General features: G+C 41.4%; 53 protein-coding genes (1 of these 53 running past the window's edge). 25 read left to right on the forward strand and 28 right to left on the reverse strand.

What is annotated here, in order from left to right:
* Positions 1–96 precede the first annotated feature (96 nt).
* From ACWIUJ_RS06400 to ACWIUJ_RS06425, 6 genes are all read left to right on the forward strand, one after another.
* Positions 97–1,341, forward strand: a complete 1,245-nt coding sequence (locus ACWIUJ_RS06400) for an Eco57I restriction-modification methylase domain-containing protein (protein WP_454169747.1) — start codon at positions 97–99, stop codon at positions 1,339–1,341.
* Positions 1,328–1,846: a GIY-YIG nuclease family protein gene (locus ACWIUJ_RS06405; protein ID WP_454169748.1), complete on the forward strand. Its 519-nt coding sequence runs from the start codon at positions 1,328–1,330 to the stop codon at positions 1,844–1,846. The genes ACWIUJ_RS06400 and ACWIUJ_RS06405 overlap by 14 nt, the downstream gene beginning before the upstream one ends.
* Positions 1,831–3,834, forward strand: a complete 2,004-nt coding sequence (locus ACWIUJ_RS06410; RefSeq protein ID WP_454169750.1) for an ABC transporter ATP-binding protein — start codon at positions 1,831–1,833, stop codon at positions 3,832–3,834. Before ACWIUJ_RS06405 ends, ACWIUJ_RS06410 begins: the two co-directional genes overlap by 16 nt.
* Positions 3,835–4,010: 176 nt before the next feature.
* On the forward strand, positions 4,011–4,655 hold the full coding sequence (locus ACWIUJ_RS06415; protein WP_454169751.1) for a hypothetical protein: 645 nt from the start codon (positions 4,011–4,013) through the stop codon (positions 4,653–4,655).
* A 201-nt stretch (positions 4,656–4,856) separates the two neighbouring features.
* A complete protein-coding gene (locus ACWIUJ_RS06420) occupies positions 4,857–6,425 on the forward strand; it encodes a DUF2779 domain-containing protein (RefSeq protein ID WP_454169752.1) in 1,569 nt (522 codons plus the stop codon).
* Positions 6,426–6,617: 192 nt separating this feature from the next.
* Positions 6,618–7,499, forward strand: a complete 882-nt coding sequence (locus ACWIUJ_RS06425; protein ID WP_454150297.1) for a helix-turn-helix transcriptional regulator — start codon at positions 6,618–6,620, stop codon at positions 7,497–7,499.
* A 3-nt stretch (positions 7,500–7,502) separates the two neighbouring features.
* Here the strand turns inward: ACWIUJ_RS06425 and ACWIUJ_RS06430 are convergent, their stop codons facing one another.
* On the reverse strand, positions 7,503–9,641 hold the full coding sequence (locus ACWIUJ_RS06430) for an AAA family ATPase (RefSeq protein WP_454169754.1): 2,139 nt from the start codon (positions 9,639–9,641) through the stop codon (positions 7,503–7,505).
* Between the two features lie 171 nt (positions 9,642–9,812).
* Between ACWIUJ_RS06430 and ACWIUJ_RS06435 the strand changes: the two genes are divergently transcribed.
* A complete protein-coding gene (locus ACWIUJ_RS06435; protein WP_454169756.1) occupies positions 9,813–10,349 on the forward strand; it encodes a DinB family protein in 537 nt (178 codons plus the stop codon).
* Between the two features lie 91 nt (positions 10,350–10,440).
* Positions 10,441–11,202 (forward strand): metallophosphoesterase family protein, encoded by a 762-nt coding sequence (locus ACWIUJ_RS06440; RefSeq protein WP_454169758.1) that lies wholly within the window; start codon positions 10,441–10,443, stop codon positions 11,200–11,202.
* A 69-nt stretch (positions 11,203–11,271) separates the two neighbouring features.
* Here ACWIUJ_RS06440 and ACWIUJ_RS06445 read toward each other — a convergent pair whose 3' ends face one another.
* Positions 11,272–11,865, reverse strand: coding sequence for a toxin-antitoxin system YwqK family antitoxin (locus tag ACWIUJ_RS06445; RefSeq protein ID WP_454169760.1), 594 nt, complete (start codon positions 11,863–11,865; stop codon positions 11,272–11,274).
* 110 nt (positions 11,866–11,975) lie between these two features.
* On the opposite strand from ACWIUJ_RS06445, the gene dnaE reads away from it, so the two are divergent.
* Positions 11,976–15,656, forward strand: coding sequence for a DNA polymerase III subunit alpha (gene dnaE / locus ACWIUJ_RS06450; RefSeq protein ID WP_454169762.1), 3,681 nt, complete (start codon positions 11,976–11,978; stop codon positions 15,654–15,656).
* 37 nt (positions 15,657–15,693) lie between these two features.
* Here the strand turns inward: dnaE and ACWIUJ_RS06455 are convergent, their stop codons facing one another.
* A complete protein-coding gene (locus tag ACWIUJ_RS06455; RefSeq protein WP_454150306.1) occupies positions 15,694–16,248 on the reverse strand; it encodes an FKBP-type peptidyl-prolyl cis-trans isomerase in 555 nt (184 codons plus the stop codon).
* A 266-nt stretch (positions 16,249–16,514) separates the two neighbouring features.
* Here ACWIUJ_RS06455 and ACWIUJ_RS06460 point away from each other — a divergent pair, with 266 nt between their 5' ends.
* Together ACWIUJ_RS06460 and ACWIUJ_RS06465 are read left to right on the forward strand one after the other, a co-directional pair.
* The gene (locus ACWIUJ_RS06460) at positions 16,515–18,530 is read left to right on the forward strand and encodes an HsdM family class I SAM-dependent methyltransferase (protein ID WP_454170030.1); all 2,016 of its coding nucleotides are present in this window, start codon (positions 16,515–16,517) and stop codon (positions 18,528–18,530) included.
* A 16-nt stretch (positions 18,531–18,546) separates the two neighbouring features.
* Positions 18,547–19,902: a restriction endonuclease subunit S gene (locus ACWIUJ_RS06465; protein ID WP_454169764.1), complete on the forward strand. Its 1,356-nt coding sequence runs from the start codon at positions 18,547–18,549 to the stop codon at positions 19,900–19,902.
* 85 nt (positions 19,903–19,987) lie between these two features.
* Here the strand turns inward: ACWIUJ_RS06465 and ACWIUJ_RS06470 are convergent, their stop codons facing one another.
* The 3 genes from ACWIUJ_RS06470 to tolB all read right to left on the reverse strand — a co-directional run bounded on the left by ACWIUJ_RS06470 (position 19,988) and on the right by tolB (position 22,312).
* Positions 19,988–20,428, reverse strand: coding sequence for a hypothetical protein (locus tag ACWIUJ_RS06470; RefSeq protein ID WP_454169766.1), 441 nt, complete (start codon positions 20,426–20,428; stop codon positions 19,988–19,990).
* A gap of 36 nt (positions 20,429–20,464) precedes the next feature.
* Positions 20,465–20,941 (reverse strand): OmpA family protein, encoded by a 477-nt coding sequence (locus ACWIUJ_RS06475; protein ID WP_454169768.1) that lies wholly within the window; start codon positions 20,939–20,941, stop codon positions 20,465–20,467.
* A 111-nt stretch (positions 20,942–21,052) separates the two neighbouring features.
* A complete protein-coding gene (gene tolB, locus ACWIUJ_RS06480) occupies positions 21,053–22,312 on the reverse strand; it encodes a Tol-Pal system protein TolB (RefSeq protein WP_454169770.1) in 1,260 nt (419 codons plus the stop codon).
* A gap of 105 nt (positions 22,313–22,417) precedes the next feature.
* On the opposite strand from tolB, the gene ACWIUJ_RS06485 reads away from it, so the two are divergent.
* Complete coding sequence (locus ACWIUJ_RS06485) at positions 22,418–23,362, forward strand: phospholipase A (RefSeq protein ID WP_454169772.1); 945 nt, start codon at positions 22,418–22,420, stop codon at positions 23,360–23,362.
* A 29-nt stretch (positions 23,363–23,391) separates the two neighbouring features.
* Here the strand turns inward: ACWIUJ_RS06485 and ACWIUJ_RS06490 are convergent, their stop codons facing one another.
* From ACWIUJ_RS06490 to metE, 4 genes are all read right to left on the reverse strand, one after another.
* Complete coding sequence (locus tag ACWIUJ_RS06490) at positions 23,392–24,459, reverse strand: methylenetetrahydrofolate reductase (RefSeq protein WP_454169774.1); 1,068 nt, start codon at positions 24,457–24,459, stop codon at positions 23,392–23,394.
* Positions 24,456–25,265 (reverse strand): pyridoxamine 5'-phosphate oxidase family protein, encoded by an 810-nt coding sequence (locus ACWIUJ_RS06495; protein WP_454169776.1) that lies wholly within the window; start codon positions 25,263–25,265, stop codon positions 24,456–24,458. The genes ACWIUJ_RS06490 and ACWIUJ_RS06495 overlap by 4 nt, the downstream gene beginning before the upstream one ends.
* A 61-nt stretch (positions 25,266–25,326) precedes the next feature.
* The gene (locus tag ACWIUJ_RS06500; protein ID WP_454169778.1) at positions 25,327–25,497 is read right to left on the reverse strand and encodes a hypothetical protein; all 171 of its coding nucleotides are present in this window, start codon (positions 25,495–25,497) and stop codon (positions 25,327–25,329) included.
* A 37-nt stretch (positions 25,498–25,534) separates the two neighbouring features.
* The gene (gene metE / locus ACWIUJ_RS06505) at positions 25,535–27,904 is read right to left on the reverse strand and encodes a 5-methyltetrahydropteroyltriglutamate--homocysteine S-methyltransferase (RefSeq protein WP_454169779.1); all 2,370 of its coding nucleotides are present in this window, start codon (positions 27,902–27,904) and stop codon (positions 25,535–25,537) included.
* 202 nt (positions 27,905–28,106) lie between these two features.
* Between metE and ACWIUJ_RS06510 the strand changes: the two genes are divergently transcribed.
* The 5 genes from ACWIUJ_RS06510 (at position 28,107) to ACWIUJ_RS06530 (ending at position 34,434) form a co-directional block, all read left to right on the forward strand.
* Positions 28,107–29,378: a DNA recombination protein RmuC gene (locus tag ACWIUJ_RS06510; protein WP_454150323.1), complete on the forward strand. Its 1,272-nt coding sequence runs from the start codon at positions 28,107–28,109 to the stop codon at positions 29,376–29,378.
* A 31-nt stretch (positions 29,379–29,409) separates the two neighbouring features.
* Positions 29,410–30,486, forward strand: coding sequence for an A/G-specific adenine glycosylase (locus ACWIUJ_RS06515; RefSeq protein ID WP_454169781.1), 1,077 nt, complete (start codon positions 29,410–29,412; stop codon positions 30,484–30,486).
* 56 nt (positions 30,487–30,542) lie between these two features.
* Positions 30,543–32,642, forward strand: coding sequence for a heavy metal translocating P-type ATPase (locus ACWIUJ_RS06520; RefSeq protein WP_454169783.1), 2,100 nt, complete (start codon positions 30,543–30,545; stop codon positions 32,640–32,642).
* A 148-nt stretch (positions 32,643–32,790) separates the two neighbouring features.
* The gene (locus ACWIUJ_RS06525; protein ID WP_454169785.1) at positions 32,791–32,919 is read left to right on the forward strand and encodes a hypothetical protein; all 129 of its coding nucleotides are present in this window, start codon (positions 32,791–32,793) and stop codon (positions 32,917–32,919) included.
* Between the two features lie 33 nt (positions 32,920–32,952).
* On the forward strand, positions 32,953–34,434 hold the full coding sequence (locus ACWIUJ_RS06530; RefSeq protein ID WP_454169787.1) for a hypothetical protein: 1,482 nt from the start codon (positions 32,953–32,955) through the stop codon (positions 34,432–34,434).
* A 22-nt stretch (positions 34,435–34,456) separates the two neighbouring features.
* Here the strand turns inward: ACWIUJ_RS06530 and ACWIUJ_RS06535 are convergent, their stop codons facing one another.
* The 8 genes from ACWIUJ_RS06535 to folK all read right to left on the reverse strand — a co-directional run bounded on the left by ACWIUJ_RS06535 (position 34,457) and on the right by folK (position 40,875).
* Entirely contained in the window at positions 34,457–34,855 is a 399-nt protein-coding gene (locus tag ACWIUJ_RS06535) for a hypothetical protein (protein ID WP_454169789.1), read from the reverse strand.
* Positions 34,856–34,933: 78 nt separating this feature from the next.
* On the reverse strand, positions 34,934–35,752 hold the full coding sequence (fliY, locus tag ACWIUJ_RS06540; RefSeq protein ID WP_454152006.1) for a flagellar motor switch protein FliY: 819 nt from the start codon (positions 35,750–35,752) through the stop codon (positions 34,934–34,936).
* 17 nt (positions 35,753–35,769) lie between these two features.
* Positions 35,770–36,834 (reverse strand): flagellar motor switch protein FliM, encoded by a 1,065-nt coding sequence (fliM, locus tag ACWIUJ_RS06545; RefSeq protein WP_454150331.1) that lies wholly within the window; start codon positions 36,832–36,834, stop codon positions 35,770–35,772.
* On the reverse strand, positions 36,827–37,519 hold the full coding sequence (locus ACWIUJ_RS06550; RefSeq protein ID WP_454150333.1) for an RNA polymerase sigma factor FliA: 693 nt from the start codon (positions 37,517–37,519) through the stop codon (positions 36,827–36,829). The genes fliM and ACWIUJ_RS06550 overlap by 8 nt, the downstream gene beginning before the upstream one ends.
* Before the next feature lie 59 nt (positions 37,520–37,578).
* Positions 37,579–37,905 (reverse strand): hypothetical protein, encoded by a 327-nt coding sequence (locus tag ACWIUJ_RS06555; RefSeq protein ID WP_454150334.1) that lies wholly within the window; start codon positions 37,903–37,905, stop codon positions 37,579–37,581.
* A 19-nt stretch (positions 37,906–37,924) separates the two neighbouring features.
* A complete protein-coding gene (locus tag ACWIUJ_RS06560; RefSeq protein WP_454169791.1) occupies positions 37,925–38,839 on the reverse strand; it encodes a P-loop NTPase in 915 nt (304 codons plus the stop codon).
* Between the two features lie 9 nt (positions 38,840–38,848).
* Positions 38,849–40,345, reverse strand: coding sequence for a flagellar biosynthesis protein FlhF (flhF, locus tag ACWIUJ_RS06565; RefSeq protein WP_454150338.1), 1,497 nt, complete (start codon positions 40,343–40,345; stop codon positions 38,849–38,851).
* An 11-nt stretch (positions 40,346–40,356) separates the two neighbouring features.
* Positions 40,357–40,875: a 2-amino-4-hydroxy-6-hydroxymethyldihydropteridine diphosphokinase gene (gene folK / locus ACWIUJ_RS06570; RefSeq protein WP_454150340.1), complete on the reverse strand. Its 519-nt coding sequence runs from the start codon at positions 40,873–40,875 to the stop codon at positions 40,357–40,359.
* Between the two features lie 97 nt (positions 40,876–40,972).
* On the opposite strand from folK, the gene ACWIUJ_RS06575 reads away from it, so the two are divergent.
* From ACWIUJ_RS06575 to ACWIUJ_RS06590, 4 genes are read left to right on the forward strand one after another with little or no spacing between them, the layout of a single operon-like run.
* A complete protein-coding gene (locus ACWIUJ_RS06575) occupies positions 40,973–41,731 on the forward strand; it encodes a protein-disulfide isomerase (protein ID WP_454169793.1) in 759 nt (252 codons plus the stop codon).
* Between the two features lie 55 nt (positions 41,732–41,786).
* Entirely contained in the window at positions 41,787–42,338 is a 552-nt protein-coding gene (locus ACWIUJ_RS06580) for a DUF507 family protein (protein ID WP_454150343.1), read from the forward strand.
* On the forward strand, positions 42,338–43,480 hold the full coding sequence (carA, locus tag ACWIUJ_RS06585; RefSeq protein ID WP_454150345.1) for a glutamine-hydrolyzing carbamoyl-phosphate synthase small subunit: 1,143 nt from the start codon (positions 42,338–42,340) through the stop codon (positions 43,478–43,480). Before ACWIUJ_RS06580 ends, carA begins: the two co-directional genes overlap by 1 nt.
* A gap of 24 nt (positions 43,481–43,504) precedes the next feature.
* A complete protein-coding gene (locus ACWIUJ_RS06590; protein ID WP_454150347.1) occupies positions 43,505–44,200 on the forward strand; it encodes a triose-phosphate isomerase in 696 nt (231 codons plus the stop codon).
* Here ACWIUJ_RS06590 and ACWIUJ_RS06595 read toward each other — a convergent pair.
* From ACWIUJ_RS06595 to ACWIUJ_RS06605, 3 genes are read right to left on the reverse strand one after another with little or no spacing between them, the layout of a single operon-like run.
* On the reverse strand, positions 44,195–44,941 hold the full coding sequence (locus tag ACWIUJ_RS06595; protein WP_454169795.1) for a methyltransferase domain-containing protein: 747 nt from the start codon (positions 44,939–44,941) through the stop codon (positions 44,195–44,197). The genes ACWIUJ_RS06590 and ACWIUJ_RS06595 overlap by 6 nt on opposite strands.
* Positions 44,919–45,602 carry a pimeloyl-ACP methyl esterase BioG family protein gene (locus tag ACWIUJ_RS06600; RefSeq protein WP_454150351.1) on the reverse strand — a complete coding sequence of 228 codons (684 nt, stop codon included), beginning with the start codon at positions 45,600–45,602 and terminating at the stop codon, positions 44,919–44,921. Before ACWIUJ_RS06600 ends, ACWIUJ_RS06595 begins: the two co-directional genes overlap by 23 nt.
* Complete coding sequence (locus tag ACWIUJ_RS06605; protein ID WP_454169797.1) at positions 45,599–46,825, reverse strand: aminotransferase class I/II-fold pyridoxal phosphate-dependent enzyme; 1,227 nt, start codon at positions 46,823–46,825, stop codon at positions 45,599–45,601. The genes ACWIUJ_RS06600 and ACWIUJ_RS06605 overlap by 4 nt, the downstream gene beginning before the upstream one ends.
* Before the next feature lie 60 nt (positions 46,826–46,885).
* Here ACWIUJ_RS06605 and ACWIUJ_RS06610 point away from each other — a divergent pair, with 60 nt between their 5' ends.
* The 3 genes from ACWIUJ_RS06610 (at position 46,886) to motB (ending at position 49,252) form a co-directional block, all read left to right on the forward strand.
* Positions 46,886–47,572, forward strand: coding sequence for an MBL fold metallo-hydrolase (locus ACWIUJ_RS06610; RefSeq protein ID WP_454150354.1), 687 nt, complete (start codon positions 46,886–46,888; stop codon positions 47,570–47,572).
* Positions 47,573–47,714: 142 nt separating this feature from the next.
* Entirely contained in the window at positions 47,715–48,485 is a 771-nt protein-coding gene (gene motA, locus ACWIUJ_RS06615; protein WP_454169799.1) for a flagellar motor stator protein MotA, read from the forward strand.
* A 14-nt stretch (positions 48,486–48,499) separates the two neighbouring features.
* Positions 48,500–49,252 carry a flagellar motor protein MotB gene (gene motB / locus ACWIUJ_RS06620; protein WP_454150358.1) on the forward strand — a complete coding sequence of 251 codons (753 nt, stop codon included), beginning with the start codon at positions 48,500–48,502 and terminating at the stop codon, positions 49,250–49,252.
* Between the two features lie 2 nt (positions 49,253–49,254).
* Here the strand turns inward: motB and ACWIUJ_RS06625 are convergent, their stop codons facing one another.
* The 7 genes from ACWIUJ_RS06625 to aroQ all read right to left on the reverse strand — a co-directional run bounded on the left by ACWIUJ_RS06625 (position 49,255) and on the right by aroQ (position 57,047).
* A complete protein-coding gene (locus ACWIUJ_RS06625; protein ID WP_454169801.1) occupies positions 49,255–50,526 on the reverse strand; it encodes a (Fe-S)-binding protein in 1,272 nt (423 codons plus the stop codon).
* Between the two features lie 11 nt (positions 50,527–50,537).
* Positions 50,538–51,911 (reverse strand): oxygen-independent coproporphyrinogen III oxidase, encoded by a 1,374-nt coding sequence (hemN, locus tag ACWIUJ_RS06630; RefSeq protein ID WP_454169803.1) that lies wholly within the window; start codon positions 51,909–51,911, stop codon positions 50,538–50,540.
* A 28-nt stretch (positions 51,912–51,939) separates the two neighbouring features.
* A complete protein-coding gene (locus ACWIUJ_RS06635) occupies positions 51,940–52,428 on the reverse strand; it encodes a DUF2603 domain-containing protein (RefSeq protein ID WP_454150363.1) in 489 nt (162 codons plus the stop codon).
* Positions 52,425–53,411, reverse strand: coding sequence for an ornithine carbamoyltransferase (gene argF, locus ACWIUJ_RS06640; protein WP_454150365.1), 987 nt, complete (start codon positions 53,409–53,411; stop codon positions 52,425–52,427). The genes ACWIUJ_RS06635 and argF overlap by 4 nt, the downstream gene beginning before the upstream one ends.
* Positions 53,412–53,516: 105 nt before the next feature.
* Entirely contained in the window at positions 53,517–55,484 is a 1,968-nt protein-coding gene (locus ACWIUJ_RS06645; protein WP_454169805.1) for a motility associated factor glycosyltransferase family protein, read from the reverse strand.
* 13 nt (positions 55,485–55,497) lie between these two features.
* Positions 55,498–56,556, reverse strand: a complete 1,059-nt coding sequence (locus tag ACWIUJ_RS06650; RefSeq protein WP_454169807.1) for a M24 family metallopeptidase — start codon at positions 56,554–56,556, stop codon at positions 55,498–55,500.
* Positions 56,557–56,558: 2 nt separating this feature from the next.
* A complete protein-coding gene (gene aroQ, locus ACWIUJ_RS06655) occupies positions 56,559–57,047 on the reverse strand; it encodes a type II 3-dehydroquinate dehydratase (protein WP_454150371.1) in 489 nt (162 codons plus the stop codon).
* A 198-nt stretch (positions 57,048–57,245) separates the two neighbouring features.
* Between aroQ and ACWIUJ_RS06660 the strand changes: the two genes are divergently transcribed.
* On the forward strand, positions 57,246–57,671 hold the beginning of the coding sequence (locus ACWIUJ_RS06660; RefSeq protein WP_454169808.1) for a CNNM domain-containing protein. Its footprint extends 561 nt past the window's final position; only the first 426 of its 987 coding nucleotides appear in the window; its start codon is at positions 57,246–57,248; its stop codon lies beyond the right edge, outside the window.

Here is a 57,671-nt window from a genome sequence, read left to right on the forward strand (position 1 = left end):
TATAATCGCTTTTTGTGAAAATCCACACGAGAAATCACAGCAGGGTGGCAAAAATGTTTAAGCTATCATTGCCCGCGTTAAGTTTATTTGCCTATAATGCCAAAAAAATCTAAGGAGAATCCCTTGCTAGCCGAGTTTGAAGCGATAAAAAATCACTTTGATACGCTCAATTTCAACACGGAGCATTTTGTAAATTCTAATGATATTTGCACGCCTATGGATTGTGTCAAAGAAATGCTTGATTCGCTTCCAAATGAATTTTGGCAACGACAAAATATTAAAGTGCTTGATTCTTGCTGTGGCAATGGCAATTTTCACGCGTATGCCGCGCTAAAAACGCCGCTTAAAAATCTTTACTTTAATGAAATCAACGAAAAACGAATCGCAAATCTAAAATCTTATTTTGGCGAACATATCAACCTAACTATTATGGATTTTTTGAATTTTTTTGAAGCCCCAGAATATGATTTAATCGTTTCAAACCCACCTTATGCGAAGTTTAACGGCGATAAGCGCGTCTCAAAAAATCACAACCTCTCTCGCGCCTTTATCCAAAAATCGCTAAAAATCCTAAAAGACGGCGGATATTTGCTTTTTATCGTGCCAAATAATTGGATGAGTTTTGCGGATAGAAATGACTTGCCAAGCGAGCTTAGCAGGTATCAATTTAGGATTTTAGACATTGGCGGGGCGAAAAAATATTTTCCACAAGTTGGCTCATCTTTTACTTGGTTTTTGCTCCAAAAAGTGCCAAATACGCAAGCCTTTGAAGTGCGCAATCACTATGTGCTAAAAGATACGCAGTTGGTAAAAATCACTCCAAATCAACGCTTTATCCCGCTCTATCACTCCCAAATCGTGCAAAATATCATCGATAAAACACTCAACAATCAGAATCTAGAGAAGTATCCCATTGAGACAAGCTCAAACCTGCACCGCTACACAAAGCGCGAATGTATCAGTAACAAGCGCGACAAAACCCATATTTACAAACTTATCCACACGCCAAGTCAAGTTGTCTATGCGAGTAAGCCTCACATTTACCAAGAGGGCTACAAAGTCTTTATTTCGCTTACCAATCAATACGGCACTTTTATCGATAATTGCGGAATGACACAATCGATTGCGTTTATTCGTTGCGAGAGTCTAGCAGAGGCAAAGCAAATAAAATCCGAGCTAGATAAGCCCATTTATAAATTCCTTAATAACATTACACGATATGGCAATTTTAACAACATAAGAGTGCTACAAAATTTCCCAAAATTTGGTAGTTTTGAGCTTACAAGCAAAGAAAACAAAGCCATAGAAAATTTTAACAAGGCGTATTATGGCAAAGAATAAAAATAAAAACATAATCCCGCTAAAAAATATTGATGAACTAGCGCAAGAATGCGCGTATGAGGATTTTGCCTACAAAGAGCATTTTGATTTAATCGCTAAATTACACCCAAATAACGACAAAGAAAAGCTAGAATTAGAAGTCATTGATGAGGTAAAATGCCAAGATAAAGGCTTTGTGTATGTGTTTGTGATTGAGGGCAAAATCTTTAAAATCGGGCAGTCCATTAGCAACATAAAAGAGCGCATTCAAAGCTATAATTGTGGCAAGACCGAATATCGCATAAATGGCACAAATTCTACGACAAATTATTTTGTCCTCCAAAGTTTGCTAAAAATCAACAAAGAAATCCTTGTCTATGCGTTTTTCCCGCAAAAACCACGATATGAAATCTTTGGGCAAGTCTTTGAGGACAGCTACCCGCCGAGCAAAAAGGCGGAAAATATCATTATCACAGATTTTATCAAAAAGCACGGCAAAAAGCCTATCGGATGCACACAGACTTGAACACAACATCTAACCAATATAGCACACTTGAGCTGCGCAATCTCACCATTGCCAATGGGAAGCGCATTTTGCTTAAAAATGTGGGCTTTGAAATCATCGCAGGGCGCACTACCGCGCTTATGGGGAAAAGTGGCAGTGGCAAAAGTTTATCCGCGCTTGCCCTCCAAGACGCGCTCCCTAGCAATCTCACGCGCTTAAGTGGCGAGGTGGTGCTAAATGGCAAAATCTTAAGCAAAAGCGAAATTCGCGCAAATCGAGGCAAACTCATCGCCACTATCTTGCAAAATCCGCGCACTTGCTTTAACCCGCTACTATCGATGAAAAGCCATATTGCCGAGTCGCTATGCGCACTTCATAAGCCATTTTTGCAAGACAAAGTAGAGGCGACACTGCGCGAAGTGGGGCTAAACTCTAGCGTGTTAGACAACTACGGCTTTGAGCTAAGCGGGGGAATGCTCCAGCGCGTGATGATAGCCATAGCACTGCTTAGCGGGGCAAGATTCTTCATCGCTGATGAGGCGACTACGGATTTGGATATGGTGGTGGAGGATAAGATTTTGCGCTTGCTTAAGGAGTTGCAGGCGAGGAGGGGGCTTGGGATTTTGCTGATTAGCCACGATAGGCGGGTGGTGGAGATGATGGCAGATAAAGTCTATGAAATAGGCAATGTAGGCAATGCGTCTGCGGGTAGTCATTGCGCAGATTCAACATTTTGCCACAAGGCACGGACGCAAAGTCCGCTAACTTTGTGTCAAAATGTTGAAAACTCCACAAGCACCACCTCACCGACTTCGATTGTGGATTCTTGTTCGCAGGATTTCAGCGAAAATGGCAACGATTCTAGTAAATCCGTCATTGCGAGCGAGCAATGCGAGCGTGGCAATCTCTCACAAACAGGCAATCCAAATCCCCCCTCCCTTGCGGAGGGGGCTAGGGGGTGGGTAGATTCTCGCAACAAAACAATAGATTGCCACGATTTTGCTACGCAAAATCTCGCAATGATAACAGAATCCAAAATCTCACAAAATGCCCTCATCGCGCATAATGTAAGCAAGACTTACGCCCGCTATACGCTCTTTGGTAAGCGACAAAAGTGCGTGCTTAGCAATGTGTCGTTGCGCGTGGGAGCGGGCGAGTGTGTGGCATTGCTTGGAGCTAGTGGCTCTGGCAAATCCACGCTAGCGCGGGTGCTAAGTGTGTTAGAGAGTGTGGATAATGTAGATTCTAGAATGTGCAAAGATAGCGAGGGGCAATATGGCGCGAAATCTCGCACAAAAAATGAAACACAAAGCACTGCAAAAAAAATAAATCAAAAATATACCCACCCCCTAGCCCCCTCCGCAAGGGAGGGGGGAAATATGGATTCACACACACACGCAACTACGCATTTGCACGCGGGAATCTACCTCAATGGCGAGCGCGTAGAATCTAAAGCCCTAGCAAATCCTAGCGCGCAAAAGGCGTTTTATAAGCAAGTCCAAATTTTGTTTCAAGACCCTATAAGCTCGCTAAATCCGCGACTAACACTGCGGGAGAGCTTAAGCGAGCCATTGCAAAACTTGCTAGGTGTGTATGAAGCGCGCGAGCAAGAAGCGCGGATTTTGCCCCTGCTAGCGCGATTGCATCTAGAATCTCGCCTGCTAGATTATTACCCCGCTATGCTCTCTGGCGGGCAGGCAGCGCGATTTTGCCTTGCTAGAGCGTTGCTTGTGCGCCCAAAATATGTGCTTTTAGATGAGGTAACTTCTGGGCTAGATTTTGCGCTTGAGTGCGAGATTTTGGGGATTTTGCAAGAATTGCAGGAGGAAATGGGGCTTGGGATTTTGCTTATCACGCACAGCGTGGAGCTAGCGCGGAGGTGGTGTGAGCGAATCTACATAATGCAAAATGGCGAGATAGTGGAGGAAGTGCGCGGAGATGAGCCATTTAGCAGTGATTTTGGAGCGGAGCTAGATAGGATTGTGGATTTTAGTGCTACGCACGGTTAAGGTTTAGCAAATGCGAATCCATACGCAAAAAATGGCAATAAACGCGAACTATGCAGGGCGATTTTGTGGCGTGCTTTGTGCATTTTAAAATCGGGTTGGTTTTATAGCAATTAAATGCGATTGGAAGTATAATCGCATTGAATTTTTGATTTTGGTAGAAAGCTAAGGAGTTTAAAATGGACAATATGGGAAAAATATTTTGCATATTTTTTTGTGGTGTGGTGATGTTTCTCTTTGGTGGTTGTGCTAGTGCTTGGTATTCTACAGAGGCAGACCCACAGATTCCATTTGACAAAGAAAAATGGCTCACTATTTATCTAGGAGAAGAGCCGACTATCAAAGACAAAAAATTAGGACTTTTGTTAGGAAATCTATTGGTAGAAGAAGGGTTTGTGGTATCGGGCTTTAATATGATAGAAGTTAAAACACCTTGTGGAGTTACTTTTAGCCAAGATATTTCATCTACTCCATACACAGGGAGCTATACTACCTATCATACAACCACAAATACGACATATATTCCCGGGAGTTTTGGCAATGGATACAATCCCGGGCGCACGATTACTACACGCACCACCACTCCACAAACCCACACATATTCAGGTTTAATCGTAAAACAAAACATAGGTATGAGCATTTTTTGCGAAAATAATGGAAAAAGAGAGCGAATTTGGTTTGGATTTATGAGTGCAAATGTGAGTGAATACGAACAATATCAAGAAAAAGCTATAAAAAATCTTATAAAACTTATTGGGAAAGATTTCAAAGGCGACATTGAAATTTGGGGCGACAGCAAGAGGGCTTGGGATACAAATAAGTAATATATTTGTTACTATGTTTTTCATTGCATAAAAACCAAGACACCAAAATGTCCGTTTTTCATTGTGTCAAAAAATTGACACAAAACAAAATAAGACATTTTTTTGTCCGCTTTTGTTATTATAATTTTCACAATGCCTAAAATGCCACGCCACAAACAAGGCGTAAAAAACAAAGGCAAATCACAACAAAAAGGACAACAAATGAGCATAAATCTATCCAAATCCCAATACCTGCGCGGACTGCAGTGCAAAAAATCGCTATGGCTCTACAAATACGCCCGCGAGATACAAGACACCCCTAGCGAGTCGCAACTCGCGCGATTTGAGAGTGGTGATAGGGTGGGCGAGCTCGCCCTAAAATTGTTTGATTGCACGGAGAAAATAGACTTTGATGAGGGGGATTTCGCTGAAAAAATAGCGCGCACGCAAGCCCTCATAGCAAGCGGTGTGAGTGCAATCGCGGAGGCGACATTTGAGTATAAAGGCGTAATCGTAATGGTGGATATACTCCAAATCACGCCACAAGGGCTAATCATCAACGAAGTCAAAAGCGCGACAAGCCTAAAGGGCGTGTATATCGATGATTTGGCGATACAATACTTTGTGATAACGCAAGGCACGCAAACACAAGCCCCAAGCTACATTTATGATAAACACGCACAACCCCAAACACAATCACAAGACACGCAAAACGCGCACAAAGTCATCGGCGCAAATCTAATCCACATAAATAACAGCTATGAGCGCAATGGCGAGTTGGAGCTAGAAAAGCTCTTTACAAAGGTGGATTGTCTAGAATCTGTGAGAGCAAAGCAGGGCGAAGTCGCGCAAAATCTCGCCGAGTTTGAAAACGCCCTAAGCAATACAGAAATATCCCCACAAATCCCCATAGGAGCGCAATGCAGCACGCCTTATAATTGCGATTTTCGTGGGTATTGCTGGCATACCGTGCCAAAGCAAGATTCTATCTTTCACATCGCGGGGCGCAAGAGTTTTGACCCTTTTGCGCTCTATCATAGCGGGATACGAAGTTTTAGCGAGATAGAGGATTTTGGTATTTTAAGCGAGAGCCAAAAACTCCAAGTCCAAAGCGCACTAAAAAAAGAGGTGCATATCGACAAAGGCGCGATAAAGGCGTTTTTAGACACTTTAGCATATCCCGTGTATCACTTAGATTTTGAGACTTTCGCTGAAGCTGTGCCTAGCTTTGATAAGCAGAGGGCGTATATGCAGATTCCCTTTCAGTATTCGTTGCATATTGAGGGTTTGGGCGAGGCAAAAGAGGTGGCGCATAGGGAGTTTTTAGCCGATTGGCATAGCGACCCACGAGAAGCATTTATACAATCATTGATAAAAGACATTCCACAAGACGCGTGCATTTTGGCGTATAATGCGAGCTTTGAAAAAGGCGTGATGAAAAACCTTGCAGAATCGTTCCCCAAATATGCAGAGGCATTAGAAAATTTTATCGCAAACACGCACGATTTGATGATTCCCTTTAAGGACAAATCCTACTACCACCACGCGATGAATGGAAGCTACTCCATAAAGGCTGTCTTGCCAGCTCTCGCGCCAGAGATGGAGCGGGCGTATCAGAATTTAGAGCTTATCCACAATGGAGATGAGGCGATGAGTGCATTTCCGCGACTAAAACAAATGAGTGAAAATGAGAGAGAATCCTATCGGGCAGCCTTGCTAGAGTATTGCAAACTCGATACCCTCGCAATGCTAAAAGTGCTAGAAAAACTAAGAGAGGTGGCGCGGGATTGAAGTGGCGGCATAACCACAAAGATAAAGTTGTGTGGCAAAGCAGATTTTATGATTTTATTTTTGAGCCAAAATTCGCGCCTAAAGAATGATAAGTGCGAATCTGTGCCAATCAAATCCAGCTCAAAAGGCATTAAAAACACAAAAGTGGGGTAAAATACGCAGAGATTCTATGATTGTAAGGAAATAAATAGTATGGATTCCCCTAAAAATACGCGATTAAACCTCCTTTTTGAGCGATTGAAAAATGCCAATGGCTTGCGACTTTGTGATTTAGCACGGGAATTTGAAGTCAGCACCAAGACATTGCAACGCGATTTTAAAGAGCTCCAAAAACTCGGTGCGTATAAAAATGGACAGCTGGTGTTTATAGACACCAAGCGTGCTAAAGATGAGCTTAAAAGCGATGAGCGCATCGTGCTTGGAATCTTAAGCAATTTTGCCCAAAGTAACGGCACGGATTTTTATTACAAAGCAAAGCCATTACTCGCCAAACTCACCCAACAACTCGAACAACCCATACATATAGCTACACAAAGTGAGAGCTTAGATAGCGATGATTTGGTGCATTTTGACTTTGTTGAGAATCTTATCACCCAAAGGCGGGAATTAGGTTTTTTGTATAATGACAAGGAATTTGAAGTCAAACCCTTTAAACTTGCGCATTTTGATGGATTTTGGTATGTGCTGTGCCTTGATAGCAGGGATAATGATACTTTAAAAAAGTTCTATTTCAAGGATATGAAAGAGTTGCGCGATTTGCAAAGAGGATTTTGCTTAAGCGAGGAAGTGGAACAAAAGCTAAAAAAGGCGCACAGCGTGTGGTTTGAGTTAGATGATGCGTTTTTGGTGCAGTTGCTTATTGATAAAAAGGTAGCAAAGTATTTTAAACGCAGAGGCGTGAAAGGATTGAGCGAAGAGAGTGATGGGAGCGTGATGTTAGAGGTTGAAATCTCCAAATCAATGGAGATTAAGCCTCTGATTTATAAATTTATCCCCTATATCAAGGTGATTGAGCCGGGCTGGTTAAGAAAAGAAATCCACGATGAAATTGCAGATTACCTTGAGAATTTGTAAGTGTTATGCTAAAAATCCAGCTTTTGTGCCCATAGATTCCATATCTTTGACTTTGACTTCATCGCAAAGTCGCGCATAGAAATCTCGCGCATTTTTTATCGGGTTAAATTTATGCCCTCGCCTTACCGCAGCAAAGTCGCCCGGTGTAAGGCAATCCAGCCTTGCTATCAAATCCCGCGCATTTGATTCGCACTTCAATCCCAAAATCGCACATTCTTTTTTAAACAGATTCACGCGTTGCGCACAATCCAACGCCATAAATTCGACTTTTAAGTCAAATCTACGCAACGCGGCTTTGTCGATATTATCCATTAGATTCGTGGTAGCGATGAAAATGCCGTCAAATTTTTCCATTTGCAACAGCATTTCATTGACTTTTGTAGTCTCCCAGCTACGCACTGCGAGTTTTCTCTCGCGCAAAAAGCTATCTACCTCATCAAAGACAAGCACGGCTTTTTTTGCCCTTGCCTCTTTGAATGCTTTGGCGATATTTTTTTCAGTTTCGCCCACCCACATTGATTCCAAATCGCTCACTGCTTTGATAATGCAAGGGCGTTTGAGCGTTTTTGCGATAAATTGCGCATAAGCACTTTTGCCCGTCCCACTCAAACCATAAAGACAGATTCGCGCATTTGGATTCGCACTCAAACCTTCTGCTATGTGCGAAATATCACAATCCGCATTGATAAAATCCGTAGAGTAGCTTTTTGGAAGCGCGATTGTGGAATCCTTGCTTTTTTTGGATTTTTTGATAGGCGCGTGTCCTTGCGCTTTAAGCGTGTTATTTACCAACATTAAGAAATTTTTTGAAAAATCCCCTTGCAACACAGAGCTCACTTCATTTGCGCGATTTATGAGCGCGGGTGCGAGGTTGAGTGATTTTTGAGCAAGCTTTCGTGTCTTTTTATCTAGCTTTGTTCCGCAGATTTTATCGAGCATCACTCTACGCACACGCCTTTTGGGAATCCCAATATTCACTACAAAATCAAACCGCCGAATGAGTGCGTCATCAACCACTCTAATGTTATTGGTAATCCAAATAGTGGGTAGTGGGTTGTTCTCAAAGACTTCGTTAAAAAATGCCTTGTAATGAAATCGCCTACCAAAGTCATTAAAAATGTCCTCTGCTTCATCATAGAGTAATAAATTTTTATCTGAATCTAAAAAGCGTTGCGCTAACATATACGAGCCAAGTCGCTTCGCACCATCTATTTCATCACCATATTTATCTTTTGTGCGGACTTTATAGAGTTTGACATTGATGTTTTTGGCGAGGAGTTTTGCTAGCTCTGTCTTGCCTGTGCCCGGCACACCATAGAGCAAAATATTCACACCCTTTTTTGCATTGGCTTTGGTAAAAGCAAGGTATTCTTGAATCAAACTAAACTCTTTAATGTGAGAGTAATCCTCTGGGCTTAGAAGTGTATCCTCATCACATGGCACAGCAAATCGCCCCACAATTTGGGTTCTATCATTTTCCACACCAAAAAGTATTTCGCTAATTTCCTCATCATAAAAGCCCTCAAGCATTCTGCCCAAATCATCTCTATCATAGCACAAAATCTGCGTTTGCACCAAAATACCATTGCGTCTCATTGCTGTGGAAACTTCCCTTGTGCTAAACCCAAGCATTTTGCTCAATGCGATTGTAGCTTGCTTAGGAGTTCTAGCAAAGTCTCTAAAGTTTCTCAAAAAACCCTTAAACATAGGCGTTTCACCAGCGAGGGCGACAAGTTCGATTATAGCGATTTCTACATCATTTAACCCCAAGCTCTTTTGGAGCATATTTAAGTTCTTCTCAAAAAGCTTGTAATGTCCAAAATCTCCCCGTTTTTGAAGTGTTTGGAGGGTGTCAAATTCCTTATCCAAAAAGCGCAGAATCTTCTCCTTATACATTGTTGGATTCTCATCAAATACATTACAATCACTACAAATATGACTAAAGCCAAAATAATGCGCCACTTTTCGTGAATCACGAACATTCTCTTCACCAAAAAACCTCACAACACTTTCTCTAAAGCTCAACATATAGAGCCTTGCTTTGTTGTTTAAATAGCGTTGTTCCGCACTTGTGTCTATTTGCTCATAGTGATTGATGGGTTCTGAGATAACTCTTCTTTGTCGGTGTTTGCGTAGTTTCATTGTCGCTCCTTAGTGTAAAATAGTAACGATACTATTATCGCGCTAAAAGCGGACATAAATTTGTCCCTTGTTTCAAAATTGCAATATTTGTGAATCAATTTGTCATTTTTAGAATCTCCTTCTATCTTTGTGGCACAATATAGGCTTAATCAAACTTAAAAAGGATACACAATGCCAACTTCGCAACCAACTTCACAAAAAGCTATATTAGAGCTAATGGCGACATACAACCAACGCGCAAATAAAGCGATGATAGAGGTGCTAGAGGATTTAGATGAGGGCGAGCTCCACAAAGATAGGGGGCTGTATTTTAAGTCGATTTTGGGGACTATGGCGCATTACACCGCCGCAGACGCCACATTTTTTAAGGATTATTTCGCGCTCTTTTGTGTCTCTGCGCCAAGTAGCAACAAAATCGAAGCAATGCTCGAATCTCCATTTACACTCAAACCTGAAATACACAATGACGCGACAAACCTCTTTGCCGCACGCGAGGAAATCGATAGCTATATCTTGCAAGTAATCGCGGGCATAGAGGATTTTAGCGTGCTTAAAGAGCTAGATTTCCCGTGGGGAGCGATGAAAAAGCCCGTGTATCAATTCATCTTTGGCATACTCAATCACGGCACGCACCATAGAGGAATGATAGCAAGTGTGCTTGATACTATGGGGGTAGAAAACGACTTTAACGGCGCGCTTGGAATCTAGCTAGACGAAGAAACAAAAAATTTAGCTTGGATAAAACCAGCACAAACAACAAAACAAAAGAGCAAGGCACGGAAAACTGAAAGGAGAAACAATGATTTACACATTTGGCGATACACACGGAAACCACGATATAGACAAACTCTTTAAAGGCGGCATTGAATTTAAAGAAAATGATTATATTATTATTTGTGGGGATTTTGGAGTGCTTTGGAATGATGAAAAAGATACACAAGAAGTCGCATTAGAATCTAGTCTCAATAGTCTGCCTTGTAATGTGCTATTTGTAGATGGAAATCACGAGAATTTCAACCAAATTTATGCTTTGCCACAGGTGCAAAAGTTTGATTCGATTGTAGGACAATACTCTAAAAATGTCTTTCACTTAAAGCGCGGACATATCTACAATATCGATAATATGAACTTTTTGACAATGGGTGGCGCATTAAGCATTGATAAACAATGGAGAGTAGAGGGAATATCGTGGTGGCGACAAGAGGCAATCACTGATGCAGAGTTGGATTTGGCATTGAAAAACATTGAAAACTTTGAATCTAACATTGACTTTGTTTTAACGCACACTCTGCCACAAAGAGCCGTAAAAGAACTTGGCAAATATACGCGAATCTTTCATAAGTTACACGATGAGAATCCTTTAAAGTTAGAAAAGATTTTTTTAGCTTTGCAGAATAAAAAATATGATGTCAAAGCGTGGATATGCGGACATTGGCATAGTGATGTAGCCTTTGATATGAAATATCTGCCTAGAAAAAAGATGAGTTTCTATGTCAATTACAATGGCACAAGCGTAGGCATAGATAAGGATAGAAAGGTAAGTGAGATTGAGTTGAAGTGATGATAAAATAAAATTCACACAAACTTAAAGCGCAAAAAACAAAGGCACAAAAGCAAAATCGACAAATTACTACTTAGTATGCGGGGTTCTACGCACTTCCTTGCCATTTTCATAATAGATTGTGTATTGGAGTTTGCCCTTTGGGGAGTAGAGCTTGGATTCTCCTATTGGGCGGTCATTTTCATACATTCCCTCTGAGCGCAAGATTCCACTTTTGTAATATGACTTTGCTTCACCATTGGCGTTTCCACGCACGAATTGCATTTGTGCGCGTAGTTTGCCATTATCATAATACCACTTTGTTGCGCCCTCTTGGCGTCCTTTTAAAAAGCTAATCTCCCACGCAAGTTTTCCATTGGCGTGGTAAAGAGTGATAGTGCCTGTGTAATCACTCACTTGTGCTTTATCGGGGGCGATGTCTTGGTAGTTAAATTTAAGAGGATTGGCAATGGCATTTTCTTTAGCATTCTCTTGTTGAGGTTTTGGAGCGGGTTTTGGCTTGCTAGATTCTGTATTTTTGGGCGTTTTATCCTCTTGTGTGTTTTCTTGTTCAAGCGTTTGTTCATTTTGGATTGGCGCACTTGGCTCATCTTTGGCACAGCCCACAATCCCCCAGCACACAAGCACACATAGCGCACAATAATTCCCAACGAATCTCAACACGCAAATCCTTTGCTTTTTAAAACTTTTAGCCAAAATTATAGCCACTTTTATACGATTTTAATCATCACTTTATTACAATTTCATCGAATATAATTTTGGAGATTCTACCAATGAGTAAATTTACGCATTTACATTTACACAGCGAGTTTTCACTCCTTGATGGGCTAAACAAAATCCCAGCCCTTGCCAAACGCATAAAAGCACTTGGTATGGATTCTGTCGCACTCACCGACCACGGCAATATGTTTGGGGCATTAGAATTTTATATAGCAATGAAGCAAGAGGGCATAAATCCAATCATTGGAATGGAAGCCTATATCCACAATGGCGATGAACTCAACGACAAAAGCACCAAAGCACGATTTCACCTTTGTTTGTATGCCAAAAACCTAACGGGCTATAAGAATCTTATGTATTTGAGCTCTCAAGCATATTTGCAGGGTTTTTATTATTATCCGCGCATTAACAAAAAACTTCTAAGAGCTCATAGCGATGGGCTTGTGTGTAGCGCAGCGTGTTTGCAAGGAGAGATAAACTTCCACCTTAATACGCATAATGAGCGCAATGTGCGATTTGGGGCAAAGGGCTATGAAGTGGCAAAGGAAGTCGCGCTGGAGTATAAAGATATTTTTGGCGAGGATTTTTATTTAGAGATTATGCGACACGGCATTGCTGACCAGTTTTTTATTGATGAGCAGATTTTGCGTTTAAGCAAGGAGATTGGGATTAAAGTTATCGCCACGAATGACACGCATTATGGTTTGCAAGCAGATGCAGATTCCCAAAATATCGCTTTTAGAATCGCTATGGGCAAGGATAAAGGCTTGCGCCACATTGTGAAAGAATTTTATGTCAAATCCCCAGAGCAAATGGCGGAGCTGTTTTTAGACATTCCAGAAGCGTTGCAAAATACACAAGAAATCGCACAAAAATGTCGCCTTGACATTCCGCTTAAAAATACGCAAATTATCAACAAACACACCAACGAGATTCTTTTAGAGAATTCGCCCGCCACGCCACCCACCTTTAAAAACACCAATCAATACGCCCAAAATGACGGCGTGGATAAGATTCTTGGCATAGACTTAGAAGAGATTGATGATAGTGTGTATCTCGCTTATAAATGCCGCGAGGGGCTAGAGGAGCGACTAAAAAATGTGGAATCTAGCAAGCATCATATTTATAAAGAACGCCTAGAGCACGAGATACAAGTCATCACACAGATGAAATTTCCGGGCTATATGCTTATTGTGTGGGATTTTGTAAATTTCGCCAAAAAGCAAGGAATCCCTGTGGGGACTGGTAGGGGCTCTGCAGCAGGAAGTTTGGTGGTGTATAGCTTAAAGATTACAGATATTGACCCTATAAAATATGATTTGCTTTTTGAGCGATTCTTAAATTCTGAGCGGGTGAGTATGCCTGATATTGATATGGACTTTTGTCAGCGTAGGCGAGGAGAAGTCATTGAATATGTGATAAGCACCTATGGTGAGCACAATGTCGCCCAAGTGATTACCTTTGGTTCGCTAAAGGCGCGTGGCGTGATACGCGATGTCGCACGCGCACTTGATATGCCCTACAATGAAGCGGATAATTTCGCAAAACTTATCCCAAAAGAGCTCAACATAACGCTTACTAAATATGTCGATAAAAGTGGCGAGCAAAAAGAAGGCGCGTGGGAAAAAGAGCCAAAAATCCGCGAGCTTGTGGAGCAAAATGCGAAGGCAAAAGAAGTGTGGGAATGCGCACTTGCCTTAGAGGGATTGAAGCGTAATCCGGGCACGCACGCTGCTGCGATTGTGATAGATTCTAATGATGAACTGTGGCATAAAATCCCGCTTTATACTAACGAAAAAACACAAGGCGCGGTTACGCAGTATTCGATGGATTATTTAGAAAAGGTAGATTTGATTAAGTTTGATTTTTTGGGGTTAAAGACGCTTACAGTTGTCGATGACACGCTTAAACTTATCAAAAAGCGATATGGCAAAGACATTGATTTAAGCACGCTTGATATGGAGGACAAACAAGTCTATGAGATGATTGGCAGTGGCGAGACTTTGGGCTTATTCCAAATGGAATCTAATGGTATGCAGGGCGTGGCACGAAGATTAAAGCCCAGCACCTTTGATGATATTGGTGCGATGATTGCGCTGTATCGTCCCGGTCCTATGGATTCTATCTCGGAGTTTATCGACCGCAAGCACGGCATTACAAAGGTTACTTATATGTTTCCTGCCTTAGAGCCTATATTAAAGCCCACTTATGGAGCGATTGTCTATCAAGAGCAAGTAATGCAAATCGTCCAAAAAATCGGTGGATTCTCACTTGGTGGCGCGGATTTAGTGCGTAGAGCAATGGGAAAAAAGAAAGTCGATGAGATGAATCGCCTCAAAGCACAATTCGCCGATGGCGCACAAGCACAGGGCTATGAACGCGCAAAGGCAGAGGAGCTGTGGGAGCTCGTAGCAAAATTCGCAGGCTATGGATTCAACAAATCTCACGCCTATGCTTATGCCGCACTCACCTACCAAACAGCATTTTTAAAGACTTATTATAAGCACGAGTTTATGGCAGCAATGCTCACAAGCGAAACAAGCAAAATAGAATCTGTGGGCAAATATATTGATGAGGTGCGCTCAATGGGTATTGAGGTTTTAGCCCCGCATATCAATTATTCTCAAAATGATTTCAGTGTGGAAGAGTTTGATGGTGTGAAAAAAATCGTTTTTGGACTTGGTGCGATTAAGGGGCTTGGTAGTGCGCCAGCAGAAAATATCATACAAGAGCGCGAGGCAAATGGAGAATATAAAGATTTGGCAGATTTTATTAGCAGGGTTGATTTTGCTAAGCTCACTAAGCGAAGTTTAGAGCCTCTTATTAAAGGCGGAAGCCTTGATGGGCTTCAATTTTCACGCAGGGCAATGCTTGAGCGTATAGATGAGATTTGTGAAGCGGGACGCAATAATGATAAAGTCAAAAAAGAAATGTGTGGGAGCACAAGTCTCTTTGGCGAGCAAGATGAGAGCTTTTTTCGTGGGGTGCATTTAGAGATTAGTGATATGCCAGAGTATGATGCGAGCACACTTTTGGGCTATGAGTTTGAATGTATGGGCATCTACATTGGCGGGCATCCGCTAGATAAGTTTAAAGACCAAATAGCTAGTATGAGTGGCGTGGCGAAGTGTAGCGAGATTGAGAATCTTAAGCTAGGTTCGCAATGCTTGCTTGTAGGCAAGGTCGAAAAGCTCGAGCGCAAAATCAGCAAAAAAGGCTCGCCCTATGGCGTGGTGCATTTTTTGGACTTTAGTGGAGCGTTGAGCTTTATGGTGTTTTCCAAGCAGTTTGCCCAGCTTGAGGAGCTCCAAAGTGTCATTGAGAGCGGAGAGCCTATCGTGTTTAAATGCAAGATTGAGGACAATGAGGAGAAGCGCACGGTGAGAGTTATGGAATCTGGCACTTTGCAGAGCGCGAAAAAATACAAAGTGCAATTAGAAACTGATGTGCCGAGCAATGAGGGCAATGCTAGCAATGAGAGTGCGGAAGATTCCCAATGGGGGCAACTCGCAAATAGTGAAATTGATATATGTGCTCCGCTGGTGTTAATGTTTGATGAAAGCGCGGATTTAGCAGTGCTGGCTAAGATTAAAGAATCGTTGCCCGAGTGCAGTGGAGAGAGAGAGTTGCGCGTGGCATTACAAAGCGAGCAAAAAACTTATACTTTTGTGAGCGGGTTGCGCGTTGATAGCAAGATTAAAGAGAAGTTCCCCGACCTACACTGGGCGGGGTAATGTGAGAATCTAAGCAGTTTATGGCTGGCGCGGGTTGCTAATGTCCGCACCCACAGCCACCGCCTCCACCGCCACAGCAGCCTCCACCGCCGTGATGATGGTCGTGTCCTCCGCTAGAGCACCCACAGCCACCGCCTACACCACCTTGTAAGATTTCCATTTCACTCGCATCGCGCACATCAAGCACTTTTACTTCAAAGGCAAGTGTCTTACCAGCAAGCGGGTGATTGTAATCAATAATCACCACACTATCATTAAAGTCTTTTACCACGACTTGTGCGCTTTGCCCATCATCACTTTGCCCAAAGAGCGTCATACCCTCTTTTAGCTCGATTCCCTCAAATTGCGAACGCTCCACCTCTTGGATAAGCTCGGCTTGATAGAGTCCATACGCGTCTTCAGGCGCAATGTTAATGGAGAGGTTATCGCCCACCTTTTTCCCCAAAAGTGCGTTTTCTAACCCGCTAATGACTTGATTTGCCCCTATGAGAAACTCTAGTGGCGCACCACTTTTGTTAGAATCAAGCACATTATCACTGCTTGCATCTTTGACTTCATACTCAATGCTTACAACTTTGTTATTTTCAATCATTTGTTATCCTTTGTGTTGGCTTGCCTTTTAGGCGTTTTCACGCAGGGATTGTAGCATATTTTATTTACTTGGGCGTATATTTTGGTGTTTTTGTGTTAATATCACATTGTGTTTTACCCTACATTTATTTCACAATATATAAGGAGAGATAATGCCAAATCATTTCACCCCCCCCCCTCAATACTCTTACTAAAAATCCAAAACAAAATCCCCCGCACGCTCCACAATGGAAACTAGAAAACGATGTCGATGACTATGTAAAGGCGATTTTTGAGGATTTAGGCTTAGTCAAAAATGTCGATTACAACGAGAAAAAACCCACAGAATATTTAGAGGACGCCCTAAAAGGCGCAAGCAAAACGATTAAAAAATCAGGCATAGGCAGACCTGATTTTACTTGTGAGAAATACAAAATCCACAACGCCGTTATCCCCGTTGTGATTGAATCCAAGCTAAAACGCGACAAACTTGTAAAATTTGACAAAGATGGCACGATTAGTTTTAACCAAAATAATGTCGCCCAATGCGCACTCAATGGCGCATTGCATTATGCTCGCGCCATCATTTCAAGCGAAAAATACAAAGAAGCCATTGCCATTGCCATAAGCGGAGATTCTAGCGATGAAGTGGCAATCGCCGTGTATTATGTCTTTGGTAGCTCATCACTTGCCTACAAAGATACGAAAATTCACTCATTAGATTTTTTGCAATCCCAAAGCGCATTTGAAGCATTTTATCAAAACGCCACACTTACAGAATCTGACAAACACAATCTTTTAGCACAAGGTAAAGCCCTTTTAAGTGAGCATAATAAAAATCTAAACGAACTTATGCACAATCACAACATTACCGCACCCCAGCGTGTGCTCTATGTTTCGGGTATGATTCTCTCAATGCAAAAGACTTATGACACAGAGCTAGGTGCGCTTATAAACGGGCTTAGTATCGATGATTTGCAAGGCAGCCAAGAATCCAACAAAAGCGATGGGGATTTAATCTACGCCCAAATCCAAAATTTTCTCAAAACCAAAATCAAAGACAGCAAAAAACTTGCCCTTATGCTTGATTCATTTAGAGAAATCAAAAAAGACCCCGATAGAAACAAAATCCCCAAAACCTACACCCACAAAGCAGGGGAAAAGAAAAATCCAAATGACGCAAAAGTCGCGCACTTGCTCCAAAGCCCAAGTTCTATCAACAAGCAAATTTTTGCCTACATTTATGAGCATATTTATAGCGAGATTGACGGCATTAGCGGGCATTTAGACATTATGGGTGAAATGTATAGCGAGTTTTTAAAATACGCATTAGGCGATGGCAAAGAGTTAGGGATTGTCCTTACCCCGCCTTATATTACCAAAATGATGGTGCAAATCCTAAACATTAGCGAAAACGATAGCGTTATGGATTTAGCCACAGGCTCGGCAGGCTTTCTCATCTCAGCTATGGAGCTAATGATAGATTCCATAAACGCCAAATACGGCAAAGACACAGCAGAGGCAAAGAAGCGCATAATCACACTCAAAAAATCCCAACTGCTAGGCGTAGAATATAACGCCGAAATGTTTACCCTAGCTACCACAAATATGATTTTGCGAGGCGATGGCTCTAGCCAGATTCACAAGGCAAACACCTTTGAGACCGATAGCAAAGATGAGAGTGGCGTAAGCATCTATGATAAATTCAACGCCACAAAGATTTTGCTAAACCCGCCCTTTACTTGGGAGGAAAATGGAATGCCATTCATCGCCTTTGGGCTTAAAAATATGAAGCAAGGCTTAGGCGCAATCATTATCCAAGATAGCGCAGGAAGTGGCAAGGCAATAAAAAGCAACAAAGAGATTTTATCACGCAACACGCTTTTAGCAAGTATCAAAATGCCACTTGATTTATTTCAACCAATGGCAGGTGTGCAAACGAGTGTGTATATCTTTGAGGCAGGAATCCCGCACGATTATGACAAGCCCGTGAAATTTATCGACTTTCGCAATGACGGCTATAAGCGCACCAAACGAGGTTTGCAAGAAGTGGATAATCCCACAACGCGCTACACTGACATCATCAAAATCTACAAGGCAGGGAAAAATGCCAAAGTGGATTCTGCGCTATGGAATCTTAACGAAATCTATATCGAGGATTTTATAAACGACAGCGGGGCGGATTGGAATTTCGACCAGCATAAAAAGGTGGATTCTAAGCCTAGTTTGCAAGACTTCAAAAAATGTGTGAGCGAATATCTCGCGTGGGAAGTCTCAAATGTCTTAAAAAAGGATTGTCTTTAGCGTAACTCAAATAAGTGTGAATCTTACAAATCTTGAAGCAGACTTTATCGCACAAGGTGGCAAATGGGAGGAATTTAGAATCGGAGATTTGTTTGAAGTAAGTGGCACTACATCATTAGATGAAAATAAAATAGATTTTATTAATGAGGGTATAAATTTTGTAGGAAGAGTTAATGAAAATAATGGCGTTAAGGGCAAAATTGTAAAACAAACTTTTGAACCAAACGATAAAAACACTATAACAGCCACTGTTATAGGAAATTATAAATATGTAAAGTATCAAAAACAACCTTATTATTGTTCGCAGAATATAAACAAATTAACACCAAAAATTCAAAAATGGAATGAAAAAATTGCATATTTTTTTATTGCAAATATTCAATGCTTTGTTTCTCGTTATAATGGACAACAAGGCGGTTATAAATTAGATGATATAAAAAACCATAAAATTTCACTCCCCACACAAAGCAACCAAATCGCCTTTGATTTTATGGAATCGTATATAAAAGAGCTAGAAGCGGAGCGAATTAACGAAATGGAGGTAGAAAGAATACAAGAGCTAGAAGCATATTTAGAGGTTACGGGACTAAACGACTATGAGTTAAACGCACAAGAGAGAGAGGCATTAGCGATTTTTGCCTCGTCATTGCGAGCAAGCGAAGCGAGCGTGGCAATCCACACGACTTTTTGTCATACTGAGCGTAGCGAAGTATCTCACAAAAACAGCGATAGAGATATTTCGGCTTTTTCACAGCCTCAATATGACAATGTAAATTCCCCCTCCCGTAGCACGAGTGGGGCTAGGGGGTGGGTAAATCCCCGCAATGACGCTTTGAATCTCCAATGGCGCGAATTTGATTTTGACAAAGCCTTTGTATATGAGCGGGGCACAAGGTATAAAAAAGCAGACCATACAAAAGGCGAAATCCCCTATATTTCATCAACAGCCTTAAATAATGGCATAGATAATTATGTATCCCCGCCTGATTATATGACAATTTATGAAAATAAATTGTCATTAGCAAATAGCGGAAGTGTGGGAAGTTGTTTTTATCACCCATATAAATTTGTTTCGTCAGACCATTGTATGATTATTTGGACGAAAGATAAAGAGTTAAATCGCTATATTGCTTTGTTTTTAAGCACAATTTTTGAAAAACTTACAAAACCAAAATATGAATTTGCAAAAGAAATTAACGATTCTCGTTTAAGAGCTGAAAAAATCCCTTTACCCGTGAATCAAAATAACCAAATCGCCTTTGATTTTATGGAAACTTTCATTAGTGCGGTGCAAAAAGAAGTGATAAAATCCGTAGTGTTGTGGAATCAAAAGCGCATAAACGCCACCAAAGCGATTGTCGAGAATCGCTAATAATATACAAACGCCCTAATTCTCGCTAGCAAACAAACCCATAACACAACCCACCTAAGCGCAAAGACTAAGCAATGTGGAGCGGTTATTGTTTTTTTGCTATTTTTTCAAGCTCTTTGAGAATGCCTTGTTGCATTTCAAGCATAAGGACTTGGAGTTGCTTAAGTTTGGAATCAAGCTGTTGTAAGGTATTTTTGTTAGATTCTATTGTTTGCTTGAGAGAATCAAGCTCATTTTGCAATCGCTGTATATGCTCCTCGTTGGCATTTGATTTGTTAATGGTGGCTTGGATATTTTGCGCTTGAGATTCATAGAGGCTTTGTAGTCCCTCTTGTGAGCGAGAGAGCTCATCTTGCTGGCTTTTTAGCTGGGTGGCAAGATTTAAGAGGGTTTGGGTGTTGGATTGAAGTGTGGAGAGGTCTTTGCGGGTTGCTCCACTTTGCTTATCGAAGGCTGATGGCTCTTTCATCGGTGCGCATATAAGAGCACTCACGCCACATAGCAACGCAACAAGCAACCTCGCCATACCACCCGCCTAATTTGCCCTTGAATGCTAGAGCGATTATTGGGCTACTTTGAACTCTACGCGGCGATTTGCTTGGTAGCATTCCTCTGTTTGCTCTTGGCAGATTGGATTGCTTTCGCCATAAGTTACGGTTGAGAGACTTGAAGAATCTACACCGCGTGTAACCAATGCTTTTTTCACAGAATCTGCACGCTTTTTGCCAAGTGCGAAGTTATACTCATCGCTTCCAAAGGAGTCTGTATTGCCCTCTAGCACGACTTTAGCACCTGATTGCTTGATAAGCTCTGCAGCGACATTCACCCTTTCATTCATAGAGCTTTGCACATCGTATTTGTCAAATTTAAAAAGAATGTGTGAAAGTTTAGCGATTTCACCCGCAGCACCAGAAGTATCTGTAAATGGTTCTTGTGCGCCTGTCGCACCTTCACCACCACCGCTTACACTCGCGCTATCTCCGCCACAACCAGCGAAAATCCCTATCGCACATAATCCTACGAACAATGCTTTTTTCATAGCAAAATCCTCCTGATATTTAAAGTTTGGAATCTGCCCTATAATGCTTAGATTTTGGCAGTGCGTAAAATTATAGTCTCTAAAAGTTTATATGTCAATAGTTAGCATATATTACCAATCATAAGCCTGAATTTTTACCTTTGGCAGGGAGAAAAAATAGCTACTATTGTAGTCAAGACGAATGATTCCAAGTGCGCTTTGTGTGGGCGTGTATTTGATAAACATTAGATTCTTGCCATCTTTTGAGAAGCTAGGCATTTGGTTTCTGCCATTTTCTGTAAGTCGGCGAATGTAGTCGCTTTTAGTGGAAATAAGGTAAATGTTAAAAGTGTTTTGTCCAAATTCGTTGTTTGTCTCTCTGCTCGTGTAGGCGATATATTGGTCGTGCGTAGTGATAGCACTATTATTGCGCCCGTGAAAGACGACTTGCTCGACATTACCACCATCAATCCCTGTGGCAAAGACATTAGGATAGCCAAGTCTATCGGAGATAAACGCTACTTTTGTGTTGTTGTTGATAAATTTCCCACCCACATCGATACCAGAAAACCCTGTGATTTTACGCAAGGAGCGCGAAGCCACATCATAGAGAAAAATATCTGCGGCGTTATCTGCAGGAGTGAGCGTCATTAGAATCTTCTTGCCATCGGTGCTCACATCACTGACTACCGCCATTCCATCACTGCTTACAAGTCCTTGTGAAACCCCTGTGTTTAAATCATAGCGCACAATCGTAGGCTTTTTGTTGATGTATTTGGTGTAGTAAAAAAAGCTCTTGTTTCTATCGCCCCATTTTGGAAAGATATTCATTCCGCCCTTGATAATATCATTTTGATAGCTTAGCGTGTAGTCTGCAAGAGCAATGGTGGTGTTGCCCGAAGAGGTATATTTAGAGAGGAGCACGGGCTCAAGCATCCAATCAATATTTGGGGCTTTGATATAGGCATTCATATCGATACACATTTTGTGCGCGATAAAGGGATATTGTTTGAGTGGGATTTGTGCGTATTGCTTGTCAATAACCAAAGTTTTTTTATTCACATCATAGACAACCAAATTACCGCTTACATTGTTGCTTGATTTGGTGATACTTACTTGTGCGATGAGGTCAATTCGCCTTGCTTTGTAAGATTCAAAGTCGGGGGATTTTTTTGGTTCGCTTGCTTTAAGTGCTTGGAAGTGGTTGCTTACCTTTAAATCACCGATGAGCTGTGCGACCACTTTCTCACCATATTCCTTATTGTCCGCTATATGTTCCACCGAGACATTGGGAAGTTTTGTGGAGCTTTTCACAATTTCAATAGTCGCATCTGCTGCCCCAAGTGCAAACACACCCACCAATGCCATAAAAATACCTAACCGCCTTATCATTGCTTCTCCTTACCATTTTACAGAGTTGATTCTAAAAGCGGTATTATACTCTAAAAACACAAAAATATGCTATGATTCCCTCTTTAAGCGTTTTTTAGGGGAGGTGTGGGGTTGCGTTCTATTTGTTGGGTAATGATGCTGTGCTTTGGTGTGGTATTTTCACAAGATGACATTACTCCTATTGCAGATACGGACACTTCATTGAGTTTGCCACAAGCCCCACAACCTATCCAAAAATCCCGCGCTATGCAAGCCCAAGAAAGCTACCGAAATTATTTAAAAATACTTGAGCACGAGGGCACTTATTTTTTGTTTTATCACAGCTTTACTCCCGTTAAAGATTCTTTGCGTCCATTTTTAGAGCAAAATGAACTCAAATTCCAACTAAGCGCGAAACTCCCGCTGTGGCGTGGAGCGTTTTGGAGTAAGGGGACACTTTTTTTTGGTTATACCCAGACGATGTGGTTTCAGTGGTTTAACTTCGAGTATTCTAGTCCCGTGCGCGACACAGATTATAAACCAAGTATTTTTTACTCCTATCCTGCAAGTTGGGAATTTTTGGGGGATTCTTCGCTTGAGTTACGACTTGGACTTTTGCATTATAGCAATGGAATTGGTGGGGAAGAATGCTATCGACAAAGTTTTAGCACACCTGTGCCTGCGAATTGTCTCTCGCGCTCGGCTGCCAATCGCATTATGTTAGAGGGAATTTGGGAGGCAGGAGGCGTAGCAAAGGGCTTTGGCGTGCATATCAAAGCGTGGCCCTTTATCTCAGGGCGCAAAGACACTCCACAACTACATAGATATATGGGTTATGGGAGTTTGCGTTTATATTATGTGAATGGGCGACATAAGAGCGAGGTAGATTTTACCCCCATATTTGCGGATTTTGGGAGATATTATCCTAGTGTGCGTGTGGGCTATTCGCTTGGGATAAATGATTTTGTCGCACTCTATGTGCAGTATTTTTATGGATATGGGGACAATTTGTATGAATACAGAGTGCGCTCTCATCGTTTGGGGATAGGATTAAAAGCAAGGAGTTGGTAGGTTTATAGGGTTGTTTTTGAATGTAGATTCTACACAAACTCCCCTAAAAGCGCGATATTATTGCTACTCATAAAGTGGATTTTGGGGTGGAGTGTGCGTAAATCTTCCCATACTTTGCGCGAGAGCTCAAGCCCGATTTTTCTCTCGTATTCCTTGCCTTTTGCGCTCGCAGATTCTAGCCTCTCTAGCCAATCTTTGGGGATATACACCCCGGGCAATTTATCGCGCAAAAACACTGCCACGCGGTAGCTAAGCACGGGGAAAAAGCCAAAAATGATTTGGGTGTTTTGATTGGTATTTGCGAAGTTTTGGGCGCACTCTTGGGGTAGATTTTGGTTAGATTCCTGTGTCAAATGTTGGCTAGAAGCCTCCTCACGCTTTTTATTAGCATTATTGATAATCTCGCATTTTGCCTCCTCTAACGCCTCTAGCAAAAACTCCGCAGATTGCTTAGCAAAGATAGGTTGCGTGAAAAACGCGCAAATTGGCGCATTTGTCAGCTTGCGTTTAAGTTTGGTTTTGAGCGAGGCGGGGTTGTTGGCGTAAGAATTTATCGTGCTAAAGGCAAAGATTTCGCGTGGACGCGTGATTAGAGGCTTACCATTTATCGCGATTCCAGAATTTAAATCCGCGATTATTCGCGTGAGTTTGAGCGAATTTTCCTCAAACACGCCCTTAGATTCCGCGCAATCGCCCAGCTTTATGGGGTCGCCTGTGAGGGCTAAAAACGCACGCAAATCAAATTCATTTGCCCCGAGAATCTCCCCGCACAGCGCGATTGAGTTTCTATCTCGCATTGAAAGCGTGCAAATAAGGGGTTTTTGTAATGCGTTTTGGAGCTTTATGGAGCTTAAAATCGAGCTAGGCTTAAAGCGTGCCAGCGGAGAATCTGTGCAGACAAACGCATCGATTGCCTCGCCTAGCGTTGGCATTTTTTGGGAATCTAGATTCTCACTAAGCGCGTTTTGTGCAAGCGCGGATTTGATTGTGGTGATAAATTCGCTTGTATCCGCGCTTAGCGGAGGTGTTAGCTCAAAGCTCAAAAACGCCTTTTGAGTGTGGATTTTATCGATTAGATTCTTAATTTGCGTATTCATTGTGCCTCTTTGTGGTTTTGCCTAAATTGTCTCATTAGCGCGATAGTTTGGCTATCAATGTCGCTATTTTGGGTGTGCGATTTGGCGCGGGTTTGCAAATCGCTCAAAATTGATTCAAACTCGCTGTGTTTGAGATTTTGCCCAAATTTTGCTTTTATGCTTATGGATTTTATCTCTATAATTCCCACAAACACGCCCCTTTCACTTCCCATAAATGCTTCTTTGCTAAAGCTAAAATTTTCACTTTGTGGCTCATATTTTGCCACAAGTGCGCGTAAAATAGCGCGTTTATCTGCCAAATCCTCCACCACGCGAAATCTCCCCACCACAAGCACGGAGAAGAAAAACTGCGTAGGTATCATCGCTCCACCCAAAAACTCCGAGCCTATGTAGGCGTAGGGCTTTGCTACGCTAAAACTTACTTTTGGATTGTTTTTTAGCAGTCTAAATTTGCGCCCCGCTTTTGCGCCGTGAATGCCGATTGCACCATTTGGCGCAAAATCGCTCAAATAGCAAAAACTAAGCGGTATGGCATAAGGCAAATCCGCCTCCAAATCAGGCACAATCAGCACTCCAAAAGGGATTTCATCAAAGTGGCGTTTGAGTAAATCCATATCATCGCATTCAAATTCAGCTCGTCTTATAATCTGTCCTTTTGTGTTTTTTAATATGGTTGCACATTTTAAAAATGCGAAATTATTTTTGAGATACTTCGGTCGTGGCTTACGCACTCCCTCAGTATGACAATTTATGGATTGCCACGCTCGCTCGCAATGACGAAACCCACCCCCTAGCCCCCTCCGCAAGGGAGGGGGAATTTATATCCGCGGTTGATTTTGGATACTTCGCTTAAGTATGACAAAACGCTTAGATTGCCACGAGAATCCTTACGGATTCTCTCGCAATGACGAAATATTTTAGATTCGTGTTAGCGCAATCGAAGTAGTTGCGGTGGTGCTTGCGGAGTTTTTGGCATTTTGACACAAGGTTAGCGCACTGCTCGTGCGTGCCTTGTGGGAAAATGCCAAATCTCTGCAATGATTACCCAAATACAAATTGCTACCACGCAAAACACTTACGATTGCCTAACGACTCTCACCGCCTCTACCATATTTTTTAAGCTGGGCTTTACTTCCTCCCATTTGCGTGTTTTTAGTCCGCAGTCTGGGTTTATCCATAGTTGTTCTTGTGGGAGCACTTCGAGCAATGCTTTGATTTGCACCACGATTTCCTCTACGCTAGGGATTCTAGGACTATGAATGTCATACACGCCCGGTCCCACTTCGTTTGCATAGCCCACGCTTTTAAAGACTTTGAGCAACTCATTGCCACTTCGCGCTGTTTCAATGCTTATCACATCAGCGTCCAACGCCTCGATTGTCTTAATAATGTCGTTAAACTCGCTATAACACATATGCGTGTGAATCTGCGTTTCGTTTTTTGCCACTGCGGTGGAGATTTTAAAGGATTCTAACGCCCATCGCTCATATTCTTTGATATTCTCAGCGCGCAATGGATAACCCTCTTTAAACGCCGCTTCATCGACTTGGATTATTTTCACGCCTGCGTTTTGCAAGTCGTTGATTTCATCAGCGATGCCTAGCGCGATTTGCTTACACACCGCTTCACGCGCTAAATCATCACGCACAAAGCTCCAATTTAGAATCGTTACAGGACCTGTCAGCATTCCTTTCATTATCTTGCTTGTGAGGCTTTGGGCGTAGGTTATCCACTCTACCGTCATAGCCTTTGGGCGACTCACATCGCCATAGATGATTGGGGGCTTCACACAGCGAGAGCCATAGCTTTGCACCCACGCATTTTTAGAGAAAACAAAGCCCTCCATTTGCTCGCCAAAATACTCCACCATATCGTTGCGCTCTGGCTCGCCGTGCACAAGCACATCTAGCCCCACTTCCTCTTGGAATTGCACGCAATCAATGATATATTCTTTTATGCCCTTTTCATAGTCGCTTTGGCTCATCTCGCCTTTTTTATACCCTAGTCGCAATGCGCGGAGTTCAGGCGTTTGCGGGAAGCTCCCGATGGTGGTGGTGGCAAGATTTGGATAGCCTAAAATTTCTCTTTGAATCTTAATGCGCTCTTTAAATTTTAAATCGCGCTCTTTTTTGCTCACCCCCGCTACGCGCTCGCGGATTTTTGGATTATTTGTGAGTGTAGATTTTGCTCTGGAGAGATTTGCCTCTTTGTTTTGCTCCCACGCGGATTTTGTCTCTTCTGTAATGCCATTTCTAAACACCGCATTTAAGAGCACGATTTCGCTTAGTTTTTCCTCCGCAAAGCTAAGCCAAGAGAGGATTTCGCTAGGAATCTTGCCACTTTCTTCGCCTTGTTTGCTAAAAGGCGTATGAAGCAGTGAGCAAGAGCTCGCCACTACGATTCGCTCTTTTGGGATTTTTTGCGCGATTTGTTCGAGCAAAGCAAGTTTAGATTCCAAATTTGCCACCCAAATATTGCGCCCATCGATGACCCCAGCAAAAAGCACCTTATCGCTTTTAGCTATTGACTCTAGTGCGTCAAAATTTTTGCTCCCCGTGAGAAAATCTAACCCGATTCCATAGATTTTGGTATCAAGCAAAATCTCGGTGAGTTCGTTGCTATGCTCAAAAAATGTGCTTACAATCGCTTTAACGCCCTTATCGCTGATAGAATCATAAATGCACTTAATCGCACTCCCGCCTTTACCGCATTCTAACCCAAAGATTTGCTCATCAAACCCGCGCACAAAGATAGGCTCGCTAAATTCGATGATGATTTCAGAATCTAGAGCCCTTAGTCCCGCGACAATTTCATCGATTAAATCCAAATACGCGCCTTTTAGCTTTTTGAAAATCGCGTGAGAGTCGCCACTTTGGATTTTACTCAACGCAAATAATGTAAAAAGCCCAATAAGGCTAATTTTGGGCGTATGTCCTAGCGATTTTGCCTCTTTATACTGCGCGATAATCCCGCTTGCATCCGCCTTATAGCTGTCATTTTCGCTTAATTCTGGCACGACATAGTGATAGTTGGTGTTAAACCACTTTGTCATCTCGCACGCCACGCCACTTTTGTGCCCGCGTGCTAGGGCGAAGTAGCCCTCTAATCCGTTGAGATTTGCAAATCTTGCGGGCTTTGCGCCAAGTGCGAATGCCAAATCCAACACATTGTCATAAAAGCTAAAATCATTGACACAGACAAAATCTAGCCCTTTTGTCGCGGTTGTGCCACCTTTTAAATCGCCTTTTGCGTTGCTTGGCGCGATGATAGAGGCATTTGCTTGCAGCCCCCAATGCTTTGCGCGTAAGTCTTTTGCGACTTGTTGTAATTCATTTTCGCTTGCTTTCCCAGCCCAAAAGGCTTCTAACACCTTTTTTAGCTCTCTATTTTGCCCGATTCTAGGGAATCCTAATATGCTTGTTTGCGGATTGCTTGTTTTGCTCATAAGTTGTCCTTTGTGTTGAATTTCAAATGTGGTATTTTGGCATAAAAAATTAAAAACACAATATGTATTTTAAAATTTTTGTAATTTTTCTACGAAATACTTAGAATCTTCATAGCAAAGTTCAAGCCCAAAATGCAATTTTTCCAAAAAAAGCATATTATAATGCCACATTGATTTTATTTTCTTTGAATAAGGAATGATGATGATTGATGTATGGATTGTTGTGAGTGTGATATTTTTGATAGTGGGCGGATTTGCGGTTTTTGTAACGCATTTAAAAAGCCAAATTTCCGCGTTTGCAAGGAAAAATGCCGAACTCTCAGATTCCATAACGCAGTTTGAATCCCGTGCTACACAATCCCAGAATGCTATGATTGCCCTAAGAGAGGAAAATGCCGCGCTAAAAGCACAACTCTCAAGTGCGCAAACACTCTACCAAACGCTTAAAGAACAATCTACACACAGCCTTGCTACGCTTAAAATAGAGTTTGATAATGCGCTCCAAAAGCAATCAAACGCGCTTTTAGAACAAAACAAAATATTTATCCAGCACGATTCTAAAAAGATTTTAGATGAGGTTTTTACGCCCATTCAGCGGAGTGTGGAGGAGTATTCTAAGGGCTTGCGTGATAATAAAGTGAGCTTAGAGACAAACATTAAAAATATGTTTGATTACACGCAAAGTATGCGTGAAGACGCTAATAAGCTCACTCAGATTCTCAAAGGTGATAAAAAAACTCGCGGAAATTTCGCCGAGCTTCAGCTAAAAAGCGTGCTAGAGCAAAGTGGGCTAAAGCAAGGTGAGCAATACCAACTTCAAGAGCAATCTATAATCGAGGGCAAAAAGTATATCCCCGATGCGGTGGTGTATTTGGATAAGCAAAAAAGCATTATTATCGATGCGAAGTTTTCTCTGCCTAATGATTTTGACTTCGCCGAGATTACAAACGCGGTGTGTGAGCAAATCGCTGGGAATCTCAAAGAGAGAATCGATGAGCTTGCTAAAAAGCCTTATGCGAACTTCAAACAAAACACTTATGATTATGTGCTGTTGTTTGTGCCTTATAATAACCTTTTAGATTTGGCACTGCAGGCAAATCCAAGTCTCTATCAATACGCCTATGAGAAGCAAATTTATCTCACTACACCGCATACGCTTTTTATGGCGTTAAAAACCATTCAAATCAGCTGGCTTCACATTCAAGGCGATGAAAATGTCAAAAAAGCCCTTGAGGAGTTTGGCAAGTTTTGCGATAAGTTTGGTGGCGTGCTTGGCTCATTTAATGCCATTCAAAAGAATCTAAAAACCCTCTTAGGCAATATCGATACAATGCAATCCCAGCTTGATGGGCGCGGTGGGCTTACGAGCTTTGTTGAGCGTATTAGCGCACTTGGTGTCAAAGGCAAAAAGTCTCTGCCAAAAAGTAGCGATTCTCACACTCTTGAGCACGATGATTTGCTTTCTCAAGCGTAATTTGTGGGTTTAGAGCGCATAAAGAGCACATTTGAAGTATTTAGAAGGTTTTAATGTCGCGCACTTTGAGCATTGTGTGCTTGAATGGTATGGGCGGTGCGGGCGCATTGAGTTAGCTTGGAGAAATTTTAGGCGCGATGGTTCGCAAAGCTATGAAGTGTATGTGAGTGAAATGATGCTCCAACAAACGCAAGTTTCAAGGGTTTTAGAGCATTATTATTTTCCATTTTTGCAAGAATTTCCAACGCTTAAATCTTTAGCAAATGCCACACAAGAGCGCGTGCTAAAGGCTTGGGAGGGATTAGGATATTACGCGCGGGCGCGAAATATGCAAGAATGTGCGCGTATATGCGTGCAAAAGCATAATGGAAATTTACCACGCGACACACACGAACTGCAAAAACTTCCCGGCATTGGCGCGTATAGCGCGGGTGCGATTGCGTGTTTTGGTTTTGGCGAGAGTGTGGGCTTTGTAGATTCTAATATCGCACGCGTATTTTATCGTCTCTTTGCTATCCAAAAGGCGAGCACAAAGGAATTATTTTCCCTTGCAAATATGCTTGTATCCACGCATAGTCCATTTGAATACAATCAAGCCTTGCTTGATATTGGTGCGCTTGTTTGTGTGAAAATGCCAAAATGCGCTATTTGTCCGCTTGGCTCAATGTGTAAAGGCAAACATTCTCCCCAACTCTATCCACACAAAAAGCCCCGTGCAAGAGAGAATCTGCATTTGCATTTGTTTGGCGTGTATTTCTTGCGGGGTAAAAAAGCGCATATCGCCCTGTGTCAAAGTGATAGCGCGCTTTATTTTGGGCTATACAATTTGCCACAAACCACAAATCCCAAGATTCTCAAAAGCAAATCCAGTGATTTCCCTCTCCCCACTCACATTGGCACTTTGAAGCATAATTACACCAAATATGCCATTAGCGCGGAAGTGTATGCGATTAAATGTGAGAATCTCCCTCAAGCTAGGAGTATTTTAGCGTGCATTGATACGCGAGATTCTTACAAGGCAGAGTTTTTCACTTTTACAGAGATTGACGGTATCGCGCTTTGTAGTCTTGCTAAAAAGGCTCTCAAACTTTTAAGAAGCATTACTTGATATTTACTTTTCTTTATTAAAACGCGTATAAATTTACACCCCAACAAGGACACGCAATGCAAAAATTTATCATACACAATCTTGATTGTCCAAATTGTGCGGCAAAGCTTGAGGGCAGTCTGGCTAAGATTCCAAGTGTGCGCGAGGTTAAGATACATTTTGCAACCAATATTTTAGAAATTGATTGTGATGACATAAGCGCGGTGCGAGCAGGCATTAAAAAACTCGAGCCAAGCGTAGAAATCACAGAATCTACACTCAAAAATCACAATCCAAAACTGACATTTTTTACTCCTACTTTGGCATTGCTTGGCGCGTTGGCGGTGATTTTCGTTGGGAGCTTGTGTGCGGATTATTTGTATGGAGATTTGCTCCAAGATTCACAAAAGGAATTTTTTGAAAACGCACTTATGATTCTTTGGGTTGGGATTTATCTTATCGCTGGGCGTAATGTGTTTAAGGGCGCGTTTAGAAGCATTAAGAATAAAGAGTTTTTTGATGAAAACACGCTAATGCTCATCGCCTCAATCGCGGCGTTTTGCATTGGAGCGAGCGAAGAGGCGGTAAGCATTATGCTGTTTTTCTCTGCGGGAGAATACCTCCAAGAAATCAGTGTGAAAAAATCAAAAGCCGCTATCAATCAAAGCGCGAATCTCGCGCCCACTCTCGCGCACAAATGCGTGCAAAACGCCACACAAGACACTATTGACATAGACCCACAAACACTTGAAGTGGGCGATGAAATTGTGCTGTATGCGGGCGAAATGTTGCCCTGTGATTGTGTGTTATTAAGCGAGGAAGCGAGCTTTAATTGTGCGGCAATGAGCGGAGAATCTTTGCCTGTTGATTATGTGGCGGGCAGAGAAATTTTAAGTGGGGCGATTGCGCTTAGTTCGGCTGTGAGGTTGCGCGTTGTAAGAGAGTTTGAAAAAAGTCAAATCGCCAAAATTGGCGAACTTATCGCTAATGCGAGCGCGCAAAAGTCCAAGACAGAGAGCTTCATCACTACTTTTGCGCGTTATTATACGCCTGTAATGTTGCTTTTTGCCGTGCTTGTGGCTATCATTCCGCCGTTGTTTTTCGCGCAGAGCTTTAATGAGTGGATTTATCGCGCTTTGGTGGTGCTTATGGTGAGCTGTCCTTGCGCATTGGTGGTGTCCGTGCCTATCGGGTATTTTGGTGGATTGGCTGCTACGAGTAAAAATGGCGCATTGCTTAAGGGCTCAAACTATTTAGAAGCCCTAAGTCAGCTCAAAGCAATCGCCTTTGACAAGACAGGCACGCTCACAAAGGGAATCTTCAAGGTCATAGAAGTCGTCCCTAGCGATGGATTCTCAAAAGATGAGGTGCTCTCCTACGCGCTATGTGCGAATAATCTCTCCAATCACCCAATCGCACAATCTATCAAAGCAGAATATGAAAAACTCGCCCACAAACACAGCGTGAGCGAGTATGAGGAACTCTCAGGCTTAGGCGTGCGTGCGGTGTGCGATAGCCACGAGATTATCGCGGGCAATGATGCGATTTTACATAAATTTGATGTCTTGCATAATACTTGTCATATTAAGGGGAGCGTGATTCACATTAGCGTGGATAAGCGTTATGTGGGCTATATCATCATTGCTGATGAGCTTAAAGATGAGGCAGTGGGCGTAATTAGTGCGCTTAAGGGACTTGGGATAGGTTGTATAATGCTAAGTGGGGATAATGAATATCCCTGCAAAGTCGTGGCGGATAAGCTAGGCTGTGAGTTTAGGCATTCACTTTTGCCCGATGATAAGGCGCGCGAATTTAGGAATCTCAAAAATGCCACCAAAAATGGCAAAGTCGCCTTTGTGGGCGATGGTATCAATGACGCGCCCACGCTCGCACTCGCCGATGTGGGTATCTCAATGGGCAGTGGGAGTGATATAAGCCACCAAAGCGCGGATATGATTCTCACTAATAGTTCGCTTCATACATTGCTTAAATCTATCCAAATCGCTAAGAAAACAAAGATTATCATTTATCAAAATATCGCCTTTGCGCTGATTGTCAAGGGTGCGTTTATGGTGCTTGGGCTTTTTGGCGTGGCTGAGATTTGGGAGGCAGTCTTTGGCGATGTGGGTGTAGCACTGCTCGCGCTTGCCAATGCGATGCGTGCCCTAAGGCTTTAAACTCATAACTTTTGTGGTGTTTTGCCACTTTTTTCCTCTTTTTTGCACAAAAGCCTTTCACTTTTTTTAAACAAAAATTTTTTAAAATTTGGGTGCGTTTTTGTAAAAACAGTGCAAAAACGCAAAAATCTTAAAGAAAGGAGTCCAAATGGACCGAGCACCACAGGTAATCCTAGTGGTGGCGGTCGTGGCAATAATCCACCTAAAAAGTAATTTATTTTTAGGATTAGGATATGAAAACAGGGTGGCTTGTGGAAACCAAGCTACCCTGTTATAACTAACTATAAACAATACAACAAGGAGCGCTACAATGAAAAGAATACTTTTGCTAATAATGACAATATGTGCGATAGCACAGGCAGAAATGACTCTCGAGGAGGCTCATAAGATTATTAAGGGGCGTAATACCATTGAATCAGATCCTTTACTTTATTTTCAAGCAATGCAAAGAATTAAAAAAGAAATCACACATTATGAAATTGAAGAACAAATCGTTGATGGATATAAGGTTGGTGAAAGACATAAGGGAATGTCAAAAGAGGGTGAAATATTAGAACAAATATATTTTGACACTGGCGCACTTTCTAAAATCACAAAAGAAAATGTAACGAGGGACATTAAAGAATCGTGCGAGGGTATGTCTTCCACTATATGTTCTTTTTTGCCCACAACGATACGAGAATATTCTTGGGGAGGGAAAGAAGAGGTAGCATTTTATTTTCGCTCTTATGTTGTGAGTTTTATAGAAGTGGAGCGTATCCTCCAAGAACTCTCTACATTTAAACTCCCACAAAATACACCAAGCATTTATCAACGCGCAATTAGGACAATTATGCAAGATATTTATAAGGATATACAAAAAGTTTATAATAACGATGGAGAATTTTTTGAACTTGTGAAAAATTATAAAACACTCACTGCAAAATATGCTAATACACCAATTACCCAAGCGATGATAAACCCACTTAAAACATCAGCCCAGCAACAATATAACACTTTAGTAAAGTTAGAAAAACAAAGAGAGAAATTAGAAGAGCAACAGCGCGAAGAAATAGAATCCAGAAGCGAGACACAAGCAATTCGGGCAAAATTAAAACCGCTTTCTGATAAAAAACACGAACTTATGAAACTTTCAATAAATAGAAAGATTGATGATGAAAAGTTTAGGGAGGAACTTGATTTGATTAATAAGGAGATTGCGGAATTGATGAAAGAATTGCCTGCAATCCCAGAGCCTCAAGGAAACCCTGAGTTAGACACACAAATAGCTACAAAGACAGTAGAGTTATCCCTCTTGGTCCAAGAGCTTCTTTTCTTAGAGATGCAAAGAGAAATCCAAAAGGTAGAAAAAATGAACCAAACACAACTCACACAATATGTCATCCAACACTCCGTGTGTAGTAAAAAGCAACTAGAAGAGCAAGAAGAGCAAGGTGAGCAGTGTGTTGATAGGGAGGACATTATCGCTAATGCCAAAAAGGGGTGGTATGACCCACAGTATTTATTTAACCCATTTTACCCCCAGCGTCCTATCCTTATGTTAGGAGTATGGGAAGATGAGGAAGGGAATCGTTGGTCAGAACAAGAGTTTGACAGATATAATCTTATTGTAAAGAGAGCCTTTGCTCTTAATGATATAGCACAGGCTCTTAAAAATAATGATATGCAAGAGCTCCACAACTCCCTTAAATATTTTGAACAATTTACAAAAAATAAAGAGAGAGATTTTGTCTCCCAGCTTATTAAGCAAATTAAACGCACCTATAAGATTGATGATGGATATGGAGATTAAAGCAAGGGCTTATCGTTATACATTAAGGCTTAGGTGCGAGAATCTCGCTATAATGCTTAAGGCTTTGCTCAAAGATATTTTGCCCTCCGCTTTGCTTCACATTTGGCGTGAGGGGCTGTGAAAGTCCCTTATGGCAGTTTATGCACTCATTGATGACTTTGTGATTTGCTCGTAGCTCTGGGAGGCGGATTTTCTCCACGCTATGACACACAAAGCAATCCTGCCCACAGCCCACGCCAGCCCCCGCGTTATTGCTTGCTTTATCGGTATGGCAGGATTTGCACGCTAGCATTGGTTTGTGGCGCGTATCCTTTTTATAATCCAAGTTAAAATGACAACTTTTGCAATCCCCCGAGCAATTTGCCCATAGAGGTGATAATAACGATACAGCGAGCAAAATGATAACAGCGACTTTTTTCACATACTTCCTTATGCGATTATTTCGCGTAAGGGTAGCATTAGATTCTAAATTTTGCGCCACAACGGCAATTTTTGCGCATTATCCGCGCAGTTTCTCTAATCGCTCACGCTTCGTGCCAATATCTGTGATTTGGATTCCAAAGTTTCCATCGACAATGACTACCTCGCCTCGTGCGATGACTTTATCATCGACTAGGATTTCTAGCGGGTCATTGGCGAGCTGGTTGAGCTCTATCACGCTTCCAATATCCATATTGATGACATCTTTTAGGAGCATTCGCTTCTGCCCGATACGCACTTTGACATTTAAGCGCACATCTAAAATCATATTGATATTTTTAAACTCCACCGCGCTTAATGCCACACCACCTTCCTTGCCACCCTCGCTAGAAGCCTCCCCGTTAAAGATATTGCTAAAGGATTGGGTAGTAAGGATTAAAAAATCTGTTTGGACTTTTTCTAAAGAAAAATTAAAGATATACGCCTTATCAAACGCGCTCAAATCAATTTCTTTATCGACAAGCTCGATTTTTTCGCACGCAAAGGAGACTTTTGGGAGATTTTTTTGTGAGCCTAAGTTCGTAGAAATCGCACCAAAAATATTTGAGACAATTTCTTTAATCGCGTCTAAATCATCATTGCTTATAGAATCTTTTGGCTCGCCATCGCCTCCTAGCATCATATCAGAGAGTGCGCTTCCCATTTGCGCGGGGACAACCATAGAGATTTGTGAGTTTGACTCCCCGCTTACTTTGATATGGGCGAGCGCATACACCTTTGGCAATGATTCTAAGCTGACATTATCATCGCGAGTATGGGTGATTTGCGCATCTTTACCCAAAAGCCCAGAAATGGTCGATTTGCCCTCCGCGATGACTAAATCAATAAAACTCTTCATACTCATAGTCTTGCTCCTTACTCATTTTCTTCTTCTTCGACATCAATCACGCGGTTTTTGCGTTGCGCCTCAAGCATTTCAAGCACTTCTTTGACTTGGTCTTTTTCTGTAATGATAGTTTCTTTAATAGTGATAGTCTTGCGGTAGCGTTGCAAACCAATGGAGGCGACATACTTCTCTCTCCCATCGATTGATACGCGCACGGTGTCATCAGCCACAGAATCTAGGCGGATAATATTTCCAGCTTCTAAATCAAGCACTTCTCGCAAGCTCAAAGTCGTCTCGCCCACATACGCAGAAACCATTACGCCAGCCCCCGCGACAAGTGCTTGGAGCTCTTTATTACGCGATTTTTTTGAGCTTTTATCACTTAGCATTAAATCGCGCGTAGCAAGCCTTGAGAGCACGGTCTCAAGTGAAATCACGGGATAGCAAAGGTTCATCATACCGCTTGAGTGTCCAATGATAATCTCCATAACCACCATAATGACAATTTCATTTTGCGCCACGATTTGCACGACATTGGGGCTAGATTCCTTAGCGTCAATGCTTGGATAAATTTCTGTAACAGAAGCCCACGCTTCTTTGAGGTTTTGCATCATTTGGCGCAAAATTGTATCAAGCAAATTCACTTCAATGTCGCTAAATTCGCGCGAGTTCTCATACGGGTCGCCCTTACCGCCCAAAAGTCTATCAATCATAGGAAAGGCAATGCTTGGGTTTATCTCTAGCACGCCACTGCCCTCTAGCGGTTTCATTGAAAACACATTAAAGCTCGTAGGGCTTGGCAAGCTCATTAGAAATTCCCCATAAGTCATCTGATCAACGCTATGGAGCTGAATCTCAACAATGGAGCGCATAATAGCTGAAATTTGGCTTGAGAGTGAGCGCGCCATTTTGTCGTGGATACTTTTAAACGCACGCAACTGCTCTTTACTAACGCGGTTTGGTCGTTTAAAGTCATAGAGCGTTACTTGCTTTTGATGGAGAATATCCTCTTTTTCAAGGGTATTGGTATCCCCGCCATCATCGACTACTTCAAGTAGCGCATCAATTTCTTCTTGACTTAGTATATCAGCCACGATTTTCTCCCAATTTCACGCGGATTTTTTTAATCACTTCTTTAGAAACTTGAGAGATTCTAGATTCTGTGATTCCTAAAATTTCGCTAATCTCTCTTAAGCTCAATTCCTCAAAGAAATACAGCTGGATAATGGTTTGTTCCCTTTGGCTTAGCCCGCTTAGAATCCTAGCGATAATTTCCATTAACTCCTCTTGTTGCAAATCTTCTAAAATATTATCACCAATAATGGCATTATACTGCTCATCGATTGGCACAAGCGCGTAAATATCGCTCGCAATCCGTGCTTCTTTGATTTTTTGAATATCCTCATTGAGTGCTTTGGCTAAGTATTCATCGCTAGGCTCTTCTTGGTGGAGGTTAAAGTATTTTGAGGTTTCAAAGTCAATGCCCTTAATGAGCTTGCGACTAGAGCGAGAAAGCACATCTAAAGAGCGTAAATAATCGAGCATAGCACCATTTACGCGCGTTTTGGCATATCCCCAAAATGAGTCGTTAATCGAGCTATCATAGCGTCTAGCAAGTTTTACGAGCTCCTCTGCGCCGATTGAGACTAAATCCATTACATCAATAGAGCTTGGCAGTCGTTCTTTTAGCCGAAATGCCATAGCCTTAACGGCGGGAAGATATTGAGTGGCTAGCTCATCTTGGGCAAACTTAATATTTTTGCTATACACATTTTTCATACAATTTAGCCCTTTATCATTATTTGTTATAAGCACTTGTGCTTTTTAACACGGCACATTTAGAAATCTTCTTCGTTTTCTCTATCAGCTTCTATGCTTTTTAGGAACGAACGGATTCTCGCGCTTTCACGCTCTTTTTTGTCAAATTCGAGGCGATAATACTCCAAGTTTTGCTCTAATTTGCTCTTTCTAGTCTGCAACGAAGCAAAGTCCAAAAACCAAAAACACAACGATATGCACAATGTGATGATAAGATAAATACCCATTGTGGTAAAAATCGTCCAAATAAGCATAATGGCAGGGTCATCGAACTTAATAATGGCAAAAGTAAGCCCTATGAAAAATCCCGTAACAATACCAAAACTCATATAATTATCTGGTTTCATTCACGCCTCACACGATAAGCTAGCAATACCCTGCTACGCGCTTAAATAGACACGCCAAAGCATTGTTAGAATTAAGCATATTTTGTTCCATTTTATGCGCGTTTTTTGGTGTGGATTGCGAAGTAAAAAGCGTGGATTCTAACGCAATGAGATTATGCAAGATAGTATCCATTTGGAATTTTTCCGCGCTTAAGCTTTGTGTTTTACAAAAAATCTCTCTTTTTCTGCACGCATTGATTACAAGCGGGCTATGGGCTAAGAATCCTAAATAGTGGAGAGTAAGACCCGGGATTTTAGATTTCGCAAGCGACTTCATACGAGAAAATACCGAATTTGCCTCACTCGCGCTTTGTGCCATATTAAGCACGATGGCAATATCACTTTTTTCTTTAGCATTGAGCTTTATAGTGGCGTAGGCATCGGTGATTGCACTTGGGTCATTCATCGTAACGACAATAAGCAAGTCGCTTGCGTCTAAAAAGTTTTGTGAGATTCCCCCAAGACCAGCTCCTGTATCAATTATCATATAATCAATATCTTCACACACACCGCTTTCGTTTAAAAATCGCTCAAACACACCACTATTAGCATATTTGAGAATCTCATCTCCATTATCTCCGGGTATGAGTAATAAATTTTTTTCGACATTAAAAATAATATCCTTAAATCCCACTTCGCCTTTTAGTGCGTGTAAAATGTTGTATTTGGCGTGGATTCCAAACATAATGTCTAAATTTGCCAATCCAATATCAGCATCAAAAATAGCTACTTTTTTGCCAAGCTTGCACAACAAATAAGCGAGGTTTGCTGCTATACTTGATTTCCCAACGCCACCTTTCCCGCTGGTGATAGCGATAAAACGCGTCTTGTATAAAAACCTTTTTTCACGCTTCTCAACGAGATTTTTGAGTTCGCTTGCTTGATTTGGTTGCATTATCGCCCCCTATATCAACATTTTTTCTTTGACGCCCTCAAATCCTTCTAGCAGGCAATCTACCAAGTAGTCATTATTTGCCACCACCAAGTCATTTGGCACTCCTTGTCCAATGGAGAGATAACTAATGGGTTTTTTGCTTTCATACACTAATGAAAACATATTCCCAAAGTAGCGACTTTCATCAAGTTTGCTAAAAATCATCGTATCAATATCAAGGTAATTTGCAAACGCATTGTAAGTATCGCGCAAATCCTCGTATTTGACATTAAGCGCGAGCACAAGTGAAACATCGATTTTGTAGTCATTATCCACAAATTTTTTAATCGATTCAAATTTTTGTTTGTCATTTTGCGAATGACCAGCCGTATCGATTAAAATAAAATCACAATGTTTGAGGGCATCAATGGCTGCGCCGAGCTCTTGAGGCTCTACTACTGTATCAATGCTTAACCTCATCATTCGCGCATACGCCATTAGTTGGTCTACCGCAGCTAAGCGATAAGTATCAAGCGTGATAATCCCAACTTTATGGCGTTTTTCTACCATTAGGCTATATCGTGCGGCAAGTTTTGCTAGCGTGGTGGTTTTACCCACTCCTGTGGGACCTACAAACATCATTATGCGTTTTTGTGTGCTTTGGAGATTCTCTGTGCGACAATAAATCATCTTTCGCAACACTTCGCGGAAATATCGCTTTGTCATCACAGAGTTTTCGCGCATTCTAAGAGGCATAAGCTCTAAACTTAGGCGCATAATCATCTCTAAATGCTCCTTGCTCATTCCACTTTCTTTGGCGATTCGATAGATTTCAGAAAACTCCTGCGGTATGTGTAAATCATTTGGCGCGCGTTCTTGCCAAAACATATTTTGAATAAGTTTGATTCTATCATTCACCTTGCCCATTTCATCGCGCAACTCCTTGATTTCAACCCTTTCTGCTTGTCGCTCTGCGCGCATTTCACTGAGTTTAGAATCAAGTTTTACCTCGCCAAGAGGCGGTGTGTCTATCGGGGTTTGGACTTGCCCTACATTTTTGTAAGGATTGGTGTTTGAGAGATTGGTTGTTCTTTTGTTTGAATCTGTTTTGAGTTCGTTTGCTCTTGGGCTACTCACACCCGCGATTTGAGAAACTTCGCGCACAAGGTTGCTTAGCTGGATAGTCGCCTCATCACCACCTTTTACCTTTTGTGCGCGCTTTTTAGCGAGCTGTTTTTGTGCTATTTCTTCAATCCTTGCTTGGACGCTATTGGTGGGGAGTTCAGATTCTTGTGTTGCGGGATTTTGCGCGTTTGTTTGAGAATCTGCCATTGCTTGTGCATTTGTGCCACTAGAAGTCTCCTCATCAACCACAAAAACCATCTCATAAAGCCCCGCTTGTGTGGGCGATTTTTTACGCACCTCTTTTGTTTCTAAAAGCTGAATCTCATCGCCCAGCTCATCTCTAGCCTTTTTCATCGCTTCTGCTGGCGTTTCCCCAGAAAATGTAACTACTCTTTTTGCCATAAATTTCCTTTTCAATGTTTAGATTCTAGCAAACTTAGCGGGATACACACACTTAGTCGTTTCTCCCAATGAATGTGTGGAATTGTAAGATATTCTCTCTTTAAAATCAATTTGTTAAACAAAATTATATCAATATCTAGGATTCTTGGTGCATTTTTAAACACTCTTTTTCTCTTTCTGCCAAAACGGCGTTCCAAATAAAACACAAGCGCGTAAATTTCTAATAAACATAGGCTTGTTTGTGCGTATATAACGGCATTTAAAAAATCTGGTTGATTGATATAGCCAAAGGCAGGGTTTTTTATGATTGGACTTGAGTGGAGTGCAGTGATTTTTGGGTGGTTTTTTAGCGTGCGAAAAAGATTCTCAAAAACTTTATGGGTGGTTGGCATATTTCCGCCAATGCCTAAAACAATGTGGTTGCGCGCGCGTAATTTTCTATGTTTTTGGAATGTAAGCGCGGGGTGTAAGTCATAGTAACTATAATGTGCGGGATAAGATTTTTGCGCAAGTGTAGTGATTTGTGCCATTAAACTCCCTAACTCTCAAATAAATATGTTGTGGTTAGAATAAAATTTGCTAAAAAATTTTACAATCCCAAAGAATTATACATTAAAAGGAGTGCAAGTGAAAAAAACAAATGTAACAAAAACTTCCATAACAAAAATCTTTTTGGCGATGATTTTTGCATTGAGTGGATTGTGTGGAGCGAGTGATTTTGAAACAAAAGTGCAAAAACTTATTAAAGAAAAAACTAAGCAAGATGTGAAAGTTTTACGCACCATAGAGCTTAAGGGCACAAAGGATATAAAACTTGTCATTATGCAGGCGGGCAAACTCAAAGTGCCTGTGTTTGCAAGCAGTGATGGCAATGTCGTCTTGGGTGCAAGCAATGTGTTTTTATCGAGCGATAATGCTGATAGCGCGGAGTATCAAAATATCACAATGCAACTTAACGCACAAAATGACAAGCCAGATAATCAAGCGGTGGCAAAGTTTTTTAATGGGTTAAAAAAAGATGAATTTATCGTGCTTGATTCTGCAAGCAAAAAAATTACTTATATTGTTGCTGACCCAAATTGCGGAAGTTGTCAAAGAGAAATGCAAAACATAGAATCTAAACTCAAAGATTCTAAGGTTTATGTGCTTTTGGTGGGATTTTTGGGACCAGATTCTGCATTAAAGTCCTCGATGATAAAACAACGACTTTTAGACCAAAAGGATACCGCACAAAAAGTCGCTTTGCTTAAAGAAGTTTTTACGCACGGGTATCAACTACCTGACAAATACAAGAATGCCGATGTGAGCGATATTTTTAAATTAAGCGAAAAGGTTGCTCAAGCGGGCATTAAATCTGTGCCATATATTTATCAAAGCACAAAATAAGCAAACTTTAACCTAACAAATTATACAATGCGTTATAAAAACAAAAGGATGGCAAATGAGACTAAAAACCCAGCACGCGCCATATATCGCCAATAAGATTAGCTTAGATTTATCAAACGCTGATTTTATTGAGATTATAGGCTCGCTAGATAATGTTACACAAGTTGCCTTGCAAGCTCTGCAAGAGAATATTCAACAAGAGCGCGAAATCAATGAACGAGCAAATGAATTGCTCCAAGAGCACGAGACAGAAATTGAGGATTATCGAATGGACGAGAATGAGTTGGCGTGGAAGTTTCGCCGTCAAATTGCGAGCGAGCGAAATTTCTCGCTAAGTTGGGACGAGCGGTGCAGCGATATTTCACACAAGATTCTTACCGAGCTCACTAAAGCACGACTTATTGGCTTTAAGGTTTCTGAGATGATTATCAAAAATACCATTCACAAGGCAATCAATGAATATTCCAGAATCTATGAAAAAAGCGAAGAAGAAGTGCTAAAAAAAATCGATAAATACAAGCGTAGATTGGTTGCAGGGAGCGAGGAATACAACATTATCTTTGCCAAACTCTATGAAGAAGAGCTCCGCAAAAGAGGATTGGCATAATGGCACGCAAAAGCACCGCCAATATGGAGAAAATTTCGCTGTATTTTGAAAATGGTGTGTTTTTGCAAGCAAGTAGCTTTGGTGCATCTGGCGAAGCAGTGGGTGAAATAGTTTTTAACACTTCTCTTACGGGCTATCAAGAAATCATCACTGACCCAAGCTATGCGGGGCAGTTTATCACTTTTAGTATGCCAGAGATTGGCATTGTGGGTGCAAACGAGCAAGATTACGAATCTATGGAGATTTTTGCAAAGGGCGTGATAGTTTCTCATTATAATGACCGTTTTTCAAACTTCCGTGCTACAAGCTCGCTCTCTCACATATTACAAAAGCACAATATTCTTGGAATCTGTGGTATTGATACGCGTGCGATTATCAAAATGCTCCGCACACAAGGGGCTATGATGATGATAGCAAGCACACAATGCCACGATAAGCAAGTCTTAGAGCAAAAACTCGCCAACTCTCCACGCATAGAACACATCAACTACATTCAGCAAGTCTCCACACAAAAAGCCTATACGCACCAAGATAGCGTGTATGATTTCGAGCAATTTGCATACAGCAAGCCAAAATGGCGCAAAAAAATTATCGCCATTGATTTTGGTATCAAACGCAATATTTTAAACGAACTCAATGCCGTAGGGCTTGAAGTAGAGGTAATATCGCATAAATTTCGTGCGACTGAGATTATCAAGCGATTCCAAAGTGGCGAGATAAGTGGCGTATTTTTATCCAACGGACCGGGCGACCCGCTAAGTTTGCAAGATGAGGTAAAAGAGATTAGACAGCTTATAGATTCTGCTATTCCTATTTTTGGTATTTGTTTGGGACATCAACTTTTGGCTCTTGCGCACGGCTTTGAGACTTATAAGTTAAAATTTGGACATCACGGGGGCAATCACCCTGTGAAAAATCTCCTTACAAATGCCGTAGAAATCACATCACAAAACCACAACTACTCTGTGCCAGATTCTATAGAATCCATCGCTGATGTTACACATAGGAATCTCTTTGATGGGACTATCGAGGGATTACAATATCATAATAAGCCCATTTTTTCTCTCCAGCACCACCCAGAGGCAAGTCCGGGACCAAAGGAATCTCGCCGTGTTTTTGAGCAATTTGCACAAATGCTTTAGCGACATACAATCTAAGGAGAGCAAGTGAAAATAATCGCAGCGAATTTTAAATGCAATCTTACAAGGAATGGTACTTTGGCATATTGCAACGAACTTCATACTTTTCTACAAAATGTGAGCGCAGATATTGAAGTTGCTCTTTTCCCCAATCAATCCTCCCTTACGCACAACACATTTGATACATTTCGCATTGGCGCACAAAACGCTCATTGTGTGCAAAATGGCGGTTTTACGGGTGAGATTGGAGTTGAGCAATTAGAGGAGTTTGGCATAGATTCTATCATTATCGGGCATAGCGAGCGTAGGAATTTGTTTAATGAAGATAGAGCCACCATAGCAAAAAAGTTCGAGTTTTTTGCGAGCAAAGATTTTAGAATCTTTTTTTGCATTGGTGAGGATTTAGCAGTGCGCAAAAATGGCAATGTTAATGAGTTTTTACGCACGCTTTGTGAGGGGATTGATTTAGGATATAAGAATCTTGTTGTCGCGTATGAGCCGATATGGGCTATTGGCACGGGTGTGAGCGCGAGCATAGAAGAAATAGAGCACACACACAAAGGGTTGCGTGAGTTTATCACCGCGCCATTGCTCTATGGAGGGAGTGTGAATGAGACAAATGCCAAAGCGATTATGCGTCTTGGCAATGTCGATGGTGTGTTGGTGGGCTCTGCAAGTCTTGATATTGCAAAGTTTAAGCACATCATCAACGCTACATTATAATTTTTGCGCGTGGATAAAGATACTATGAAAGCTAAGCACCCCGCCAAATCGCTCTTGGTAGTGCTTTAAAAGAGATTTGGTTAGGACAAAGTCTTTTGTGAGCGCATTTACACCGCTTTGTGATAAATGCCTAAAAACCTCCAAACTTTCTTTAAAGTCCAAATCGTATTGTTTTTCATAAAGGCGGACAATCTTAAAATGCGGGGATAACATCTTTTCATACAATTCTAAATCCAAATATTCTAATCCCACACCACAAATTTCTCGCACCTGCCACAAATTGTTTTTCCCAAAGCTAGAGAGCAAAATTTCTCCATTTGGGAGTAAGAAATCTTTTAAGCGCAACAGCACTTCTTGTTGATTTAGCCATTGCAAGCAAGCATTTGAAGCAATGACATCAAACAAAGAATCTAAAAACCTCTCTCCTTCATTCATATCAAAGCATTGAAATGCAAGATTCTCTACCTCTAGATTCTTAGCAAACGCTTTGGTATAAATATGCCCATAATCGTTAATATCATTGCATAGCAATGTAGAGCATTTAATTTTGGCGCGTTTAAGTGCGTGGCATAATATCGTGCTAAATTCTCCAAACGCGCTTCCAAATTCAAATATAGCAAGGTTTTTGCGCTCCCTTTTGTGCGCTACGAATATATTTGCTAATTCCTCCGCCATTGCTCGCTGAATAATGGCGTGTTTAGCATAAGTGGGTGCGCGCTTAGCAAATCGTTTGGCAAGCATCGTTATCCTTAAACACAAAGTGTGGGGCGTCAATGTGGCGTATTTCAAAGGTTTTTTGTGTCGTAAAATATGTGTCATAAGATTGCTTGTATGCACTCCAAGCGAGATTTTGCACTTCTGGTTTAAAAATGCAATCCCGCAGGCTTATAATTGCTCTATCCCACATAAGCGTGTTTTGTGTGAGATTCTCACATTGCTGTGCTTGAGAAAAGTCGTGCAAACTTTTGAGCTCTGCAATAAGCGCATTTGTATCGTTTAGTAAAGTGTGAAAATGTGGCGCATTTTGTTTATTTAGGCAGTTTTGCACGAATGCCTGCGGGGAAAAGTGCTTTATGGTGTGAGCAAAAACACTCGGGTGAATGCCTTTTGTCTTATCAATGCCAAGAATTGTGCCATTTACCGCACTTGATTGTGTTATATGCTCGCATAATGGGCTAAGAATGTGGTGTGCGACACTCACGCCCATAGAAAACGCCACAAGACAAAATTGCCTTTGCTTAAGCAGGCATAAAAGTTCTTTGGTATTATTAAAATCTCTATAATCAAATACCACCAAAGTATTTGGTTTTAAAAATTCTTTGTATGCGTCTATGTTAAACCCAAATCCAGCGAAAAACACACAACAAAGAGAATCTAAATCCCCAACGACCTCCCATTTCATATTTGTTCCCTAATGTCATCAAGAGCGTTGAGTAATGTATCTAAATGCTGCGGGGTTAATGCACTATGAAGTGAAAAGCGAATGCGTGCGCTGTGTTTTGGCACGGTTGGATAGCGAATGCAGGGCGCAAAAATACCCCTAGATTCTAAAAGTTCGCTTGCTCGCAAGGCTTTTTGATTTTCTCCTATAAGGAGTGAGATGATATGCGCTTCTCCTAATACGCGCGACTCTCCAAACATTTCACTCAAACGCGCTTTTGTTTGCTTGCTTAGGGAATCTAAACGCATTCTTTTGTCCTCAAATTCTCCAAGCAGGGAAAATATATATGCACTAAAGGCGATGTTTATTGGAGGCAGGGCGGTTGAGTAGATGAGTGAGCGAGCGAAGTTGATAAAATACGACTTCATTTCCCCCGCACATAGCACCCCCGCCCCGACACTGCCGATGCTCTTGCCAAAAGTGAGAAGTAAGAAATCCACCTCGTGGAGTTTTTCATACTTGCTTACAATGCCAAGTCCATTTATGCCAAGCGCACCTACGCTGTGTGCCTCATCGATATACAGCAAGACATTATCATAGGAGTTTTTGAGTGTAAAAATCTCTGGGTTTAAAAAATCGCCCTCCATTGAGAAAAGCCCCTCAGATACGATAATAATCACATCATAATCATTGTGGTTAATAGAAAGGAGATTTTGGAGCTCTTCCATATTATTATGCGTAAATCTCCTAAAGCGCGCACCGCAAAGTTTAATCCCATCAAAAATACTTGCGTGAGAAAATTCATCAAGCAAAAAAAGCACATTGCCAAGTTTGTTGAGGGATTCTATAAGTGATATATTCGCGCTATATCCGCTATTAAACAGCAGACATTCTTTGGGTGGTTGTGTATTTGCACTGCATTGGCTATATGCGTTTGCAATAAGAGATTCTAAATGTGAGAATATCATAAAATCTCCACTTAAAAGGCGCGATGAACTTGCACTAAAAAGCATTTTTTCATTAAGAGAATCTAAAAATGCCCTAAATCCTTCAACGCAAGGGTGCGCACCGCACTCACTAAACTCTGCGCTAAGCCCCAAGTAGTCATTGGAGGCAAAATTGATATAAGATTTGCCATCGCGTTCTATAAAAATCGCGTTGTGGTTAAATGGCTTAAGCGTGCGTAAATTACCACTTAAGAGGAGGGAATCGAGTTTTTGTTTTGCAAGATGTAAATGTTTCATTGTTGTCCTTTTAACGCGTGCATAATGCTATAATTATAACCAAAATGTGAGGAGTGAAGTTTGGAAATTATTAGCAAACCCTTTGGTGAATACCAAACAAATTGTTATGTGCTTAATGTGAGCCCGAGTGATTGTAAGCAAGATAGTGTGGTGGCTCAATATATGGCGAGCGGGAGTTTTAGCGCGCAAGATTCTAAGGATTTTCAGCTTATTATCGACCCGGGTATGCAATCAAGTCAATGGGTCGTGCAAAACTGCCCAAATCCGCTTGCTATTTTAAACACACACGGGCATTTTGACCATATTTGGGATAACGCCACACTTCAAGCGCATTTTAGTGGCATTGAGCTTATTTGTCATAGCCAAGATGCTTTTTTGCTTAGAGATGATATTTTTGCGTTGGGAATCACCCCAAGCACGCCCACAAAGCTCATTGATACGAGTAAGGATTCTCATACTTTTGATTTTAAGGGCATTGATATAACCTTTCATCATTATCCGGGGCATACGCCGGGTTGTTGTATGATAGAAATTGCTGGCGTTGTCTTTAGTGGGGATTTTATCTTTTATCGTAGCATTGGTCGCAGTGATTTTGCTTACTCAAATCCCAGCGATATGAGAGAATCGCTAATGCGATTCCAAGTAGATGCACACCTCTCGCCACTCACTCTGTATCCCGGGCACGGAGAATCGACCAGCGCAAAGAGTGAGCAAGAAAATGTGAAATTTTGGCTTCCGCGTGTGTAGGCACTGCATTATGATGACAGAGAATCTAGCGCGTTATTTCCTACATATCTCCATATAAAAGAAAAATTAGAGAACACTTTTTGCTTTTTTACTACTTAAAAATCTAACATAATGTGTGATAATTTCAATACTAAGGGAGATTATGGACTTATCGACAATCTTAGGATTAGTGTTATCTGTTACGAGTATTTCGGTTGGGGATATTTTGGAAGGTGGAAACCCACTGCATGTTATTCACTTAAGCTCGGTGCTTATCGTGATTCCTACGGCGATGGCTTCAGCGGTTACAGCCTCACACGCAAGCTATGTCAAGGGTGCGTATAAGGAGTTTAAAACCGCGTGGCTCGCTTCACCTGTAAATTATAATGAGACTATTCGCCAGCTTGTAGAGCTTGCCACTCTTGCGCGTAGAGATGGCGTGCTTTCATTAGAGGGCAAAGCCGCGCAGATTGAAGATGATTTCTTGCGCAAAGCTATTAGTATGATTGTCGATGGACGCGAAGCAGAGGCAGTGGAAGAGGATATGGAGATTCAAATTGAGGTGTTAGAAGAGTATTATCACGGCTGTTCGCACTATTGGGAGAGGACGGGTGAGAGTTGCCCTACATTTGGGCTAGTGGGCGCGGTTATGGGTCTTATGCTCGCACTTGGTCTTTTGGAAGACCCTGTGGCGATGGCGGCTGGTATTGCGGGCGCATTTACCGCGACGGTTACGGGGATTTTTGGTGCGTATGCGTTTTTTGGTCCTATTGGCGCGAAGATTATGGCAAAAGCCAAAGATGTGATTAAAGAAAAAGAGCTTATTGTCGCTGCGGTGGTGGGTATCGCCAAGGGGGATAACCCAAGAAACTTAGAAGAAAAACTGCTTGGATACATTAAGCCCGGTGAGCCTAAAATATCACAATTTGAGTAATGCAAGGATTATAAATGGCAAAGAAACATAAATGTCCAGAATGTCCAGCAGGGGAAAAATGGGCTGTGCCTTATGCGGACTTTTTGTCTTTGCTTTTGGCACTTTTTATTGCGTTATGGGCGATTTCTAACACCGAAGAAAACAAAATTAAAGCATTTAAAGAATCTTTTATCGAAATTTTTGATTATCCCATTACCACGCCCATAGAAGACCCTCGAGAATCTGGACAAGGAGATGAAGAGGGCGCATCACAAACAGAATCAGCCGAAGCACTTCAAAGCGATGCTAACAATGTGATTCCCTCTGATGTCGATGATATAGGCGGTGTGCTAGAGCAGATGGATTCTGGCACTTATTTGCGCTTACCCGCGAGAATCTTATTTGAGCGAGGGCAGGCTGGCATCACCAATAGCGATAATTTCACCTACCTTGATAGGCTAGCGAGTGTTATTAAAAAATATCCAAATCACGTCCAAATCGATGTGCGTGGCTATACGGATAATTCCACACCACCCATAGGCTCTGGGTTTAAAGATAACTTTGAGCTCTCTAGTGCGCGTGCGCTTAATGTGCGCAGGGAACTTATCCAAAAAGGCATTGAAGCAGATAGAATCTTTATCTCTGCGTTTGGACAAAATGAAAATGCGTTTCCCAACGATACACCAGAGAACAGGGCTCAAAATAATCGCGTGGAGATTCTCTTTTTTATCAATAAAGCAAATGTCCCAGAAGTCAAAAGTCTGCTAGAAAAGGAAACAGGACTATAAATTTAATCTCTCAACTGCTCTGCTACGAGCTCTAATGGGTGTATAAAGCGCGTTTGTGCTCCTATGTAATCAAGGCTATTTGTGATTTGCATTCGGCACGCTCCGCATTCCGCGCTTACGATGTGTGCATTGCTTGATTGTATGTCCTTTGCCTTTGGGATTCCAGCTTTAAGCGCAAGAGGGTAATTTGAGCTCTGCATACTAATGCCACCAAACCCACAACACCGCGAACAATCACTCATTTCCACAATATCAAAATTTTTGGCAAGCAAATTTCGAGGTTCTTTATGCACGCCGAGCACCTTTTTAGCGTGGCAGGGGTCGTGGTAAGTGAGAGTGTAATTTGACTTGGTGTTTGTGAGCTGTTCTTTTATGGAAGTTTTAGAATCTAACCACTCGCTCGCCATAAAAATCTTTGGCAAAAGTTTATCTAGTCGCGCTATCCATTCTTCATTCCCCCCGCTAAGCTCTAATGCGTGCTTCCAATCAACCTTAATCATCGCCGCACAAGTCGCTTCAGGGATTATCATCGCTTCAATGTCCCCCCAAAAGCTCTCAAAATACACAATATTTTTTTTGATTAAAAATAGCACGGTATCTATATCGCCCGTGAAAAACGCTGGCGCACCGCAACATTGCTGGTATGCTGGCACAAAGGCTTTAATATGTAATTTGTGGAGAATCTTTAGCAAACTCTCTCCAACATTTGTGTAATTATAATTGCTAATACAACCGATAAAAATCGCCACTGCTCGCTTATCGTGCTTTGGTTCAAAGCGCGTTTGTCCGTGCTTTTGGAGGAATGATTTTGTAGCAAATGGAAAAATACTGCGTTTTGGGAATCCAAGCAAAAACCCTCTTGCACGCATTTTGTCCTCTTGCACCTTAAAAAAGCACGGCGCAATAAAGCCAAGCAAACAAAATACAAAATCCGCGATACTCCTGTGTCGCAACAAGAAAAAATACGCCCGCTTATACCAGCTAATGCCAAATTTTTTCGCTATATCCACGCGCACAGATTCTATCGCTAAATCTGTGGGTAGGCTTGATGGACACAAACTTACACAAGTGGTGCAAAGGAAGCACGATTCAAAAATTTTTCTCGTTGTGTTATTAAGGGGCAAATGTTTGTTTTTATACGCTCCGAGCAAATCTAAAAATCCGCGAGGCGAGGTGGTCTCATCACGATGGACTTGATAAATGGTGCAACTAGGGATACATTTGCCACATTTTACGCACGACTTTGCTAAGTTGTCTAAGTCAAGCAAATGCAATGTTGGTTTCCTTAAATGGTTTTGCTAAATCGTTTTTGGTTGAGGTTTTTTGCCAAATACGCATCAAAGGGCATAGCGATGTTGCGGATAAGGAGTGCGCCTGTATTGGTGGCTTTGATATAATCTTTTCCCATTTCGAGTAATCCAGCAACTTCATAATGCTTAAGGTTTTCTAATTCGTCCGCGAAATGCGCCACAAAATCAATATTAAACACAGATTCTATCTTTTCAAAACGAAGTTCTAAATTATTCATAAGCTCCATTATTACCGCCTTACGCAACCTATCCTCATCATTTAGCACGATTCCTCTCTCTGTGGGTAACTTCCCAGAATCAAGCGCGTTTTCATATTGTGCCATATCTTTGGTGTTTTGGGCGTAATATTCCACACCCTCGCTAATGCTTGTAAGCCCGATACCAAGCGTTTGAGAAAATCCCTTAGTAGTGTAACCCTGAAAGTTTCTTCTAAGGATTTTATCCTCTTTGGCGCGATAGAGTTCATCGCTCTTTTTGGCAAAGTGGTCCATTCCAATCATTTCATACCCACTCGCAAGGAGCTTTTGTATGCACTCTTGGAGTATTTGGAGCTTCTCAGTTGGCTGTGGGAGCGTGCTTTCATCAATTTTACGCATTGTTTTTTTCATCCACGGCACATGAGCGTAATTAAAAATTGCCAGCCTATCGGGGTTGAGTGTTAAAACTAAATCTAGCGTGCGCGTAAAGCTTTCTTTGCTTTGAAATGGCAAGCCATAGATTAAGTCAAAATTTATAGAATCAATCCCAAAACTTCGCGCTAAATCTATTGCATTTTTTACCACTTCTATGCTTTGATTGCGATGAATGGCTTGCTGAACGGCACTATCAAAGTCTTGCACGCCAAAACTTAGGCGGTTAAATCCCCCATCTTTTAGCACCCGCATTTGTTCTAAATTAAAGAATCTAGGGTCAATTTCACAACTTATCTCACAATTAGGCGAGAAATTTGGGAATGTAACACGCAGTGCTTTTATGACCTCATCAAGTTCTTTTGCGTTAAAAAATGTCGGTGTCCCTCCACCAAAGTGAAATTGCACGACTTCGCGCTTGGTGTTGCACTTTTGAGAGAGGAGGGCAAGCTCTTTTTTGAGATATTGGATATATCGCGTCTTTTTTTCTTCTTTGCTTGTGTAGATGACATTGCACCCACAAAAGTAACACGCCGAGCGACAAAATGGCAAATGTGTATAAAGAGAAAGAGGGATATGGGCGTATTGTGTATCGCTTTTGAGCAGTTGTGATTCATACACACTGCAATCAAATTCACTATGAAATTCCACAGCAGTAGGATAGCTTGTATATCTTGGACCGGGTGTGGAATATTTGGCAAACTTTGCAAAATCAATCATTGCTTTTCCTTACAACACATTAAGGGGGTTATTTTTTCTGCCTTAATTTAGTGATTTCAGCTTGGAGCTTACTTCCATCAAAAATACTTTGTGGGACAAATAAATTTGGGTGTCGATTTTTGACATCTTGGACAATCTTTGCGACATTAAGCAAGGGAAGTGTGCCATCTTTTTGGCGATATGATTCTACAATCATTTTTGCTACACTCATTACATCTTCAAAGTCAATAGGCAAGGCAAATGCTACTTCGCGCTCTAATGCCATAAATACAAGTTCTTCTTGGGTGTTTTTTAGTCGTTCTAAAAGTTTGCTTAGCACTTGTTGGGGAATCATCGCAATTTCTTTGCCCTCAGCATTTTGCAAAAACCAAATATTGCTATCTTCCACTACGCTCCCGTCTTGTAGGGTTATAAGTGCGTTTTTTTCATCAATGTTACTTATTTGCCCAACATTATAATGTTGGTGTTGCAAAATGTTTTCGCCCAAGAGTCCCGCTGTCTTTTTTGTTATTTTCATCGTTTTCCTTTGTTTTTCTCGCTTAACCAAACCATTAGCCCTTTTTGTGCGTGTAGGCGGTTTTGTGCTTCTTCAAAAACTCTGCTTTGCGCTCCTTCTAGCACCTCTTCGCTTACCTCTTGTCCCCGATACGCTGGCAGGCAATGTAAGAAAATCGCCTTTTTTTGTGCAAGAGACATTTTAGCATTATCTATACAATAATGTTTAAACGCTTCTGTGCGTTTTTGTTTTTGCTCCTCTTGTCCCATTGATGTCCAAGTGTCTGTCGTTACCACATTAGCCCCTTTGAGTGCGGATTGCACATCTTGTGAGAGCGAGATTTTCGCGCCATTCTCTCTTGCTTTTTTGAGAATCTGCGCCTTTGGCTCATATCCCTTTGGTGAAGCGATTCTTAGCTCAAAGCCAAGAGAGTGGGCGAGATTTATCCAGCTATGCGCTATGTTGTTCCCATCACCAATGTAGGCTACAATGGGATTAGCCCTGTGTTTAGGATACAACCTCGTAAGACTTTTTTTACTCGGCACAAAGATACCGCATTCAACCATTGTCATATAATCGGCTAAAAGTTGCACAGGATGGAAATCATCACTTAATCCATTTATTACAGGCACACGCGAGTAAGTCGCAAACTCTTCAATCCTGCTATGCGCATCAGTGCGTATCATTGCCATATCAACCATTGAGCTAATCACGCGCGCAGTGTCTTTGATAGGCTCTCCTCGCCCAAGCTGAATGTCCTTGCTAGAGAGAAAAATTCCAATCCCGCCAAGTTGATAGATTCCAGCTTCAAAGCTTACACGCGTGCGCGTAGAGGACTTTTCAAACACCATAGCGAGAATCTTTTTTTCTAAATATGGCTTTTGTTTGCCATTTAAAAATTCTTTTTTAATGCGCAATCCCACATCAATGATTTGCAAAATTTCCTCTTTCGTGCAATCACTAATGCGCAAAAAATGTCGTAACTGCTTGTTTTGAGCTTTCATTGCGACCTCCAAACACTATCCAAAAGTATAAAATAAAGGCAAGATTGTATCTAAATTTGCGCTTTTTGCATAGATTCTCTATCGCGCTTGTATTATTTTGGTTGGTTAAGTAATATTTTTAGGGGCATTTTGACAAAACACCTCATATTCCTCCACCATAGAATCTAGCCCACGCCTAACAAGTTTTATTGCATTGTTATAAAAGCCACTTACATCGCTATCTTGTAAGGTAAGCGCGCTTGCTAAAAGTGTTTGGAGGATATGCCCTATGCTCCCCTCAAAGAGCAACCCTACAAAACTATCTTGTTTGCTTTTTGCTAAAACACGCATATTTATAGAATCCACAAGTTCAAATAATTCTTTTTTGTCTTTAATTTGGGTGTTAAATGCGTTTTTTGTCTCTTCGATAAAGTCTCGCACAGCCTGTGCGCAAAAATCTCTTTGTGTAAAAACTTTGTCATAATCTGCACAAAAAAAGCCCCTTAATTCGCCAAGAGCTTTATTTTTATCAATTTCTTTTAACTCAAACTCATTTGGTTTGCAGGGTTTTGCGCCATTGATATACGCACCATCGCCTAAGTTTAGCACCAATCGTGGCGCAAATACACTAATGGCGCGTTCTATACTCTGCGCACTTAAGGAAAAAAGCGCATCGCTAAACACCTTGATATTTCCATTTCCCCTCACTTCAAAGGCACTATTTGGAATCTTTGCGCTTTCTTTGCCATACATCGAGCCTTTGGCGTGCTTTGTCTTGCCCTGTATGTAGCCACAATCTAATCCACAAATAAGCACCTCTTCACTCATTAAAGCCCCGAGCGCAAAGCCAGCGTTTCCTACAAATGGTGCGCTAAATTCAACAACGCTTTGTGATTTGCACATATATGCTCCTGCACCGCCACCACGCATAAATATATAGGATTCTTTGGCAAGCTCTAGTGCGCTTGGATTGACAATGCTTCCACATAAAAGCGGAGTATCGCCTAAGGGGGCAGATTGCAAAACACCCTTTAAATATTCAATGCGTTCAATTTCGATTTGAAAATCTGGGGCAATCCCATAATCTTTAAGTGGTTTTAAAGCCGTCCCACACGAAAAAATTATCATTTTATCAGCATTGGCTTGAATAAAAGGTAAAAGAGATTCTAAGCTTGCTCCATTTCCCACCACACAAATTGGCACATTAAGTCGCTTTGGCAAATGCAATACACGATAGTGTTTGCTAAGGTTGTGCGCGGTGTTACGCACGCCTATCATTTCATCATCAAAACTCCCCCAGCCTCTAGCATTTACTTTGTGAGATTCTTCGACCAACGCTCTAGCAAGGTTAATTTTTGGACTTTCATAAAGATTAAGCTCAAGTCGCAAAAGATTGTTGCTTATTTTGTGCGAAGCAAAGAAAGAAAAAAGCAATTCTTTATGTATCAAATCTTTGATAAAAATATAGCACGCCCGCTCAGTTACTCGAGAAAAGAGTAATCTAAAATCCACAAAATACAACATAATGCCAAACATATCCACAAATTCTTCAAACAACAAAAGCGAGTGAAACCACACACCTCTTTCTAGCAAGATTTGCAAAAAGATTCCACCAAGCGCGCCAAAAATAGTCGTGCAAGGCAGAAGATTCTCAGGCAAGCAGTAATCCCCTCCGCGATATGTGTGTGCTAAATCAATAATGGCATTACACACTTGCGCATTTAATGGAATCTTGGCTGTATCAAGTTTGTGGAGCGTGAAATTTTTATAGCAGGCAAATTTGGGATTTTTGAGCGGATTTATCCCAAGCTCTAATTGTGTGCTAATCATCGTGTGTTTGTTGGATTCTATGGGATATACAAAGTTATCGCCCCGTGCATTAGGCTCTAAGTTTATAATGTTTAAATTCTCACCATCAAAGTAAAGGTTGTGCGTGGTTGGAGGTTTTGAGAGTTTGGTAAATATCGCGGGATTGTAATGCTTAAAAAATTCCATATTATTTGTTTTATTTGCGCTCATAAATGTGCTAAGTGCCTCATAATCGTTGTGCGTCAAAATATGGGTGAGAGTTTTTTGAGTGGGTGTGTTTGGCATTTTGTGTCTTGGCTTATAAAACTTGTGCCCTATTATTTTCTATCACGACCAAATCCTCAATCCTTACGCCAAATTCCCCAGCTAAGTAGATTCCCGGCTCGACAGAAAAAACCATTCCATTTTCAATAATATCATTTGAACGCGATGAAATAATGGGAAGCTCGTGAATATCAAGCCCTATGCCGTGCCCTGTGCTATGGAGGAAGTATTTTCCATAGCCCGCATTTTCTATCACATCTCTAGCGAGCCTATCGACCTCGCTTGCTTTCATTCCAGCGCGAATCTTGCTAATGCAAGTCTCTTGAGCCTTTCTTACAATGTCATAGATTTTTTGGTGTTTGGATTTATTGAATTTTTGCTCCTTCCCAAAGCGTATTGCTTCACCGATTTTAATCGTGCGTGTGCGGTCTGAGCAGTAGCGTTTGTATTTGATTCCAGCATCAAAGAGCAATGAATCGCCAGATTCGCAATATGCTTTTTTGCTGGGGAGCGCGTGTGGTTTTGCACCATTGGCATTGAGCGCGACAATGGGATTAAATGAGAGCTCATATTTTCCCTTATGGCTTAGGAACATTGAGGCAAAAAAGTGCATTTCGCGTTCGCTTAAATGGCGTTTTTTATCAAGCGATTTGGCGATAAACTCAAAAAACGCCCTAAAGGCGTGGCGGTTTAATTTTTGGGATTTAGCGATAAGAGCGATTTGCTCTTTATCTTTAATGATTCGGAGTTTTTGGTGGAAGTTTGGCGCGGGTTTTAGCTCACATTCGCTTGCACAAACCCCCGTATAAAGAAGCTTTGCAATGTAATTATAGAAGCTCAAACTCACCTCATTGGGGTTAAAATACAATTCCTTTATCCCCAATTTTTTTACCATATTGACAAAATCTGCACCCAATTCTTTGGATTCTACAACCTCTACACCTTTTTTTACACATTCCTTTGCTTCTGTGGCATAACGAGAATCTGTAATAAAAATCCGTATATCTCCCGCACGCAAGATAATGGCGTTATCACAACTAAAATTTGTTTCAAAATATTGAGCGTTTTCATCTTGGGTAAAGTAGTTTTGCACACTTATCCTTGATTGGTTTTGCTTTGTTGTTCTTGTTGGGCTTTTATCATAGCGATTTCGCTAAGGATTTGAAAAAGCGCGATAAGTCCTAAATGATACCCAAATGCACCAAATCCTGTAATCACACCCGCGCACACCCGCGCAGTAACACTTTTAGTGCGAAAATCCTCCCTAGCGTGAATGTTGCTGATATGCACCTCCACCACAGGCACACCACAAGATGCGATAGCATCAGCGATGGCGATAGAAGTGTGAGAGTAGCCAGCTGGATTGATAATCACACCCGAATATTCTCCGCCTATGCACTCTTGGAGTTTATCAATAATTTCTCCTTCAAAGTTGCTTTGGAAAAATTCTATTTGCGCATTATTTTGTTGTGCTTGATTTTTTAGATTCTCGTGGATTTGTTCTAAAGTTACATTTCCATAAATGTGGGGTTCTCTATGTCCTAAAACATTGAGATTTGGACCTTGTAAAACTAAAATTTTCATTTTGTATTCTCCTAAAGGTGGCTTACAAACTCCCGCGCATTATAGCGTATTTTGCAAGCATTTGTGTATTTTTACACAAAAGGTATTTGTTGGAAAGAAAATTTTACGAAACAACAAAAATATTTTACAAATATAAGAGACTTTTAATTACAAATACTTTACAATAATTACAAATACTTTGGGATATTTGGAATCTAAATGGGCTTGCTAATTTTTTATTTTATACTCACGGTGTTTGTTTCTGCGACTTGTTCCGTGTTTGAGGCAGTGTTGTTTTCAGCTACTCCCTCATTTGTGGAATCTGCAGCCAAAAGGGGCAGAAGTGGCAAAATCCTACAACATTTAAAAGCAAATATTGATAATTCTGTGGGCGCAGTGCTTGTTATCAATATGTTTGCCAACACTATCGGGGCGGCAGCGGTGGGAGCGCAGTCTATGGAAGTGTTTGATGAGGAGTGGGCTGGGGTTGTGGCGATTATTATGACGCTTAGTATTTTGTATGTCGCAGAGATTATCCCCAAAACCTTATCCGCGTTGTATTGGAAAAAGCTCATTTTGCCTTGTTGTTACCCCTTAATAGTAATGTATTATATCGCTTTCCCATTTGTGTATATTTCGCGTGGG

It is taken from the genome of Helicobacter sp. 23-1046 (genome assembly GCF_053654635.1).

Bases quoted from the DNA above. Each gene is read 5' to 3' on its own strand.
- fliY (WP_454152006.1), bottom strand. From the start codon at position 35,752: ATGAAGAGTTTTATTGATTTAGTCATCGCGGAGGGCAAATCGACCATT.
- ACWIUJ_RS06595 (WP_454169795.1), bottom strand. From the start codon at position 44,941: ATGCTTGCCAAACGATTTGCTAAGCGCGCACCCACTTATGCTAAACAC.
- ACWIUJ_RS06520 (WP_454169783.1), top strand. From the start codon at position 30,543: ATGCAAAAATTTATCATACACAATCTTGATTGTCCAAATTGTGCGGCA.
- ACWIUJ_RS06470 (WP_454169766.1), bottom strand. From the start codon at position 20,428: ATGGCGAGGTTGCTTGTTGCGTTGCTATGTGGCGTGAGTGCTCTTATA.
- ACWIUJ_RS06400 (WP_454169747.1), top strand. From the start codon at position 97: ATGCCAAAAAAATCTAAGGAGAATCCCTTGCTAGCCGAGTTTGAAGCG.
- ACWIUJ_RS06430 (WP_454169754.1), bottom strand. From the start codon at position 9,641: ATGAAACTACGCAAACACCGACAAAGAAGAGTTATCTCAGAACCCATC.
- ACWIUJ_RS06530 (WP_454169787.1), top strand. From the start codon at position 32,953: ATGAAAAGAATACTTTTGCTAATAATGACAATATGTGCGATAGCACAG.
- ACWIUJ_RS06405 (WP_454169748.1), top strand. From the start codon at position 1,328: ATGGCAAAGAATAAAAATAAAAACATAATCCCGCTAAAAAATATTGAT.
- ACWIUJ_RS06510 (WP_454150323.1), top strand. From the start codon at position 28,107: ATGATTGATGTATGGATTGTTGTGAGTGTGATATTTTTGATAGTGGGC.
- ACWIUJ_RS06475 (WP_454169768.1), bottom strand. From the start codon at position 20,941: ATGAAAAAAGCATTGTTCGTAGGATTATGTGCGATAGGGATTTTCGCT.
- metE (WP_454169779.1), bottom strand. From the start codon at position 27,904: ATGAGCAAAACAAGCAATCCGCAAACAAGCATATTAGGATTCCCTAGA.
- ACWIUJ_RS06490 (WP_454169774.1), bottom strand. From the start codon at position 24,459: ATGAATACGCAAATTAAGAATCTAATCGATAAAATCCACACTCAAAAG.
- ACWIUJ_RS06420 (WP_454169752.1), top strand. From the start codon at position 4,857: ATGAGCATAAATCTATCCAAATCCCAATACCTGCGCGGACTGCAGTGC.
- carA (WP_454150345.1), top strand. From the start codon at position 42,338: ATGGCACGCAAAAGCACCGCCAATATGGAGAAAATTTCGCTGTATTTT.
- ACWIUJ_RS06555 (WP_454150334.1), bottom strand. From the start codon at position 37,905: ATGAAACCAGATAATTATATGAGTTTTGGTATTGTTACGGGATTTTTC.
- ACWIUJ_RS06525 (WP_454169785.1), top strand. From the start codon at position 32,791: ATGGACCGAGCACCACAGGTAATCCTAGTGGTGGCGGTCGTGGCAATA.
- ACWIUJ_RS06645 (WP_454169805.1), bottom strand. From the start codon at position 55,484: ATGCCAAACACACCCACTCAAAAAACTCTCACCCATATTTTGACGCAC.
- tolB (WP_454169770.1), bottom strand. From the start codon at position 22,312: ATGATAAGGCGGTTAGGTATTTTTATGGCATTGGTGGGTGTGTTTGCA.
- dnaE (WP_454169762.1), top strand. From the start codon at position 11,976: ATGAGTAAATTTACGCATTTACATTTACACAGCGAGTTTTCACTCCTT.
- motB (WP_454150358.1), top strand. From the start codon at position 48,500: ATGGCAAAGAAACATAAATGTCCAGAATGTCCAGCAGGGGAAAAATGG.
- ACWIUJ_RS06635 (WP_454150363.1), bottom strand. From the start codon at position 52,428: ATGAAAATAACAAAAAAGACAGCGGGACTCTTGGGCGAAAACATTTTG.
- argF (WP_454150365.1), bottom strand. From the start codon at position 53,411: ATGAAAGCTCAAAACAAGCAGTTACGACATTTTTTGCGCATTAGTGAT.
- aroQ (WP_454150371.1), bottom strand. From the start codon at position 57,047: ATGAAAATTTTAGTTTTACAAGGTCCAAATCTCAATGTTTTAGGACAT.
- ACWIUJ_RS06415 (WP_454169751.1), top strand. From the start codon at position 4,011: ATGGACAATATGGGAAAAATATTTTGCATATTTTTTTGTGGTGTGGTG.
- ACWIUJ_RS06440 (WP_454169758.1), top strand. From the start codon at position 10,441: ATGATTTACACATTTGGCGATACACACGGAAACCACGATATAGACAAA.
- hemN (WP_454169803.1), bottom strand. From the start codon at position 51,911: ATGATTGATTTTGCAAAGTTTGCCAAATATTCCACACCCGGTCCAAGA.
- folK (WP_454150340.1), bottom strand. From the start codon at position 40,875: ATGGCACAAATCACTACACTTGCGCAAAAATCTTATCCCGCACATTAT.
- ACWIUJ_RS06410 (WP_454169750.1), top strand. From the start codon at position 1,831: ATGCACACAGACTTGAACACAACATCTAACCAATATAGCACACTTGAG.
- ACWIUJ_RS06580 (WP_454150343.1), top strand. From the start codon at position 41,787: ATGAGACTAAAAACCCAGCACGCGCCATATATCGCCAATAAGATTAGC.
- ACWIUJ_RS06605 (WP_454169797.1), bottom strand. From the start codon at position 46,825: ATGAAACATTTACATCTTGCAAAACAAAAACTCGATTCCCTCCTCTTA.
- ACWIUJ_RS06550 (WP_454150333.1), bottom strand. From the start codon at position 37,519: ATGAAAAATGTGTATAGCAAAAATATTAAGTTTGCCCAAGATGAGCTA.
- ACWIUJ_RS06560 (WP_454169791.1), bottom strand. From the start codon at position 38,839: ATGCAACCAAATCAAGCAAGCGAACTCAAAAATCTCGTTGAGAAGCGT.
- ACWIUJ_RS06435 (WP_454169756.1), top strand. From the start codon at position 9,813: ATGCCAACTTCGCAACCAACTTCACAAAAAGCTATATTAGAGCTAATG.
- motA (WP_454169799.1), top strand. From the start codon at position 47,715: ATGGACTTATCGACAATCTTAGGATTAGTGTTATCTGTTACGAGTATT.
- ACWIUJ_RS06455 (WP_454150306.1), bottom strand. From the start codon at position 16,248: ATGATTGAAAATAACAAAGTTGTAAGCATTGAGTATGAAGTCAAAGAT.
- ACWIUJ_RS06600 (WP_454150351.1), bottom strand. From the start codon at position 45,602: ATGAAATGGGAGGTCGTTGGGGATTTAGATTCTCTTTGTTGTGTGTTT.
- ACWIUJ_RS06425 (WP_454150297.1), top strand. From the start codon at position 6,618: ATGGATTCCCCTAAAAATACGCGATTAAACCTCCTTTTTGAGCGATTG.
- flhF (WP_454150338.1), bottom strand. From the start codon at position 40,345: ATGGCAAAAAGAGTAGTTACATTTTCTGGGGAAACGCCAGCAGAAGCG.